We start from the raw sequence: 41,976 nt of genomic DNA on the forward strand, positions 1-41,976 counted from the left end.
CTCTCGGGTTTAGGAACAATGGTTTTGTACCTTGAAAGGTAATCTGCGCTGATCTGCAAAATCTGCGGGAAATACTGGGATAAAGTCTTAGACTACGCTCATACTGACCATACCCTAAAAATTACGAATAAAATAAGAGCCGAATCGTGGGTTATTAATGAAAATTCATAAAGGTTTCACATTAAATATTTACTTTCGCAGTTTAAAAGCAATTGTAGCACATCATATAAACACAAGAAGCTTACATTATTAAAAACCACAACAAACGTGTCAGATAGTTTAGTCATCATTCCCACCTACAACGAGAAGGAAAACATCGAAAAAATCATTAGAAAGGTTTTTTCTTTAACACAGCCTTTTCATGTTTTAATTATTGATGATGGTTCTCCTGATGGAACGGCTGAAATTGTAAAATCGTTACAGGACGAATACGAAGGGCATTTATTTATTGAAGAACGTGCGGGTAAACAAGGTTTGGGTACGGCTTATATTTACGGCTTTAACTGGGCCTTACAACACGATTATGCCTACATTTTCGAAATGGATGCCGATTTCTCGCACAACCCTGACGACTTATCGCGCTTACGCGAAGCTTGTGTAAATGGCGCTGATGTAGCCATTGGTTCCAGGTATGTTAAGGGTGTAAATGTGGTAAACTGGCCAATGGGCAGGGTTTTAATGTCGTATTTTGCTTCAATGTATGTGCGTATGATTACCCGGATCAACATTCAGGATGCGACTGCCGGCTTTAAATGTTACCGCAAAATTGTGCTGGAAACCATTCCATTAAATAAAATCAAATTTGTTGGTTATGCGTTTCAGATCGAAATGAAATTTACTGCCATTAAATTTGGCTTTAAAGTAGTCGAAGTTCCAATCATCTTCACCGACCGTACCGAAGGCACATCAAAAATGAGTACCCGTATTTTCAGGGAAGCTTTTTTAGGGGTAATACAAATGAAGGTTTGGAGCTGGTTTAGAAATTATAGTCGGAAGGCTGAAGTTGGGAGTCCGAAGTCGGGAGTCTAGAGTCTTTAGTCCATGGCATATAGTTAATAGTCCATCGTTATAATTTGATCCATATATTGCTGATCAGCAAATCTTATCAGCCTGTATGCCGGGCTATTTTGTATTAACCAATCTCCCCGACTCACGACTAAGAACTGAGGACTACAGACTTAAACTAAGCCTTACCTTGCGATTCCCTGATCATTGCGCCAAAATCCTGTCCTTTATCCATTGCTTTAACCGTCATTACGATCCGTTTGGTGCGTGTGGGCTCGGTTTTAGCCTGGTTAATCCAGTTGATGTAATAGTTTTGATGCGATTTAGGCTGTTTTAAAAAGTTCCGGATTAAATGTTCCTCTTCTGATAAACAGATTTCCAGATCCTCAGGCATTTCAATCTTAAAATCTTTATCTTCTTCTAAATAAAGTTCGACGCTTGCTCCAGCTTCTTTTCTTAATTGTTTACGGACTTCACCTTTCAGGGCAATAATAAAATCGCCCTCTCCCATTGGGATGGTTGCCATTCCATTAATCTCCAGCTGATCTATCTTTCCTTTTACCCTGAAACTCTTTTTACAGTCGGGCTTAATTTCATTAGCCAAAGCTGCCGGGATAAACACATAACTCCAGCCGGTTTTTTCGCCCATGGTTTCGAAACGTTCTATCTCTGCTTTAAAGTGGATCATGGTTTAAATATAAAAATTATGTTTTAACAAGTAAACGATTAAATCGCTAGGCTACTGATATACTCGTTAGAAACGAGCGCAAACTATAATCGATCGTCATTCCCGCGCAGGCGGGAACCACACAGTGCTCAGCGAAGCTAATCTTAATGCAATAAACTTTAGATTCCCAATCAAGTTGGGAATGACGATCTTATAAAAAAGCATTAATCGGCTCAAAAACAAGCCAAATCATGAGCCGATTAACAAGATTAATCGGCTCATGACCAAAATAAACTAGTTATAACAAAGAATATTGATGATGATTTAAAGGGCTACCCAACAATTTAAACTCATTAATTACCACAAATTGTTGTTTAACTTTATCAAATTTACGAATGGCAATTGTATCACAGTTAAATTCTAAGTTGATGTTGCCATACAAATGCGCTGCCTGATCAATTTGAGCCGAGCTCAGTTCACGTCCTATTGATATATGCGCGTTAGCCCCATTTACAGCATAATTAGTTTTAAGTCCCTTTCGAAAGATTTTCAAAAGATCATTTAAGTATGGTTTGGATGAATCATTGGGAAGTAAAACAACAGCATGGCTAAATTTTGATACACTTAAAGAATCAAAAATTACTTCTTTCGGCCTTTGTGAGCGACAAATTTTCTCAATGCGCTTTTTGCAACATTCCAACTCATATTGGTCTGCCCAAAACATCATAATCGTGATGTGCGCCTCAGAATTTCTACTGTTATACCAGCCAATTTTAAACCAGAGTATATCTTTCAAAACTTTAACATCATTAATAGCTTCTTGGTGAGGGTGAACAACTATTGAATACCTGTCTTTTTTCAATTTTAAATCCATATCAATTTATTTTAATCAATTGCTACCGGGTTCATTTGAATATCCAATTTGGCAAATTTTAAAACCTCTATACTTTGAAAACCAAAATCTTCAACCACCTTGCCCAAAATCAGGTAACAGCCCTTTCCTTTAAAAGGATACATGGGTGTGGTATTGGGAAAATGGGTGGTATCGAAAAAATCGCCGTTGGCATCTAAAAAAGTACCGAACCACATTTTGGTATTTTTAATGGTGTGTACCGTTTTTTCGCAAACATAGTTCCCTACCATCCTTACCGTTTTACCCAAATGTTTGTGCATATCAGCGGCCATGGTATCGCCACGGTAAGGCGTTTTTAAAAAATCGAACATATCGTAATTAAGCGGATAACCCAATAACTCTAACTCTGTATAAGCATTTTCCAGTTCCGAATCAGCCAGTTCCGGCAGCTGGTAAGTTTTATAACTCAGTTTAAAAAGTTCGGCATGGTTCACTTTCTTCTGCTTAAAGCCAAGGTAGTTGTGTACATCCCAAAGCAGGGTTTTCCGATCTTTTCCGGTAAATCGTAAAGCACCCAGCCGAATTAAAATAATAGCCTGTTCTAATGAGATACAGGTCCGTTTTACAAAATCTTCGAGATCGATGTACAAACCATTTGTATGACGTTCAGCAGGAATAATTTTGATGTTTTTTTCTTCTAAACCCTGAACAGCAATAAAACCCAGATAAGCATCTTCGCCTTTTATATTCACTACGTCATCACTGTGATTCACACAAGGCAAATGCACACGTGCCCCGGTTTTTTGTAACTCATGCACATAAACCCATCGACTGTAAAAGCCACCATAGTTATTCAGTACGGCGACCATAAATTCCATGGGGTAATAGGTTTTGAGGTATAAACTCTGATAACTTTCTACCGCAAAAGAAGCAGAATGGGCTTTAGAAAAGCTGTAGCCGGCAAAAGAGGATATCTGTCGCCAAACTTCGGTAATCAGTTCTTCTGAATGGCCTTCCTTTCTGGCTGAGGCAAAAAATTTATTTACCAATTCATCAAAAGCCAGTTTCGAACGGTATTTTCCACTCATGGCTTTACGGAGGACATCGGCATCGGCCAGATCGAGGCCTGCAAAATAATGGCATACTTTGATTACATCTTCCTGGTAAACCATTACCCCATAGGTTTCGCTGAGCCGCTGTTTCATCACTTCGCAGAGGTAAACTACTTTTTCGGGTGCATGATAGCGTTCGATATAGGCTTTCATCATGCCTGAGCTGGCCACCCCCGGACGGATAATAGAACTGGCTGCTACCAGGGTAAGGTAATTATCGCATTTCAGTTTTTTGAGCAATTGCCGCATGGCTGGCGATTCGATATAAAAACAGCCGATAGGCTGCCCCTCTTTAAGAATGCCATTCAATTTCTGATCATTTTTAAAGGTTTTAAAATCGTGGATATCAATATCCTTTGCTTTATTCTTTTTGATGAGCTGTACAGCTTCGCGGATGTGCCCGATACCCCGCTGACTTAAAATATCGAATTTTTCGTAACCAATGGCTTCGGCTTCGTACATATCCCACTGTACGGTTGGAAAACCTTTTGGCGGCATATCCAATGCGGTATAATAGGTAATCGGCTCTTCTGAAATCAAAATCCCCCCGGCATGGATAGAGCGCTGGTTGGGCATCCCCTTCATATATTGATACACCGCCAATAACTTTTGGTAAGTGGCATTGAGTAAGTTTTCGCGTTCTTTGGTGGGATCGGTAAAACTATCTATTTCACCTTTGGGTAAACCCAGCACCTTCCCGATTTCCCTGATAATTGCCCGGTCTTTAAAAGTACTCATGGTACCCAAAAAAGCAACGTGCCATTTAGGATAGCGTTCAAAGATATACCGTTGTATTACCTCCCTTTCATCCCAGGAGAAATCGATATCAAAATCTGGCGGGCTGGTCCGTTTTTCGTGCAGGAAACGTTCGAAATACAGGTCGAGATCAATCGGATCTACATCGGTAATGCGCAAACAATAGGCTACAATGCTGTTGGCACCCGAGCCACGGCCAACATGGTAGAAACCGCATTCGGTCATCGCATACCGTACAATATCATAGGTGATGAGGAAATAAGCACAGAAGTTTTTAAGTTCGATGATGCGCAGTTCTTTTTCCAAACGCTCAATGGCTTCTGTATTATTTTCGCCATAACGGTACCTGAGCCCTTCTTCGGCAAGCTCCCGAAGCATTTTTTTATCTCCTTCGAAATCCCCGGTATAAAAAAACTTGTTTTTAGAAACAGGTGCAGGGCCATCCTCAAAATAAACACTTAAATCGCAACTGTTCAACAAACGCTGGGTATTCTGAACAATGAAAGGGTACTGTTCAAATTGCTGCGTTAATTCCACTTCCGGAATCAGGAATTCATCTGGATCGCATTTTTGTTCATCGGGTACCTTAGTTAAAAGTGTATTGAGTTCAATTGCCCTAAGGTATTGGTGCAAACGGTAGGTGATCTTATCACTTATGGTAACAGGATGCCAAACCAGCAGTTTTTCCTTTTGTTTTAAAAGTGGATGTTTGTATAAAAGGTTGAGCTGTTTGGCACGGATGCCTATAAATTCATTACCTTTTAGTACAGTGTTAAACGATTTTTGAAAGGGATAAATGATATACACATTTTCCATTTCAGGCGGAATTTGCGGCAAGGGAATATGGTTGATGTTATGGTGGCTTAAAAACTCATTCAGCTCGCGCATTCCCTCTCTATTCTTAGCAACGCCCACATACAACAATTTATGATCGACCCGAAACTCGATCCCTGCTACCGGTTTGATCTGATAGGGAATATTGCCTTTATGGATCTCGTCGGCCTCTTTGGCAATGCCCTGTTTATAACACTCGCGAATAAACTCTACCGCACCGGTTGAATTATTGATATCGGTGAGTACCATTTGATGGATACCCAAATTCCGGGCAGTGGCAATCAACTGCTCGATGTTCAGTGTACCATATTTCAGGCTATAAGAAGAGTGCACATTTAAAAACATCGCTAATCATAAGATTTAGTCCCTATTGTTCCTTTTTCACTCATAAAACTTCTGATTTTTGAGCGCTTCTTTACTTCTGGTTGCTCTTCTGTTTCTTCATCCTGATTTTTGATCAGTATTTTCTTTTTGCGGGGATTGTATTTGATTACTTTTCCTGTTTCATCGCGGGGCGGTTGCGTAACAATACAGGCTTTTACCACCGCTTCGGCACCATAATGATTACGTACTTTATCCATGGCCTGGTAAAGACTATACTCTTCCTCGGCAACATTATATAAGCCAATTTGCTCATAACCACTTACCAAATGCGAAAGTTTTACGCCTACCAGCCGAAGCAGCATCCGTTTGGCATATACTTTCTCGAAGAGGCTGTGTGCCTTACTGATCAGAAATGAATCGAGCGAGGTATAAGGAATGCGTTCTTGCTGGGTAACGGTTTCGAAATTGGTATAACGTACAGTTACAGTAATACAAGCGGTTAGTTTTTTCTGGTTCCGCAGCTGGAAGGTTAAGCCGGTAACCATCCCTGTGATAATGGCTTTTAGTTTGGCCATATCCATGGTATCACTTTCGAAAGTGGCCTGTGTACCGATTGATTTTCTTTCGCGGTAAGGCACCACGGGTGAAAGATCGATCCCATTTGCTTTTTGCCATAAACTCAGGCCATGCTGCCCCAGTATTTTAAACATGAGCTGTTGCGGGATCTGCGTAAGCGTAAGGATTTCGCGAACACCCATTTCGCTCAGTTTTTTATAGGTAGCATGACCAATACCCGGAATTTTGTGGATAGCCAAAGGATCGAGAAAGGGCCGCAACTGGGGGAAGGTAACCTGCATCTCACCACTTGGTTTAGATTCGTTCGTGGCTATTTTGGCGACGGTTTTATTGATCGATAAACCAAAGGAAATTGGCAAACCCATTTCCCTGATAATGGTCTGCCTGAGTTCTGATGCAAATTTCATACAGCCAAAAAAGCGGTCCATACCCGTCATATCGATATAATGTTCGTCGATACTGGCTTTTTCGAAAAGGGGGACTTTATCGGCAATAACCTCGGTAATCTCGTGTGAAGCTTTGGAATATTCTTCCATATCGCCTTTTAAAAATATAGCCTGAGGGCACAGCAATTTTGCCGTCCTGCCGGGCATTGCAGAATGGATGCCGTACTGGCGTGCCTCGTAGCTGCAGGAAGCGACCACACCCCTGTCGCCGCCGCCACCGATAATTACAGGTTTGCCCGACAACTTAGGATTTTTTCTGATTTCTACCGACACAAAAAATGCATCCTGATCCATATGAATAATCTGCCTTTCTTTATCCATTCTCGTATTATAGGGATGATTGAGATCAAAAATACTAATATTTTTAGTTTTATAAAAAATTAAGCTGGATTATTTTTAAACAAAATACTAACAATTTTAGCTAAAAGATGACGATTATAATTAAGCTTTTTTTCTGCCACGGAGACACGGAGCTGATCTGATATCTGGTTAATGACTTTATTATTTAAAGGATCTTCTATTATAGTTAGATAAGTCGATATGTATCAATTAATGGATAAACTTTAAGCCATTTTAACCATATAAGTCATGGAAGAAAATATAAGTTATATGCCCTTATATTTCTTATATGGTAAAAAAAAGGCTTGTTGGCCGCCAACCCTGGGAATAAAAAATGCCCCCGATTTTCATCAGAGGCATCTACTAAAAAATTAAAATATATTGTAAATCTTAATTGTGCTTATTGTTTTACGATTTTGAATTCTGTTCTTCTGTTTAACTGATGTGCTTCTTCGCTACATTCTACTCCGTTGCTGCATTTGTTTAACAACTGTGTTTCGCCGTATCCCTGTGCGGTAATGCGGTTTTTATCGATGCCCCTCGAAATGATATATGCTACAGCCGATTCAGCCCTTTTTTGTGATAGGCTTAGGTTGTAAGCATCCTTACCCCTGCTATCGGTATGCGAACCTAATTCGATCCAGATGGTTGGGTTATCAGTCATAATTTTAACGAGTTTATCCAGCTCTACTGCAGCATCCGGGCGGATGTTCCATTTATCGAAATCGTAATAGATATTTTCCAGCTTAATTGCTTTGTTAATTACAACAGCTTCTAAATACAGGTTTTGCGTTAATACGCTGGAAGTTGTTAAGCCAATCGTTGCCAGGTTTTCTACATCAGTCCTGTAGTTTGTTTTCTCTCCCGTAACATTGTATTCAGATTCTTTGGCTAAATTAAATCGATAACCGCCATTCTCATCCGTTTCAGTTTTTAATACAGCACCGTTTACTTTTGCCAAGGTTACCAATGCACCTGCAATTGGCTGGTTGCTGTTTTTATCAAATACCCTGCCTTCTAATTTAAAAGCCAGGATCATTTTCTGATCAATAGCATAAATATCATCGCTACCTAAACCACCTTCACGATTGGAAGAAAGGTAAACGATACCACCTTTTTCGTTTAAACTAAAGCCAAAATCATCCTGGGGAGAATTGAAAGGATAACCCATATTTTCGATCTGGCCAATATTAACCTTTTCTCTTAAAGCCTGATAAACGTCTAATCCGCCCATTCCAACTCTACCATCGCTGGAAAAATAAAAGTTATCCTTTTCATCAAAAACCGGACTGCGTTCGTTGCCTTCGGTATTTACTTCTTTCAGGTTAATGGGCTTGCCCCATGCACCAGCATCTGTTTTTAGGCAAACATAAATATCAGTACCGCCCTGTCCACCTGGCATATTCGATACGAAATAAAGGCTATCTCCATCCGTAGTAATAAAAGGATCGCCAACTGAGTAACTGTTTACATTATTGTAAGCAAATGAAACGGGCTCGCCCCAAACACCATCGGCACCTTTTGTACTGCTAAAAATTTCTACATTAACGGTTGTTGGTTGTTTTTTTAAGCGTTCCAGTTCATCGGTGATGCGGGTGAGCGTAAAATACATGGTTTTTCCATCCGCGGTAAAGCTTGCCGAACCGACGTGGTACCTGGTACCTGTTTTTATAGGAAACAACTGAAGACTATCGTTTGCCGACGGTTTGATGTATAATTTCAGGTATCCGTTACCCGTCCAGCCGTATACTTTTTTATCGGGTTCTTTTGAGCCGTCGAATCTTAAAAACGGTTTGCCTTCGGGCGTGTTTAACTTGCTGTTTGATCTGTCGGAAGTGAATACAACTCCACCCTGGTAATTAACAGCACCCCAATCAGACTGTATACTATTTAAAGCTTGTTGATTGATCAGTTCGATTTTCTTCGGGTTTCTGATCCATTTCAAAGCCGAATCGCAAGAGGCAAGCCAAACAGCCTGCTGCTTTTCTGATACACCTTTCTTTTTATCAATGTAATTGAGGTACTGGGCTTTTGCTTCGCTGTATTTCGAATTGCCCTGTAAAGCTTTGGCATAACCCAAAATATTCTCCGGACTACTGCCCGGCATTTTAGCTGCAATGGCATACCAGCTTTCGGCCTGCTTGTAGTTATAAACAAGTGCATAAGCATTTGCTAAACGCTCTGCAGCATGTAAGGTTTGTTTCTTTTTATAGGCTTGTTCGTATAAATCTATTGCCTTGCTGTAGTTAAACAGCTCATACTGTTTATCGGCATCTTTTAATGCATACTGTGCATTTGCCGAAAAACTGAATGCGAATAAACAATATGCAGAAAGGCAGGTACCTATTAAAATTTTCTTCATTATGTTGTTGGGATAGTTGGTCAAAAATACTGAATATAGTTAGTTTAAAATACCCTTGGGGTTGCCAATCTGATGTTTTGTCTGATAAAAGAATAAGCGATGGAAATCTCATGTGTTCCGCTGCTGTAACCTTGTAACGGGCCGATTGAAAAATCGTAACCATAACCGATCCTGAGTTTTTCTGATGGAAAAATCTGTATCGCTGCTACGGCAGAATTCCTGGGCGTAAGATCACGCTGCAAATAGCTTTTATCATACAGCTTTACACCCGTCCGGTACGAACCGCCTACCCAGATAAAATCTTTGATCATCAAAAATGCATTCACATCTAAACTCGTTGGTCCCCCCCGATCATCTTTTAAAAGAAAAGAAGGTTTAACCTGAAAATCTTCTGAAAGCGGAAACAGTGCGCCCGCGGTCAGGTAATAATGTGGTTTTGGCTGTGGGATAAAGGCATAACGGTCGATATCGATGTAAGTGGCAATCAGGTTATCGGCTGAGAAACCCGCATAAAACCTATCGTTGGCAAAGTAAACCCCTGCCCTTGCATCGGGCACAATGGTACTCTGCATGCCTACTGGCTGGTTTGGTTCCGGATTGTTCGGGTTCAGCAGTGATCCGTCTATACCCAACTGTACCATGCCCACACCCAAGCCCAGCGCCAATCTCGAACTACCATCATCATTCATCCTGATGCGGTAGGCGTAGTTGCCATAAATACTCAGGTTGGTCTGTGCACCCAGCTTATCGCTTGCCACCTGAAGGGCCAAACCTACGTTGCCGCTGTTTGCAATGGCATCTACGGCCAGCGACATGCTTCGAGGTGCTCCGGTAATACCCGTCCACTGGCTACGGTAAAAGCTATGCACATTCAGCACCTCTTTATATCCGGCGTAGGCGGGATTGATATAAATCCCGTTGAACATGTACTGGCTATACTGGGCATCCTGCTGCGCAGATACCGGCCGCGAAAGCAACAAAAACAAACCTGCTATTAACCATATTAATTTCTTCATCTTCTTAATATCTTAAAGTATAGTCTGATTTTAAAACCAGACTATACAAAGCCTCATATCTTATTTTTTAAACGCTCTGATTAATGTAATGTAACCTTTAAACACTTCGTACTGATCGCTTCCTGCTTTTTTAACACGCAGTAAGTAGTAATAAGTGCCTTCATTCAAGCCCTCGCCTGTCCAGTTATTCTGATAGCCTTTGGCACGGAATACCTCGTTACCCCAACGGTTAACAATCTGCAGTTCATTAACCTGATATTGGTTGATGCCCAGGATTTCGAAGGTATCATTTATACCATCACCGTTTGGCGTAAACAGGTTAGGTATGGTGAGCCCGGCGAAGTTAGCCGTTAAAGTTACTGCTGCCACATTGGTGTAATAGCCAAAGGCATCTTTCACTCTGTAGGTAAAAGTATCATCACCGGTGTAACCTGGATCAGGGGTATAGGTAATGGTACCATCAGCGTTCACCGTTACTTTACCATGCTGAGGCTGACCTACAATTTCTACCGTTAATTTATCAAGTGTAGAATTTCCAGGATCGTCATTTGCCAATACATTAATGGTAACCGATTTATTTGCTACCGTACCGCCCACATCATCAACCGCTTTCGGCGATTTAGGGAATGTGATAACGGTTGCGGTATTATTATTTTCGGAAGTTCCCGAAGCATCGGATACATTCACACCACCAAGTGTTTTGGCATTTACCGTAGCGGTATTGGTTACTGTTCCCAGGTCTTTATCGGCCTGTGTTAAAGTATATACTTCCACATTGGTTATAGCGGTTCCAGGGGCTAAACCACCAGGTACTGCAATTACCTTATTGCTTAAGCCAAGTTTTGCATCGGTTAAGGTTATGGTATTTAAAGTATTGGTTCCCGTGTTCTTGATGGTAAAGGTATAGGTTACCTGATTACCACTAAATGCCGCTGTTTTAACCAAAGCGATAGCGCCCATAACCGGAATCTGTGTTACAGTTGGCGTATTGTTATTTTCGGCTGTACCCGAGATATCGGTAACCGAAACATTTGCCGGTGTTTGACCAGTGATGGTTGCACTATTGGTTACGCTTGCGGCATCTTTATCTGCTTGTGTTAACTGATAAACATAACTGTCGGTTACAGTAGCACCCGGAGCAAGCGTACCTGGGATCACCCTGTTCAGTCCAAGTTTAGCATCGACCAGCGTAATAATGTGTAAGGTTACATTTCCGGTGTTTTTAACACTGAAATTATAAGTGATACTATTTCCATCGGCACTTAACGTTCCTGTTTTAACCAGGGTAATGGTAGAAGCCGGAGCAATTAAGGTTACCGTAGCATCATCTGCAGCCAGCGTACCCGGATCATCAGACCGTGGTTTGTTTATAGTACCACCACCAGGCGTTTGTGCAGTTGCTGAAGCCTGATTGCTAAATGAACCTGCATTCACCTCGGTTAAGGTAAGGGTGTGCCTTGCAGTTACCGTAACACTTACACCTGGCGCCAGGCTGGCAATACTAAGCGGAATAATTGATCCCGCATCGGCACCAGCATCTGAAACCGCCACATTGGTTAAGGTTACATTACCCGTGTTGGTTACCACAATGTTGTAATTAATTACATCGCCAACTTTGCTCACCGTATTGGTAGCTGCTTTGGTTAAACTCATTGCCGGAGCTGGTACTAAGGTTACTGTTACCGGAACAGTTACGGTTGTGGTACCACCTTTGCCATCACTTACCGTTATGCTGAAAGTATCATTACCGACATAACCCGGAGTTGGTGTATAAGTATAAGTACCATCGGTATTTACCACTACTGTACCATGTGCCGGCGGGGTGCTTACTGTAAAGGTCAGTGCATCGCCATCTACGTCGCTTGCGGTTATTGTTCCGTTGCTTGCTGTATTTTGCGGTGTAGTAATGGTTGCTGCAGTTGCAACAGGTGTATCATTAACCGGATTTACGGTTACCGATACCGTTACTGTAGTGGTACCACCTTTGCCATCACTAACAGTTACCGTGAATGTATCTGTACCGTTATAGTTTGTGGCTGGCGTATAAGTGTAGGTACCATCAGCATTTACCACTACCGTTCCGTGAGCCGGAGGCGTGCTTACTGTGAAAGTAAGTGGATCGCCATCTGCATCAGTAGCGGTAATTGTTCCGTTAACTGAAGCATCTTCGTTAGTGATAACCGTTGGTGCAGTTGCTACTGGAGCAACATTGGTTGGGTTAACCGTTACGTTGATTGTTACGGTAGTTGTTCCACCTTTTCCATCGCTTACCGTTACGGTAAATACATCGGTACCACTGTAATTATTGGCCGGTGTGTAAGTATATGTTCCATCCGGATTTACCAAGACAGTACCGTGAGCCGGAGGCGTAGTGACGGTGAAGCTTAATGGATCGCCATCTACATCACTGGCCGTGATGGAACCGTTAACTGGCGTATTTTTATTGGTGATGATGGCCGGTGCAGTTGCAACAGGTACATCATTAACCGGATTTACGGTTACCGATACCGTTACTGTAGTGGTACCACCTTTGCCATCACTAACGGTTACCGTGAACGTATCGGTACCGTTATAGTTTGTAGCTGGCGTATAAGTGTAGGTACCATCAGCATTTACCACTACCGTTCCATGAGCCGGAGGCGTGCTTACCGTGAAAGTAAGTGGATCGCCATCTGCATCAGTAGCGGTAATTGTTCCGTTAACTGAAGCATCTTCGTTAGTGATAACCGTTGGTGCAGTTGCTACTGGAGCAACATTGGTTGGGTTAACCGTTACGTTGATTGTTACGGTAGCTGTTCCACCTTTTCCATCGCTTACCGTTACGGTAAATACATCCGTACCACTGTAATTATTGGCTGGTGTATAAGTATATGTTCCATCTGGATTTACCACGACAGTACCGTGTGCAGGAGGTGTAGTGACCGTGAAGCTTAACGGATCGCCATCTACATCACTGGCTGTAATGGTACCGTTAAATGGCGTATTTTTATTGGTGATGATGGCTGGTGCAGTTGCAGCAGGCACATCATTAACCGGATTTACGGTTACAGAAACGGTTACTGTAGTGGTACCACCTTTGCCATCACTAACGGTTACCGTGAATGTATCGGTACCGTTATAATTTGTGGCTGGCGTATAAGTGTAGGTACCATCAGCATTTACCACTACCGTTCCGTGTGCAGGAGGCGTGCTTACCGTGAAAGTAAGTGGATCGCCATCGGCATCAGTAGCGGTAATTGTTCCGTTAACCGGGCTGTCTTCAGGAGTCGTGATGACTGGCGCGGTGGCAACAGGTGCACGGTTATCTCTAATGTTAACGGTAGCAGGTATGGTACTTGCGGTGATTAATGCATTATTGGTTATTGCATTCATCGTTAAGATGACCGTTTCGTTTCCTTCGTTAAGATTATCATCAAGAACCGGAACAGCAACGGTTACTGTTTTTTGTCCGGCAGGTATGGTTACTGTTGTACCAATTGAAGTATAATCTGCACCACTTGTTGCCGTACCCGTTACGGTATAAGCAATCTGGGTATCGGTTGTTGATACATTACTTAAAGTAAAGGTAAACTGACCAGGTGTTGAAGGTTCAGCTCCATCGGCAGTTGCGCTTACGGTAACTGTTGTATTTGATCCGTCGAGAATATTAATTGTTGCCGGAACATTGTTTACCGTTACCGCCGGGTTACCCGAACCGGTTAAGGTAGCGATTATGGTTTCTGCTCCTTCCACAAGCGCATCGCCCAATACCGGAATCGTAATGGTTGCAGTCGTCTGACCAGCAGGAATCGTTACAGTTTTAGTTACAACCGGACTATAGTCACTACCTTCTGTTGCTGTACCACCTAAGGTATAAGTAAGCTGTGTATCCGTAGCAGATGCTTTGCTTAGCGTTATGGTAAAGGTTCCATTTACAGAACCAGTTTCGTTACCGTTTATTCCGGCTGTAATTGTCGCGACAGAAGCATCGTTATCGATAATGGTTGTGCTTGCCGTATTTGTGGCAATAGTTACCAATCCACCAGTTATATTGCTAATGCTTGCGCTAAATGTTTCGTTCGTTTCAACAATATCATCATCGTTAACCGGAACGGTAAACGTTAAGGTAGCACCAGCCGCAGCACCTGCAGGGAAGGTTAATGTTCCGTTTGTGGTGGTGTAGTCTAATCCTGCCTGTGCTGTTCCATTACCAGTAACATAATCAACTGTAAATGAATTTTGAACAGCTGCATTTAAGGTTACGGTAAAGGTAGCTGTACCTGCTGCTTCGTTAACTGTTGGACTTGTAGAAATACTTACCGTTGCATTATTGTTATCGGCAATGTTAATGGTTGCCGCAACATTGCTAACGGTTACCTGTGGATTTCCTGAAGCCGTTAAAGTAGCAATAACATTTTCAGTACCTTCTACAACTGCATCGGTTAATACCGGAATATTAATGGTTCCGGTAGTTTGACCAGCAGGAATGGTAATCGTTTTGGTAATCGCAGTATAATCACTACCCTCGGTTGCTGTACCACCTAAAGTGTAGGTAAGCTGAGTATCGGTAGCCGATGCTTTGCTCAAGGTTACTATGAACGTTCCATTTGCAGGGCCGTTTTCGTTACCGTCAATACCTGCCGTAATGGTAGCCACTGCAGTATCGTTATCGATAATGGTAGCGGTTGCTGTACTTATACCAATGGTTACCACTCCGCCTGATACATTATTAATTGTACCGCTAAACGTTTCATTCAGTTCAACAATATTGTCGTCGTTAACTGGAACGGTAAATGTCAGGCTTGTACCTAACGCAGCACCTGCAGGGAAAGTTAAGGTTCCGCTGGTTGTTGTATAATCGAAACCGGCAGTTGCATTTCCATCGCTTGTGGTGTAACCTACCGTAAACGCATTTTGAACAGCAGCATTTAGTGTTACTGTAAATGTAGCTGTACCTGCTGATTCATTGATAGATGGATCAGTTGAGATGCTCACTGTTGCAGCATTGTTATCAATAATATTAATGCTTGCTGGAACATTACTTACGGTAATTAAAGGGTTACCAGAAGTTAGTAATGTAGCCATCACGTTCTCCGTACCTTCTGCCAATGCATCGCTTAATACCGGAATGGTAATCGTTCCGCTGGTTTGACCTGCAGGGATGGTAATGGTTTTGGTTACAATTGTTGCATAATCACTGCCTTCGGTAGCCGTTCCTGTTAAGGTATAGGTAATCTGGGTATCGGTAGCTGAAGGATTATTCAAGGTAACGGTGAATGTTCCGTTAGCCGGACCATTTTCGTTACCATTTGTACCGGCTGTTATAGAAGCAATTGAAGAACCACTATCGGTAATATTCACGGTTGCTGGCGTTGTGCTTGCAAGGATCGAACCGTTGTTGGTGGTAGCATTCATGGTTAATACAACCGTTTCGGTTCCTTCCACAATATTATCATTTAATACTGGTACCGATACAGTCGCCGTCGTTTGTCCGGCAGGAATGGTTACCGTATTACCAATAGCGGTATAATCGGTTCCACTGATTGCCGTTCCACTTAGCGAATAGGTAATTTTGGTATCCGTTGCTGATACACGGCTTAGCGTAAAGGTAAACTGACCCGGCGTAGCAGGCTCAGCACCATCTGCTGTTGCAGCTACCGTTACTACCCCATCTGTATTATCTAAGATGTTAATCGTTGCTGAGGTGTTGCTTATGGTTACCAATGGATTTCCAGAGGCCGTTAGTGTTGCTAAAACCGTTTCAGTTCCTTCAACAATTGCATCGGCCGATACCGGAATGATAATCGTTCCAGTAGTTTGACCAGCAGGAATGGTGATGGTTTTGGTTACCGTAGCATAATCACTTCCTTCAGTTGCCGTTCCACTTAAAGTATAAGTAATCTGTGTATCAGTAGATGCCGGTTTGCTTAAAGTAACGGTAAATGTTCCGTTTACTGGTCCGTTTTCATTTCCTGTAGTACCTGGCGTAATGCTTGCTACTGACGAATCATTATCGGTAATGGTTACTGTAGCCGAACCGTCTGCAATAGTAACCAATCCACCCGTTACGTTACTGATTATTCCATTGAAAGTTTCACTTGGTTCTACCAGATTATCGTCAATAACCGGTACGGTAAAGGTTAAGCTCGAACCCGCTGCCGAACCTGCAGGGAATGTTAATGTTCCGCTGGTTGCTACATAATCTAAACCAGCGGTGGCCGTTCCGTTCGAAGTATTATAATCAACGCTAAATGCATTCTGTACTGCCCCGCTTAAGGTTACGGTAAAGGTTGCAGTGCCCGAAGCTTCATCTACATTACTTTGGAACAGCGATATACTGGCCGCTACTGAATTGTTATCCAGAATATTAATGCTTGCAGGCGTATTGCTTACGCTTACCAAAGGATTATTGGTACTCGTTAAGGTAATAATTACGGTTTCATTTCCTTCTACAACTAAATCAGTGACCACAGGAACCATTATTGTTCCAACAGTTTGACCTGCCGGTATGGTAATGGTTCTGGTAATCGCAGTATAATCGTTGCCTTCTGTAGCGGTACCGCCAACAGTGAAAGTAATCTGGGTATCGGTAGATGATGGATTGCTTAAAGTTACGGTATATGATCCGTTTACAGGTCCGTTTTCGTTTCCGTTTGTACCGGCACTGATGCTTGCGACCGAAGTATCATTATCCGTAATGGTAACAGTTGCCGATGATGTACCAAGCGTAACCACACCACCCGTAACATTGCTGAGTGTGGCACTTAAGTTTTCTGATGGTTCAACCAGATTATCATCGTTAACCGGAACCGTAAACGTTAAGGTGGCACCCGCTAATGAGTTGGCAGGGAAAGTTAAAGTTCCGCTGGTAGCCGTATAGTCGGCACCTGATATGGCAGTACCGTTGGCTGTAGCATAATTTACGCTGAAGCTATTCTGCACGGCCGTATTTAAGGTTACGGTGAAGGTTGCTGTACCTGCATTTTCGTTAATTACTGGTGTAGCAGATATGCTTACTTTGGCCACATCTTCATCAATGATATTTATTGTTGCAGGTGTATTATTCACTGTAATTACCGGATTGCTCGAAGCTGTTAAGGTTGCAATTACCGTTTCTGTACCTTCCGCCAATACATCTTTCATTACCGGAATAGAGATGCTTCCGGTGGTTTCACCTGCAGGAATGATGATTGTTTTCGTAATGGCACCATAATCGGCGCTTTCTGTTGCTGATCCGGTTAAACCGAAAGTTAAGGTTGTAGGTGTGGCTGACGGATTGCTTAGCGTAACGTTAAACAGCCCGTTTACCAAACCATTTTCATTGGCATTGGTACCAGCAGTGATGGTGGCTACAGCACTATCATTATCAGCAATATTTACTGTCGCCGGACTTGCGCCAATGGCAACGTCTGCCCCTACCACATTACTTAATCCAACAGTAAACGCTTCTGAATTTTCGATCAGGTGATCATCAATTATCGGAATAACGACATCGAATACTGTACCTGCCGGCGAATTTGGCGGGAAGGTTATGGTTCCACTGGTTGCAGTGTAATCTAATCCCGATAAGGCCGTGCCATTCGCTGTTTTATAATCAACAGTAAAGCTATTTTGAACCGCAATATTTAAGGTAACCGATAACGTTACTGTACCAACTGCTTCGCCAATGCTGGCCGCGTTGATCGAGATACTTACGTTGGCGGTATTGGCATCGAGAATATTGATGCTCGAAGGCACAGTATTTACCGAAATGGCAGGGTTATTCGAAGTACCCAAAGTCGCAATAACCGTTTCGGTGCTTTCTGCTACGGCATCAACAATTACAGGAATACTGATTGTTCCGGTAGTCTGCCCTGCAGGGATCGTAATCGTTTTGGTTACGATGGTCGTGTAATCGATGCCCTCTGTTGCAGATCCGCCCAAAGTATAGGTAATCTGTGTATCGGTAGCCGATGGATTACTTAAGGTTACGACAAATGTTCCGCTAACCGGACCAGTTTCGCTACCATTGGTACCTGGAGCAATGCTGGCCACAGCGGTATCGTTATCGGTAATGGTAACCAATGCTGTTGACGTTCCGATGGTTACCAATCCACCTTGAATATTGCTTAGTACAGCGCTCAAAGTTTCTGATGGCTCAACCAGATTATCATCATTAACCGGAACAGTAAACGTTAATGTTGCACCTGCCGGCGAATTTGCAGGGAACATCAATGTACCTGTTGTTGCGGTATAATCTAAACCAGCTGTAGCGGTTCCATCTACCGTTTTATAATCAACACTGAATGAGTTTTGTACTGCTGTACTTAAAGTAACGGTGAACGTTGCCGTTCCAGCTGCCTCATTTATTGTTGGTGTGGTAGAAATGCTTACACTAGCCGTGTTGTTATCCAGAATATTAATAGTGGCAGGGTTATTATTTACGCTAACCAATGGGTTGTTTGAAGTACCCAAAGTTACAACAACCGTTTCTGCGCCTTCTACTATCGCATCTGCCAATACCGGAATAATAATGGTTCCGGTAGTTTGACCAGCAGGAATGGTGATGGTTTTCACAATTGGGGTATAATCACCACCTTCTGTTGCAGTTCCTCCTACCGTATAACTAAGCTGTGTATCAGTTGCTGATGGATGATTTAAAGTTACCGTAAATGTGCCGTTTACCGGGCCGCTCTCATTACCACTTGTTCCGGCGGTAATGGTGGCAATTGCGGTATCGTTATCTGTAATGTTAACCGTTGCTGGTGTGGTACTTGCTGTAATAGCACTATTATTTGTCATAGCAGACATGGTTAATAGCACCGTTTCGTTTCCTTCTACCAGGTCGTCGTTCAATACCGGTACGCTCACCGTAGCAGTAGTTTGTCCGGCCGGAATAGTTACCGTTGTACCGATAGCAGTATAATCGCCTCCACTTGTAGCAGTTCCACCTACCGAATAGGTAATCTGCGTATCCGTTGTAGAAACGTTGCTTAAGGTGAATGTAAACTGACCTGCAGTAGCTGGCTCTGCCCCATTTGCAGTAGCGGTTACTGTTACGGTAGCGGTAGTTTGATCAGCAATACTGATGCTAGCAGGCGTATTGTTTACCGTTACCAATGGATTACCCGAATTGGTTAAGGTAACGACCACGGTTTCTGGTCCTTCTACAATATTATCGCTTAATACCGGAATGGTAATGGTACCTGTAGTTTGTCCGGCTGGGATCGTGATGCTTTGAGTTACAATCGGACTGTAATCGCTACCCTCTGTTGCTGTTCCGCCAATAGTATAGGTAATGGTGGTTGGCTGCGAAGAAGGATTGCTTAAGGTAACCACAAATGTTCCATTTACAGGGCCGTTTTCAGCACCATCTGTTCCTGCAGCAATGCTGGCTATGGCCGTATCATTATCTGTAATGTTAACAGTAGCCGGTATTGTACTTGCCGTAACCGAAGCATTATTGGTTGCAGCGGTCATGGTTAAAATAACGGTTTCCATACCTTCTGCAATATTATCATCCAATACCGGTACACTTACCGTTGCAGTGGTTTGTCCGGCAGGGATGGTTACCGTTGTCCCGATAGCGGTGTAATCTCCAGCACTTGTAGCTGTTCCGGTTACCGTATAGCTAATCTGTGTATCAGTGGTCGCTACATTGCTTAAGGTAAAGGTAAACAAACCTGGTGTTGCAGGTTCTGCCCCATTCGTTGTAGCAGCTACGGTTACGGTTGCTGTGGTATTATCGCTAATGTTAATGCTTGCAGGCGTATTGCTTACGGTTACCAGCGGATTGCCCGAGTTGGTTAAAGTTGCAATTACGGTTTCTGTATCCTCGACAATATTATCGCTTAATACCGGAATGGTAATAGTACCCGTAGTTTGTCCGGCCGGGATGGTAATGGTTTTCGTTACAATGGTACTGTAATCGCTGCCTTCAGTAGCTGTTCCACTTAAAGTGTAAGTTAAAGTAGTTGGCTGCGCAGATGGATTACTTAGAGTAACCGTAAATGTACCATCAGAAGGTCCATTTTCATTACCTGGTGTACCTGCAGTAATGGTGGCTACTGAAGTATCATTATCTGTAATATTAACGGTTGCAGGAGTCGTGCTGGCCGTAACTGAAGCGTTGCTGGTCGTGGGTGCCATCGTCAAAATAACGGTTTCCGTACCTTCTGCAATATTGTCGTTCAATACCGGTACACTTACCGTTGCCGTGGTTTGTCCGGCAGGGATAGTAACTGTAGATCCTATTGCAGTATAATCTAATCCGCTTATTGCGCTTCCACCCACACTATAGGTAATCTGTGTATCTGTAGTTGAGACATTACTTAAGGTAAACGTAAATAAACCTGGTGTAGTTGGCTCTGCTCCATCATTGGTTGCCGATACCGTTACTGTGGCTGTAGTGTTGTCAGCTATATTTATAGTTGCAGGGCTATTGCTGATCGTTACCAATGGATTTCCAGAGGTGGTTAACGTAGCTGTTACGGTTTCTGTTCCTTCTACTATGGCATCGGTTAATACGGGAATCGTAATGGTTCCTGTGGTTTCTCCCGCCGGGATAATAATGGTTTTGGTTATGGTGGTGAAATCACTTCCTTCGGTTGCAGTTCCAGCTATAGTATAGGTAAGCTGTGTATCTGCCGATGATGGATTGCTTAAGCTTACCGTAAAGGTTCCGTTTACAGGTCCATTCTCATCGCCTGGTATTCCCGCAGTAATCGTGGCTTCTGAAACATCATTATCAACAATAGTTGCGGTGGCTGTGGCATTGCTGATTAACACCACACCGCCTGTAATATTGCTTAATGTTGCGCTAAAAGTTTCAGCTGACTCGGCAATATTATCGTTATTGATCGGAACGGTAAAAGTTAACTTATCACCTGCCGCAGCATTTGCCGGGAAGCTTAAAGTTCCGGTCTGCGTGGTATAATCTGCCCCAGCAATTGCAGTCCCGTTGGTTGTTGTATAATCTACAGTAAATGCATTTTGAACCGCGTTGTTTAAGGTTACAGTAAAGGTTACTGTTCCATCGGCTTCATTTACCGTAGGTGTAGTCGAAATACTTACACTCGCAGTATTGGCATCAAGGATATTGATTGATGCAGCTGTTGCACTGATGTTTACCGATGGATTGCTTGAGCTGGCTAAAGTTCCGATAACGGTTTCAATGCTTTCGCTAACAGCATCTGCTAACACCGGGATGGTGATCGTTCCTGTAGTCTGTCCTGCTGGAATGGTAATGGTTTTGGTTACAATGGCCGAATAATCGCTTCCTTCGGTTGCTGATCCACCTAAATTATAGGTCAGCTGTGTATCAGTTGAAGATGGATTACTTAAGGTTACAGTGAATGTTCCGTTTACCGGACCAGTTTCATCGCCGTTTAAACCTGCAGTAATTGTTGCTATCGAAGTATCATTATCGGTCATGGTTACCGTAGCAGTACTGGTTGCAATGCTTACTAAACCACCTGTTACATTACTGATTGTCGCGTTGAACGTTTCATTTGGTTCAAGGAGGTTATCATTATTAACCGGAACGCTAAAGGTTAAAGTTGCCCCGGCAGGAGATCCGGCAGGGAAAGTTAATGTTCCGCTTGTGGCGGTATAGTCTAAGCCTACTCCGGCTATTGCAGTGCCATTGTTGGTTGCATAATCAACTGTAAATGCGTTCTGAACAGCTGCACTTAAAGTAACTGTGAATGTTGCTGTTCCATCGGCTTCGTTTATACTCGCTGGTGTGGCAGAAATACTTACGGTAGCGGCATTATTGTCGTTAATATTAATGCTTGCAGCTGTATTATTTACGGTTACCAACGGATTTCCGGATGTAGCTAATGCCGCAACAACGGTTTCCGTTCCTTCCACTGTTGCATCGCTTAACACCGGAATGGTAATCGTACCGGTAGTTGAACCCGCAGGAATGGTAATGGTTTTGGTTACGATTGCAGTATAATCATTGCCTTCGGTTGCTGTTCCGTTTAAAGTATAGGTGAGCTGTGTATCGGTTGAAGATGGATTGCTTAAGATTACCGTAAAGGTACCGTTCACGGGTCCGTTTTCATTTCCTGCAATGCCTGCTGTAATGCTTGCAACTGAACTATCATTATCAGTAATATTAACAATAGCTGGTGTTGTACTTGCTGTAATAGCAGCATTACTTGTGGCAGCCGTCATGGTTAAGATTACCGTTTCGCTACCTTCTGCAATATTATCATCCAATACGGGAACTGATACGGTTGCTGTTGTTTGTCCGGCCGGAATGGTTACCGTAGTACCAATCGAAGTATAATCGGCCCCGCTGCCAGCTGTTCCACTCACTGAATAGGTAATCTGCGTATCCGTTGCAGATACATTACTTAAGGTAAAGGTAAACTGACCAGGTGTGCCTGGCTCGGCACCATCAGCACTCGCCGCAACGGTTACCGTAGCCGTTGTATTATCGGCAATATTAATGCTCGCCGGGGTATTGCTTACCGTAACAGCGGTATTATTACTGGCAGTTAATGTGGCCACTACAGTTTCGGTACCCTCCACCAAGGCATCGGTTAATACCGGAATGGTGATCGTTCCCGTAGTTTGACCTGCAGGGATAGTGATGGTTTTGGTTACGATATTACTGTAATCTGTCCCTTCGCTGGCTGATCCGCTTAAGCTATAAGTAAGCTGCGTATCAGTTGCCGATGGATTACTTAAGGTTACTGTATAGGTTCCGTTTACCGGTCCGTTTTCGTTTCCATTGGTAGCTGCACTAATGGTGGCTACCGAAGTATCATTATCGGTAATGGTAACTGTAGCCGTGCTGGTTGCAATGGTTACCAAACCACCTGTCACATTACTAATTGTAGCATTAATGGTTTCGTTCGGCTCAACTACATTATCGTTCGTAATCGGAACCGTAAAGGTTAAAGTAGCACCTGCCAACGATCCCGCAGGGAAGTTTAAGGTACCGGTTGCAGCGGTATAATCGCTACCCGAAATAGCCGTACCGTTCGAAGTGCCATAATCGACACTAAAACCTGCCTGAACGGCATTGCTTAAAGTTACGGTATAGGTCGCTGTTCCTGCTGCTTCATCGATACTGGCTGGCGTGGCAGAGATACTTACTGTCGCCACATCATTGTCATTAATGGTTCCAATTCCTTCGGCCTGCGTAATGCTAAGCGGAGCACTGGCACCACTTAAGGTTACTTTGAAGGTTTCAATACTTTCAGTGATGTTATCGTTTGTTACCGGAATAAGAATAGTTTGCGTAGCACCTGAAACAGAACCCGCAGGGAAAGTAACTACACCTGTTTGAGCGGTATAATCAGACCCTGCAATTGCTGAATTGTCAGCAGTGGTATAATTGATTGAAAGTGCATCCTGTATATTTCCGGTCAATGTTACCGTGAAGGCCATGCTGCCAACGTTTTCTAAAGCAGAAACACTGTTAATAGCTACACTTGCTGCATCATCATCGGTAATACTGGCTGTTCCTGTTGCTCCTGCCGCAGGAATCGTTACTGCCGATCCGGCACTAATACTATTTAAGGTTACGGTGAAGTTTTCGGCACTTTCGGTAATGGCATCATTAATCACCGGAATATTGAAAGTTTGCGTCGCACCTGAAACAGAGCCCGCAGGGAAAGTTACACTACCCGTTGTTGCCGTATAATCAGAACCTGCAATTGCCGTTCCGTTGGCCGTTGAATAATTTACGGTAAATGCATCCTGAACATTACCGGTTAAGGTTACCGTAAAGGTGGCATTACCAGCATTTTCCACTAACGATACATTGTTGATTGCTACCGTTGCCTGATCGTTATCTGCAATATTTACCGTTGCAGGAATGGTACTTGCCGTAATGGCCGGATTGCTGGTTGCGGCCGTCATGGTTAAAATAACGGTTTCTCCTGGCTCCACAAAAGTATCGTCCTGCACCAATACCTGTACGGTTTTGCTGGTTTGTCCGGCCGGGATGATTACTGTTGTACCCAGCGAAGTATAATCTGTTCCACTACTTGCTGTTCCGCTTACTGCAAAAGTAACCTGTGTATCGGTTGTGGCAGCATTACTTAAGGTGAAGGTAAACAAGCCTGGCGTACCTGGTTCAGCACCATCATTGGTTGCCGCTACGGTTATGCTTGCAGTTGTATTATTGGTAATATTAATTGTTGCCGTTTTATCAGCAGGAATTGGTGAAACGTTTACCAATGCACTGGTTGTAGATACCAGGGTGGCCACCACCGTTTCTGTTCCTTCAACCAGTAAATCGGTTTGAACTGGAATTGTGATTGTTCCGGTAGTTTGCCCTGCCGGAATAATAATGGTTTTGGCTATTGTTGAGTAATCAGTTCCCTCTGTTGCGGTACCACCTAAAGTATAGGTAATTTCGGTATCTGTTGAAGATGGATTACTTAAGGTTACGGTAAAGGTTCCGTTGACAGGTCCGTTTTCGTTTCCTGATGTTCCTGCAGTAATGGATACCGTTGCTGCATCGTTATCAACAATAGTTGCAGTGGCGGTAGCATTGCTGATAATCACCACTCCTCCTGTAACTCCGCTTAGGGTAGCGGTAAAGGTTTCGGATGCTTCAGCAATAACATCGTTGTTTATCGGAACCGTAAAAGTTAATGTGCTTCCTGCAGCAGCATTTGCCGGGAAGATTAATGTTCCGCTGGTAGCTGTATAATCTAAACCTGCCAATGCAGTACCATCAGCTGTGCTGTAATTTACACTAAACGGGTTTTGAACCGCATTGTTCAGGGTAACAGTAAAAGTTGCCGTTCCCGCAGTTTCATTGATGGTAGGCGTAGTAGAAATACTGATACTCGCTGTATTGGCATCAATAATATTGATACTGGCCGGCGTCGTATTTACAGTTACCGCATTATTCGAAGTGGCTAAAGTGGCCGTTATCGTTTCTGTACTTTCGGTAACCGCATCAGGCTGCACATCAAGGGTAATGGTTCCTGTAGTTTGTCCAGCAGGAATGGTAATGGTTTTGGTGACTACCGTTGAGTAATCGCTTCCTTCGGTTGCTGTTCCGCCTAAAGTATAGGTTAATTGTGTATCGGTTGATGCCGGATTGCTTAAGGTTACCACAAAGGTTCCTTTTATTGGTCCGGTTTCGTTACCGTTTACACCTGCTGCAATGGTCGCAACGGAAGTATCGTTATCCGTAATGGTTACCGGCGCAATTGCAGTACCGATGGTTACCAGTCCACCTGTTACACCGGTTAAGGTTCCATTGAAGGTTTCGCCTGGTTCAACCAGATTATCGTTATTTATTGGAACGGTAAATGTTAAGGTAGCGCCCGCAGCAGAATTTGCCGGGAAGTTTAAGGTTCCGCTGGTAGCGGTATAATCAAGTCCGGCAATTGCTGTTCCATTTGTGGTGGTATAGGTGACATCAAATGCACCCTGAACGGCACTGTTAAGCGTTACCGTAAATGTAGCCGTTCCGGCAGCCTCGTCGATACTGGTTGGACTAGTCGAAATACTAACCGTTGCCGTGTTGTTATCCAGAATGTTAATGCTTGCCGTTTTATCTGCTGGAGTAGTGGTGATACTTACCAGCGCACTATTTGAAGCCAAAAGAGTGGCAATAACTGTTTCTGTTCCTTCTGCTGCCAAATCTGTTTTAACAGGTATGGTAATTGTTCCGCTGGTCTGGCCTGCAGGAATAATAATCTTTTTGGTTACAATGTTATCGTAATCAGCACCTTCTGTTGCTGTCCCACCCAAAGTATAGGTAATCTCCGTATCTGTAGAAGATGGATTACTTAAGTTTACTGTAAAGGTTCCGTTTACTGGGCCATTTTCATTGCCTGTAGTTCCGGCAGTAATGCTTGCAACCGAGCTATCATTATCAGTAATGGTTGCATTAGCTGTTCCGGTAGCAATAGTGACCAAACCGCCTGTTACATTGCTTAATGTTGCAGCGAAAGTTTCACCTAACTCGACCAGATTATCGTTCGTAATGGCAACAGTAAAGGTTTGGGTTGCGCCTGCAGCTGATCCGGCCACAAATGTAATGGTTCCGTTTTTAGCCGTATAATCTGTCCCAGCTGTGGCTGTACCATCTACAGTCGCATAATCAACCGTAAATGCATTTTGAATGGCATTGTTTAAGGTTACCGTAAATGTAGCGGTCCCGGCAGCTTCGTCATAACTAACTGGTGTTGCCGAAATACTTACCGTAGCGGCATCGTTATCGGTAATGGTAGCTGTTCCGGTTGCAGTAGCAATAGTAGCCGGCCCGGTTATTCCAGAAAGTGTAGCTGTAAAGGTTTCACTGGTTTCGGTAATGTTATCGTTAATTACCGGAACGGTAAAAGTTTGCGTAGCGCCATTTACCGACCCTGCCGGGAAGGTAACGGTTCCGGTAGTTGCGGTATAATCGCCCGGTTGAACCGCAGTACCATCGGCAGTAGCAAAATTAACGGTGAAACTGTTTTGTACAGCTCCTGTTAAGGTTACCGTGAAAGTAGCTAAACCACCCGTTATATCTTCTGCAACAGAAATATTGTTGATGGCAACAGCAGCATTATCGTTATCCACAATCGAGGTGCTTACACTAGCATTGCCTAAAGATGCCGGACCAGTAAGCGATCCGATAGAAACGCTGTAATCTTCTGTATTTTCCAGTATATTATCATCAATTATCGTAACAGGGAAAGTGATGGTACCACTTGCTGCGCCAACAACCGATCCCGCAGGGAAAGTAATAGTCGAACTACTAAAGTTATAATCAGCAGCATTAGTGGTATTCGGCGTGATTCCGGTTTGCACCGTTACCGGCGATGCCAGAATTGTTCCTGCCGTTCCGGTTAGGGTAAGGGTATAATTAACCGCACCTGCATTTTCGTTAACGGATGCAGGTCCTGACAATACCACAGTTGGATAAATGCTCACATTAACCGTAACCGGATCGCTCACTACCCCATCGGCTGTTGTTAAGGTATAAGTATAACTATCTGTTCCGGTATAACCTGCATTTGGTGTATAGGTTACTTTTCCGCTTGCATCTACTGAAGTTGTACCATGTGCACCATTTCCTGCTAATACCGTAGTGTTGGTGGCAGTTGCACCATCATTGGCTTTAACATCGGTAGTAACCGGTGTGTTTACTAAGGTATTTGCGTTATCGGTTAGTCCTACAGGTTTAATTGAAATGATAAAAGTTTGTGCTGCACTTTGGTCTACACCACCATTTGCGGTGCCTCCATTATCATTTAACACCACCGTTACAGTAACCTTGCCCGCAAAGTTTCCTGAAGGTGTATAAGTTAAGTTTCCTGAAGCGTCTATAGCAGGTTGTACTGTAAACGAAGTGTTGCTGTTATTGCTGACTACAAAGTTTAGCGTTTGGCTTGCAAGCTCATCGGCCGGCCCAGCCACAACAGCTGTAGCCCAATTGTTGATGGTTTGTGCACCTGCATTCGCATTGATTAGCTGGTCGGCGCCTTTTGTAAATGAAGGTGCATCGTTTATTGGATTGATCGTTATGTTAACATTTTTAGCCACATTAGCATAAACTGTTCCATCAGATCCATTCCAGCTAAAGCTTGTTGAGCCATTAAAATTGGCATTAGGTACGAACGTGATTTTATCTAAGTCAGCATTATTAATTTCCTGCCCTGCAGTAATATTTAAACCATTTAATTTAAGTGTACCGTTGGCTGGAAGACTTACAATCTGAATTTTGCTTAAAGCACTATTCTCCACATCGGTGAAACGGGTGGTAAAATCGGTTATTGCAAAAGGAATAATGGTATCCTCATCTCCTGACTTACCAAAATCATCAACAACCGGTGCATCATTTACTGGTGTAACCGATATATTAACCGCAGCAATTGCGGAGTAAGATGTACCGTCGTTTCCGGCCCAGTTAAAGCTAACATTTCCATTAAAGTTTAAGCCTGGAACAAAAACTAAATTGGGAATTTCAGAAGCCAGTATCTCCTGACCTGCCGATACTGCCGAGCCATTGAGCAATATGGTACCTTGTGCAATTGGAGGAAGGTTTGACAACTGAATTTTTGACAAGGCATCACCTTCTATGTCATTAAAATTGCTGGTAAAATTTCCTAAAGTAAATGGCAGATTAACATCTTCTACGGTCGTTAAGTTAATATTGCCTATGGTTGGCAAATCGTTAACTGGTGCAATAATAATGTTGACATCATTTTGTACAGTTGCATATGCTGTGCCATCGCTACCGTTCCATTTAAAGGTAACTGTACCGTTAAAGTTTGGCGCAGGAACAAACGTTATGTTGGCCAAATCTACTGCCGCTATTTCTTGTCCGGTAACAATATTAGTTCCGTTCAGTTTTAATACCCCCTGGCTGGCTGGAGGTAAGGTTACCACCTGAATTTTATTTAGTGCATCGCCATCTGCATCAGTGAAGTTGCCTGTAAAATCGCTTGCTGTAAAGTTTAATGTTACATCTTCCGCACCTGCTTTGGATACTGCAGCGATTACCGGATTATCATTAATCGCAGCAATAGTAATGTTCACATTTGCCGGCGCATTTGCATAAGCAAGTCCATCGCTGCCATTGTAACTAAACGATACATTACCATTAAAGTTAGGTGCAGGCACGAAAACAAGATTAGCTAAATTTGCGGTTGTAATTTCTTGTCCGATTGTTACATCAACACCATTTAATTTAAGGACTCCCTGTGCGGCTGGAGGTAAACTCAATACCTGTATTTTGGCCAATGTACCATCTACATCGGTAAACTGATTAGTAAAATCAGCACCTGTGAAAACCACATTGGTATCTTCTGTTCCATTTTTAGCCACATTGGCTACAGAAGGAATATCGTTAACCGGCTGAATACTTAATGTTAACGTTTTGGTATCGGTTAATGCCGGTCCTCCTGTATTGCCCTGATCGTTAATATTTACAGTTAAGGTAACATTGCCATTTGCATTTGCTAAAGGTGCATAGGTTACTTTATTGGCTGCAATAAAAGTATTGATAGCGCTTATGTTTCCGGTAATTGTAATTGCATTTGTACCTGTACCGGCAATGGCTATGCCCGCTTCGCTGGTGGCGCTTATCGTACCCTGGCCCGACGGAACGCTTAATGTAACGACAACGTTCAGGTTGCCTGCATCGGCATCTGCAAAGCTGATTCCGCTTATTGTCTTCGGTGTATCCTCAACAACTGAAATTGAAGCCGGCACTGTTGCAATTGGCGCAATATTGTAATCTTCTCTCCAATCCCGTTCAGCAGTTGCCGGAGTATCTAAATTAGGGAATGAATTAGGGTTCTGGCCATTTGTTGGATTATTGGCCGCATCATTATTATCAAAAGCATCATCCAGGCCATCTTTATCTGCATCGGTACCCAGTGCCACTACATTAGCAATACCATTATTATCGGTATCATATGCTTCAATGGTATCGCTATCGCCATCATTATCCGAATCTAAGTCGAGGTAATCTGCCTGATCTGCACCATCTGTATTTACAGGTACAATACCCGCTCCATAAGCATCATCTAAGCCATCGTTATTGGCATCAACACCAGAAGGCGGAAGATAACCAGCAGTGCTTTGTGCTTCAATATTATCTGGAATACCATCACCATCAGAATCAAGGTCTAAGAAGTTCGGAATACCATCTCCATCCGTATCGGTTACGCCTTCAACCGAATCTTTAATACCATCACCATCTGAATCAAGATCGAGGTAATTTGGAATACCGTCTCCATCGTTATCTTTAACTGTTACTGGAGTACCTGAAGGATCGCCAGTTAAAGTACCCGTAATGTTATTGTAGTCATCTGCAATATCAACAATACCATCATTATCAAAATCGTTGGTTAAACCTGTACCCACTTTTCCATCGCCATCTACATCTGGTCCGCCATTTTCTATTACATCGTTAATACCGTCATTATCCGAATCAAGATCAAGGAAATTAGGCACACCATCACCATCTTTATCTGGCGGCGTATAACCTCCGTTAGCAGCTAATGGAACACCATTGGCATCTACATTAGCAGGGCCGATTAAACCGATTCCTGGTAAACCATTGTTATCAGGATCTGAACCACCCGCTTCTATTACATCCGGCACACCGTCACCATCAGAATCCAGGTCATGGTAATTTGGTAAACCATCCCTTCCTCCAGTGTCAGTCATGCCATCTACCGTATCTAAAATACCATCGTTATCGTCATCCAGATCAATCCCATCCGGCACGCCATCTTTATCATAATCTGATGAGCTTCTCCAATCTCTTTCTCCTCCGGGCACCTGAACATCAGGCATCGAAAGCGGCGTTTGTCCTCCGTTGGTTGCATAACCTATCGGACTGGTATTGCCATTGTCGTTATCATAAATGTCAGCTAATCCATCACCATCAGCATCAGGGAGCAAATCCATAATTCCATCCGGAGTGGATGCACCTGTCTGATTATTTTTAACGTCGACTTCTAATGGACTGGTTACTGCATTTTCAAGCCAGTCTCTAAATCCATCGTTTTCAGCATCCGTATCAACATAATCCGGCGCACTACCTCCATCGGCATTAGAATAACCAGAAATAGCTCCGCCATTATTTACATCATAGGCATCATCTATCCCATCGCCATCCGTATCCAGGCCTTTAGGCGCTACATATAAAGTGGTTGGTAAACCTTCAACAATATCAATAATGCCATCATTGTCGGCATCGATATCCAGGTAGTTCGAAAGGCCATCAAAATCCCTGTCCTGGTTAAACAATGTACTAATCGTTACAAAATCCGGGTCGTTCAAATCTGAAAGACCATCTTTATCGGCATCAACGATTGGTCCCGTACCAATAATACCATCGTTTTCGCTATCTATAATATAAAAAGCCGCTTCATAAGTATCTGGTATTCCATCGCCATCGGAATCGAGATCCAGGTAGTTTGGCTTGCCATCTTTGTCTTTATCCTGAATAACCAAAGGTGTTCCCCCGTTATTGGGATCAACGGCATTGGCCAATCCGTCGCCATCTGTATCCACAAAAGCACCAATACCAAAGCGACCATCGTTATCCGGATCGTTATTTGGGTTTCCGTTCGATTCAATTGCATCTACAATACCATCGTTATCCGAATCTACATCCAGGTAATTAGGAATTCCATCGTTATCAAAATCACTGATTCCCTCAACAGTATCCGGAATGCCATCATTATCATCATCCTGATCAATGCTATCCGGTACACCATCGCGATCCGAATCTATTGTAAGATTAACTACGTTAGAAATGACACTCGCACAAGCATTATCGGTTTGCGTAACCAGCACCCGGTATTTGTAACCTTCCATGGTACTGTTAACCCCGGTAATGGTGAGGATATTGGTGGTTGCTCCACTGTACAGACTACCATTGCTAATATTGGTAAAATTAGTCCCGTTGTTGGTACTAAGCTGCCATTGATATTGGCTGGTACCACTACCACCAGTTGTGGCTACATTTAAAGTAACATTAGATAAAGCCCTAACATTTTGGTTAACTGGCTGTGTGGTAATTGTACTTGCCGTACCTACAGTAATTACAACCGGACTTGTGGTTGCCGATTGGCATACCGTTCCGTTTAGGGTAGATACTGTTGTTCTGCGGTATTGGGTAGTTTGGGTTAAAGCTCCCGGCGCATATGTAGCCGATGTTGCTCCTGCAATCACATTCCAGGTAGTGCCATTGGTAGAATTTTCCCAGGTGTAAGTTATGGTGCCTGCTCCTGTACCGTTAGCTGTAGAGCTGATGGGTGCTGGTGTGGTATTGGCACAAATGGTTTGGTTCGCGGCAATAGTGCCAGGGGTAACCGCACTCTGTACGGTAACATCAAATGTAAAGGTGTTGCCGCTGCAATTGTCTAAAACCGGAGTTACCGTATACCTTACAGTTGCACTGGCAGCTGAGTTATTCACCAAAGTTTGGCTAATTGGCGCGCTTACAGCTGTAGTCGCATCGCTAAATCCGGTAACGTTGCTACCGCTGATTAAACTGGCTGTCCAGGTATATTTTACATTTGCGTTGCTCGATGTTGGACTAACAGAGAAAGTTCCGTTGCTACAAAGCGTTGCCGGGTTACCAGCTGATGCTGAAATATTCGGTCCGATTACTGTGGTAATGGTAAATGTACTACCACTACAACCCGCATTAGTTGGTGTAACCGTATAAACAACGTTAGCTGTGGTTGTGCCGGTATTGGTTAAGGTTTGTGCAACCGAGGAAGCATTTGTTCCGGTAGTTGCACCTGTTACCGTGCCACCGCTAATAACAGGAGCAGACCAGGTATAAGTTGTACCTGCTGGTGCTTCAACTGGTGCAAAATTGAAAGAACCCGATACACACAGGTTATAATTTTGATTTGAAATGCTGGGCCTTGTGGTTACACTTATGGTTACTGGTGTTGACGGTGCATTAGTACAACCTCCTCCACTTACTATGGCCCTAAAAGATGTGGTTACGTTAAGGTTGGTATAGTTTAAAGTTGTAGAAGTTGTATTAGGCAGATAAGTACTCCAGGTAGTACCATTATCAGTAGAAAATTCCCATCTAACCGGTGTAGCAGTTGTATTAGCCAAGGTTAAAGTGCCGTTGCTGCCACTACAAACAGGCGATGCACCCGTGATTGTTCCTGTAGAGGTAACGGTAATGGTATGGGTAGCCGTTTTAGGTGTACACCCTGCTGCAGAAGCGGTAACAATTGCAGTTCCATTAAATAGCGGTGAAAAAGTAACCTCGCCGGTAGTAGCATTAATAACAGCTTCCGAACCGGTAGTGTTGATGCTGTAGGTTATTCCGGTGGTGTTCGCAGCCGTGGCCGTATAGGTTTGCGTACCCGCTCCCTGACATCTTGTAGATGTGCTTCCGGCAGCAAACACCGGAGTACCCACTATACCGTTTACCCGTATGGTTCCTGAAGCCGACACATTCGGGCTTCCTCCAGTTGTGGTTACCGTATAACTTTGAGCGCCGCTTGTGGCCGTAGTTGGTGTGCCGGATATGGTTAGTATTTTTGTGCTTGAATTATAATTTTGGGTAATACCCGCTGGCAGACCTACAACATTGGCTCCTGTTGCCGTTCCTCCAATTGAATAAGTAATGTTAGTAATGGCGGTACCAATACATACTGTTTGCGCATCTGATGGAGGCGATGATGGTGAAGTTAATGATATTGCCGTAATGGGCGTAGTACTTATCGTAACTGCATCATTGGCTGTATTTGGGTCTGACTGAGTACCTGTAATGGTTGCCGAATTGCTATAATCGCCGGAAGCATTTACCTTGGCTGTAATAACCAGCGTAGCTGATGCATTAGGCCCCAGCGAACCGATGTTCCAAACGCCTGTAGTATTTACATAGGATGTTCCGGTAGATGCCGTATGGCTTACGTAGGTATAACCAGATTTTAACAGATCGGTAACCGAAACGCCCAAAGCCGTACCTACACCAATATTACTAGCTGTTAATGTGAATTTTACCGATCCGTTTACAGCAGGGGTCGCATTATCTACCGTTTTGGTAATCGCACGGTCTACATTACATAAGGCTACGGTAATAGGCAATGATTGCGCACTGATACCGCAATCTAATTTAGAAGTAATGGTATAAGTTCCCGATTCAGTTGGCGCATAAGTCATACCAGTTGCTCCTGGTATAGCCACGCCATTAAAATACCATTGAAAAGGGGCAATGCCAGTTGGATCTGCGCTTAAGGTAGCACTGCTGCAGGCCGTTTGTGATAGTATCGGTTTTAAGGCTTGTTCTGGTAATGGTGTAATAAAATTAGACATGGAATAACCACCACCCGTTTGCACCATGGCAATATTCATCCGCGTACCGCTGGTAAAGGTTAGTGTAGCGGGTGAATTGATATTGGCATTCGTAAAATCGATAATATAGTTCCCTGTACTTCCCAACTGTCTCCTTACCCCCACACCAGCAATCGTTTCTATATCGGTATTGGTATAGTTGGTTGTACTGCTCCCCGTAGTGGTTAACAAAACTTTATCGGTTGCACTTTTCGTGGTGATGTAACCAAAATAGGTTAAATCTCCCCCGGAACTGTTCCTGAATTTATATGTTTTGGCGACCAAACTTCCACCACAGGTAGCCACCGGTGCCAGGGTAAGCATATCTACTTCACAACTGGTTGCAGTACCTGAATAGGCCACAACATTTTTTGTAGATAATACCCTCGATGAACTATATTGACTACCTACTACCCCATTTGGTATGGTAACGAAACTACCTGCAGCCACCAATGTATAAGAATTGGTTGAAGCCAGCGAACCATTAGTATTGTAATTGGTAATTGTAAGTGTTGTATTGGCCTGCGTAGCCACAATGGTGGTTTGCTCAGCAGTAGAGTTACCCGCACTTCTGATAATCAGGTATTCACTACCTAGGGAAGTAACAGGAGGAACAGGATTAAACACCCCATCGCCACAACCTGCAGGAGAATCTAAATTAGACCCCGAATTCATCACAACTGGTGCCGAACTTTCGACCAAACCACCAATTGCGGTTTGAAAAATATAACTTTGGCCCGTATTTAAAGTCGTTATTGCCGTTCCATTTAACTTAATCGTGGTGTTGTTTTCAAGCGCCATTACACTGTACACCACATTACTCAATCCATCCCTGTAATAACCTACCCTAAAAGAAGTTCCTATTGCAGCATCGCCAAAACTGAATAATGCCGAATTTCCCTTAATATTTGCATCCGTATAGGCATCAGAAGCCACATTGCGGATGTTAACCGTAATGGGATTATTACCCTCTACAATAATCCCGCGATCGTTAAGTATCGTATTTAGTGCATTAGCGGATATCGTATTAGGATTCCCCACAAAACGATAAACTGCTGGTGCTGCTGGTGTTGGTGTAAGCGTGGTAACCAATGTTCCATCACTTTTTTTTACGTTAACCGTAGTTCCAACTGTATTGGTGGTCACAATTAACTCGTTTGCCTGACTCCAATATTGCCAGGGCGCTGGTGCAATGTAATGAGTTTTATAAGTCTGCCCAAACGCCGCCCCAAAGTTGAAAATAACAATAGCGAACAAAAAAACCACCCAGCGAGCAAAAGAGCTACCAAATTGTTTTGTTAAATTAATTTTCTCACCAAAAAATATATGCGAATAGCGGGATAGAGAGTGTAAATTTTTATTCATACGCTGGGATGATAGGTACCTGTATCATTAAGAATGATATCGTTCTAAAAAGCTGTTTTTATTTCAAGAAATATTTACGTAATCTTAAAACCTGTGGTTTTAAAAATTGAAAATTTTATGAGCAATTAATTTAAGCCGTTCATTCTGTTCATCAAAGTATACAAAGATATATTATTAAGTATCAATATTTTTACGGCAAATCTAAAATACGTATAATTAATTATACACAAAAACATCAATTTGATTTTTGTCAAAAAAAACAGCTATCTAAAGTTAAATTGGCCTGTTTTTACCAGAGCCTGCGACCCAGATATATTGATCCTGATCAACTAAATAAATACAACTTTTAGCTATATTCGTTTAAGGCTTATACTTAGGTCAGGTAACAACTCTTGAATGCGCTATTCATTTAGAATAGCCAAAATCATTTTCTCTGGAATCTAAACGTTAACACAAATGAATTAAATAAAACTTTGACTGTTTTAAAATGTTGAGATAGTAATCAATTAGGTATCTTATGAAAACTAAAGACAATCAAAACACAGCGGAAAAAGGGAGTAAAAGTAAAGGAAGCGCAAAGGAAAAGGCCTCCTTCGATCAAAATGGAAAGGGTTCTTCAGATAAATTTGGACAGGCTGGCTCCACACCTAACGAATCAGGAACGGGCGGACCAGGTACTGTAGATAAAAACAAAAAGGCTTAGAAAAGATAAAAAGAGTAAATACTCTTTTTATCTTTCATAGATACTCATCTTTTCAGCCAGTTCTATAATGCTTTTTATTTTAAGCTTTTGGAAAAGTCTCAGTTTATAAGTACTTACTGTACCCATTTGAAGATTCAGCTGATTAGAAATTTCCAATACCCCTATCCCCTTTGTTAGTAATTCTGCTACTTCTAATTCCCTGCCCGAAAGTTTGGTAAAAGGATTATCCGCATCGTTACCCAATATACTGTTGAACATGTTTTCCTTCACATTTCTGCTCGAATAGCGACTGCCAGCTAAAATAGTAGTAATGGCGGTTACAATTTCAGATTCTTCTGCATTTTTAGTTAAGTAACCAGATGCGCCAGATTTTAAATATGGAACGGCATAAATATTCTCATTCAAAGATGAAAATACCAAAATTTTTGCGTTTGGCTGAACCAGTTTAATCTGATCGATTACCTTCAGGTTATTACCTCCCGGCAAGTTTACATCGATGATGATTAAACTTGGCGATTTTTCTGTTTCGACAAGCGCCTGCTCTAAGGTAGATGCATGAATGATTTCAACACCAGGCCAAAAGTCTGATATTAAACCTTTTAATCCACGACGGATGATCTCATGATCATCAGCGATGAGCACAGTAAAAGTACTTACGGCATTTTTTGTTTTCATTATTTTAAGAATATTCTGCAAGTTAATAAAAAGTTATTTTTTTGTACGCAATTGTAGTTAATTTTTCGTTTAAATGTGTAAATATTATTATACACAAGTTTACAGTTTTGTTTAAAACACCCGTGGGGTTGCTAATCTGATGTTTTGCTTAATGAACGAATAGGACAATGAAATCTCGTGTGTTCCGCCGCTATAGCCTTGTAACGGGCCGATTGAAAAATCGTAACCATAACCGATCCTGAGTTTTTCTGACGGAAAAATCTGTATCGCTGCTACGGCAGAGTTCCTGGGTGTAAGATCACGTTGCAAATAGTTTTTATCATACAGCTTTACTCCTGTCCGGTACGAACCGCCTACCCAGATAAAATCTTTGATCATCAAAAATGCATTCACATCTAAACTCGTTGGTCCCCCCCGATCATCTTTTAACAGGAAGGAAGGTTTTACCTGAAAATCTTCTGAAAGCGGAAACAAAGCTCCGGCGGTCAGGTAATAATGCGGTTTTGGCTGTGGGATAAAAGCATAACGGTCGATATCGATATAAGTGGCAATCAGGTTATCGGCTGAGAAACCTGCATAAAACCTGTCGTTGGCAAAGTAAACCCCTGCCCTTGCATCGGGCACAATGGTACTCTGCATGCCTACTGGCTGATTTGGTTCCGGATTGTTCGGGTTCAGCATGGAGCCGTCGATACCCAACTGTACCATGCCCACACCCAAGCCCAGCGCCAATCTCGAGCTACCATCATCATTCATCCTGATCCGGTAGGCATAGTTGCCGTAAATACTCAGGTTAGTCTGTGCACCCAGTTTATCGCTCGCCACCTGAAGGGCCAAACCAACGTTACCGCTGTTTGCAATGGCATCTACAGCCAGCGACATGCTTCTTGGTGCTCCGGTAATCCCTGTCCACTGGCTACGGTAAAAGCTATGCACATTCAGCACCTCTTTATATCCGGCATAAGCGGGGTTGATATAAATCCCGTTGAACATGTATTGGCTATACTGGGCATCCTGCTGTGCAGATACCGGCTGCGGAAGCCACAAAAACAAACCTGCTATTAATCCTATTAGTTTCTTCATCGTATCTTCCTCCCCAATTAGTTTTTAAATGCCCTGATCAGGGTGATATAACCTTTAAATACTTTCCACTCATTATTTCCGGCTTTTTTAACACGTAGCAGGTAATAATAAGTTCCCTCATTCAAGCCTTCGCCCGTCCAGTTATTCTGGTAAGCTTTAGCGCGGAACACTTCGTTACCCCAGCGGTTAACAATGGTGATTTCGTTTTCAGCAAATTGGGCCAGGCCATTAATCTCGAAAGTATCATTTATACCATCGCCATTAGGTGTAAACAGATTCGGGATCAATAAATCATCGCCTGTGATAATGGCTGCATCTGCCTGAACCATGTTATTGTTCAATACCGGATCTGGCTGATCTGCTTTTACTGTTGCCGAATTATTTAATACACCCGCAGCTAAGGTTCTTGCTTTAAAGGTTAATGTGGCACTCTGATTTAAATCTAAACTGCCAACTAACCATACTAAATCTCTGCTGGTGGTCGTATAAGTTGTTGTACCGATGGTAACCGTAATTTCTTTAGGCGCATCGATAATGGTGGCAAGCTTATCGGTAACCGTAACGCCTGTTGCCCTGTTTGGTCCTTTATTGGTTACCGTAATTTTATAGGTTACATCCGCACCTGTTTTGATATCGCCTTTGGTTAACAATTCCTTTGTCACCATTAAATCAGCCGAATTATCTACAGCTACAAGTGCTTCCGGGTTAATGCTTGTTCCCGTCGGGCTCGTCATGATGGCCACATTTTTTATGGTATTGTAGCTATTTACATCTGGTGCAACTTTCGCATCAAAAGTTAATACAGTACTCGAATTGGCCTGCATATTAATCGTCCATTTCAAAGTGTTGCCCATAACCGTACCGTAACCTGAAACCGAGTTCGGAATATAGGTTAAGCCTGCAGGAAGTTCATCCGTTATGGTTACGCCATTTAATGCCGATCCGCCTGTATTTCTTACCTGAAGCGAATAAGTCAAAATTTCATTGGCCTGTGCTTTGCCATCTTTATTGCCTTTATTGTCAGCAACCGATTTACTACCTTCCAGCATTCCTTCTGTAGGGATGGATACCGTTGGGCTTAATGGTGTTGAGGCATTTCCAGGATCGGTTACGGTAGCCGTGTTGTTCACGCTTAACACACCCGAAGGAATGATAGCATTAACCGTTACTTTGAAGCTTACCTGTACCTGTCCGTTGGCAGGAATAGTCAAATTGTTCCAGTTTAATATATTGCCGGTTAACGACCCGCTATTATCTGCACTGGCGCTTACATAAGTCGTATTAGCAGGAATGGCATCGGTAATCTTCACACCTGTTCTGGCTGTATTTCCGTTGTTTTTAACGATAATGCGATAAGTTAAAACCTCATTTGCTTCAGCCTTTCCATTATTACTGGCATCGGTAACTGTTTTTGAACTTACGATTTTTGGCAATTCTAAAATAGTAGGATAATCGTTGTCTTCCTCGGTTCCCGAAATATCCGAAACTGAAGTTCCTGCTGGTGTAGTGGCCGTTAATGTAGCTGTGTTTCTTACCGAACTTGCATTTTTCTCTGCCTGCGTAATGGCATAAATGGCTGTGGCCACTGCCGTTTGATCAGGTGCGATACTTGCAGGTGTGAACGTAAGCGTTGATGAAATTTTTGGATCAAGCAAACTGAAATTGTTTAGCGTCACATTCCCGGTATTTTTTGCCGTAAAAGTATAGGTAACCGAATTTCCATCAGCACTTAAAACACCTGTTTTAACCAAAGTAAGGCCTGGTGTTTCTTTGATCGGGAATACCGTAGGATCATCAGGTGCCAGGGTTCTCGGATCATCTGAAAGTTTACTCAGTTTATTAGCGCCCGAATAGTTGGCAACCAAACCCGCCTGATTTACAAACTTGCCATGATCAATTTCTGGTTGCGTTAAGGTGTGTCGTGCTAAAATCAATGCAGTTTCTGCAGGTTCTAATTTACTGATGGTAGCAGGCGTAATACTTCCCGGATCGGCACCCTCATCAGTTACCACAATATTGGTTAAGGTAACATTTCCGGTATTGGTTACCTGAATGTTGTACTCAATTACTTTAACCACCCCCGCGCTATTGGCAAATATTTTAGTAAACCTAACCGATGGATTGGCCACAATTGCGGTAAAGGTGGCATCATCTGCTGCAGGAGTTGATGGATCGTCGGATACTTTTACAATCGTATTTCCTTTCGGGTCTTTTACGTTTGCACTTACCTGATTACTGAAACCACCAGCGTTTACATCACTTTGTTTTACGGTATGTTTAGCTGTAATATTAACGGTAGCGCCTGGCAATACCGAAGTGATATTCGCCGGTATTAAACTACCCGCATCGGCATTGGCGTCAACTAATGTAATATCGGTTAAGGTTACATTCCCGGTATTTTTAAATATAATGCTGTAATTGATTACATCACCAGCCTTGGTTGCACTGTTTGTGGCAGCTTTGGTTAAGGTGAAACCTGGTGAAGGCGTTAATTTGGTTACTGTAGCATCATTTGGTGCCGGCGTAGATGGATCGTCGGATAACTGATTAATTGTATTTCCTTTATTATCGGTTAATTTTATGGATGCCTGGTTGGTAAACGATCCCTGGTTAATGTCGTTTTGTGTTAAGGTGTGTTTTGCCGTAACATTAACACTTTCGCCAGGTGCCAAAGTTGAAATGCTTGCTGGTTTGATCGATCCTGCATCAACCGCAGCATCGCTCACGCTTAAATTACTTAGCGTCACACTTCCGGTATTGGTAATGGTAAAGTTATAATCGATCGACTCGCCAATTTTCGTTCCTACGGCACTGGCTACTTTCGTAAAAGTTAGTGAAGACGTATTCAAAACTGGTGTTTCCGTAGGATTATCGTTTCCAGCTGCAGTTCCGGAAATATCTGTAACCGTATTTCCTGCTGGTGTTTTGGCACTTACCGAAGCGCTGTTACTTACTGATCCGGCATCTTTATCACTTTGTGAAAGGATATAAACCTGATTGTAGGTAAAACTCGCTCCTACGGCTAATGCTGTTAAAAATGTTTGATTTAAAGCTAATTTCTGATCAGTTAACACCACATGATTTAAGGCTACCTCGCCCATATTGGTGATGTTAAAGGTGTAAGTAATGCTGTTACCATCTGCACTTAGCACAGCTGTTTTAACCAATGTTACTTTGCCTTTCATGATCGGTGTGGTAACGGTTGATTGGTTGTTTACATTTTCAGGATCTGTTGTTTTACCTGTTGGATTTAGGGAAACACTATTGACTAAATTTACACCGGTAAATCCTGCTGCAACATGTCCGTTAACCGTTAAACTTACCTGTTCACCTGCCAGTAAATCTGCAGTTAGGGTAAAGGCATTGCCTGACGAACTGTATGTTCCTCCCGTTGTGTTATAGGTTATATTTTCTAAACCTGCCGGAAGATTTTCTATCAATGCAATGGATTCACCACTTAATACCGTTGCTGGTCCGTTGTTTTTGATGGTGATCGTATAACTGATATCGCCATTGGTTTCAACACCAGTTACATTGGCGGTTTTGCTTACCTGAAGATCAGTTATCCAGTTCGGGATGTTTACCGTAACGATTGCTATTGAAGTTTTTGCCACATCCAGTTTATCGGTAATCTGATAAGTCAAGGTATAAACTCCAGGAAGCGTTCCTGCTGCAACATTTACTTTTCCGCTTGCTGCATCGATGTTAATTTTTGGATTTGAAGTTGAAATCTGATTGATGGTAACCGTAGCGGTAGTCGCAGGTGAAGCATCATTATACTTATCGTTAACCAGGATATTTTCAACAGCTGTACCACCTGTAAAACCATTTGCTGTTCCGGTATCATCTTTGGCCAGAATGGTACTGGTACCAACCGTGATGGTTACTGTAGCCGTTTTCGTCTGGCCTGGGTTCAGTTTATCTTCGATCTGGTAAACCAAAGTATAAGTTCCTGCCGGCGTATTTGGTGCAACATTCACTTTTCCGGTTGTCACATCTAAAGTAACATTTGGATTGGTGGTCGAAACCTGGCTTAGTTTCACTTCATTTAAGGTAGCCGGGTTACCGTTGTAGGTATCGTTAAGCAATACATTTTCAACTGC

General features: G+C 42.8%; 12 protein-coding genes. 2 read left to right on the forward strand and 10 right to left on the reverse strand.

Annotated features, from left to right (window positions below; all coding sequences use genetic code 11):
* Positions 1–267: 267 nt before the first annotated feature.
* Positions 268–1,029 carry a polyprenol monophosphomannose synthase gene (locus AC07YT_RS21355; protein ID WP_086545777.1) on the forward strand — a complete coding sequence of 254 codons (762 nt, stop codon included), beginning with the start codon at positions 268–270 and terminating at the stop codon, positions 1,027–1,029.
* Positions 1,030–1,183: 154 nt separating this feature from the next.
* Here the strand turns inward: AC07YT_RS21355 and AC07YT_RS21360 are convergent, their stop codons facing one another.
* From AC07YT_RS21360 to AC07YT_RS21390, 7 genes are all read right to left on the reverse strand, one after another.
* Entirely contained in the window at positions 1,184–1,693 is a 510-nt protein-coding gene (locus AC07YT_RS21360) for a YdeI/OmpD-associated family protein (RefSeq protein WP_086545776.1), read from the reverse strand.
* A gap of 277 nt (positions 1,694–1,970) precedes the next feature.
* Entirely contained in the window at positions 1,971–2,546 is a 576-nt protein-coding gene (locus AC07YT_RS21365) for a 2'-5' RNA ligase family protein (protein WP_086545775.1), read from the reverse strand.
* 11 nt (positions 2,547–2,557) lie between these two features.
* On the reverse strand, positions 2,558–5,572 hold the full coding sequence (locus AC07YT_RS21370) for a DNA polymerase III subunit alpha (protein ID WP_086545774.1): 3,015 nt from the start codon (positions 5,570–5,572) through the stop codon (positions 2,558–2,560).
* A 2-nt stretch (positions 5,573–5,574) separates the two neighbouring features.
* Positions 5,575–6,894 (reverse strand): DNA polymerase IV, encoded by a 1,320-nt coding sequence (gene dinB / locus AC07YT_RS21375; protein WP_086545773.1) that lies wholly within the window; start codon positions 6,892–6,894, stop codon positions 5,575–5,577.
* A 418-nt stretch (positions 6,895–7,312) separates the two neighbouring features.
* Complete coding sequence (locus tag AC07YT_RS21380; protein WP_086545772.1) at positions 7,313–9,274, reverse strand: OmpA family protein; 1,962 nt, start codon at positions 9,272–9,274, stop codon at positions 7,313–7,315.
* A 44-nt stretch (positions 9,275–9,318) separates the two neighbouring features.
* Complete coding sequence (locus tag AC07YT_RS21385) at positions 9,319–10,290, reverse strand: PorP/SprF family type IX secretion system membrane protein (RefSeq protein ID WP_086545771.1); 972 nt, start codon at positions 10,288–10,290, stop codon at positions 9,319–9,321.
* 60 nt (positions 10,291–10,350) lie between these two features.
* Entirely contained in the window at positions 10,351–35,412 is a 25,062-nt protein-coding gene (locus AC07YT_RS21390; RefSeq protein ID WP_145954216.1) for a Calx-beta domain-containing protein, read from the reverse strand.
* Between the two features lie 517 nt (positions 35,413–35,929).
* Here AC07YT_RS21390 and AC07YT_RS21395 point away from each other — a divergent pair.
* A complete protein-coding gene (locus AC07YT_RS21395) occupies positions 35,930–36,115 on the forward strand; it encodes a hypothetical protein (RefSeq protein WP_086545770.1) in 186 nt (61 codons plus the stop codon).
* 27 nt (positions 36,116–36,142) lie between these two features.
* Here the strand turns inward: AC07YT_RS21395 and AC07YT_RS21400 are convergent, their stop codons facing one another.
* The 3 genes from AC07YT_RS21400 to AC07YT_RS21410 form a co-directional block, all read right to left on the reverse strand.
* Positions 36,143–36,790: a response regulator gene (locus AC07YT_RS21400; RefSeq protein WP_057934807.1), complete on the reverse strand. Its 648-nt coding sequence runs from the start codon at positions 36,788–36,790 to the stop codon at positions 36,143–36,145.
* A 111-nt stretch (positions 36,791–36,901) separates the two neighbouring features.
* Positions 36,902–37,873, reverse strand: coding sequence for a PorP/SprF family type IX secretion system membrane protein (locus tag AC07YT_RS21405; protein ID WP_086545769.1), 972 nt, complete (start codon positions 37,871–37,873; stop codon positions 36,902–36,904).
* Between the two features lie 17 nt (positions 37,874–37,890).
* A partial coding sequence (locus AC07YT_RS21410) for a DUF7507 domain-containing protein (protein WP_494945514.1) occupies positions 37,891–41,976 on the reverse strand: 4,086 nt, incomplete at its 5' end.

It is taken from the genome of Pedobacter sp. GW460-11-11-14-TSB4, assembly GCF_059423705.1.

What these genes read in the sequence shown, in the direction of transcription:
- AC07YT_RS21360 (WP_086545776.1), bottom strand. Translation starts at nt 1,693, where the DNA reads ATGATCCACTTTAAAGCAGAGATAGAACGTTTCGAAACCATGGGCGAA.
- AC07YT_RS21365 (WP_086545775.1), bottom strand. Translation starts at nt 2,546, where the DNA reads ATGGATTTAAAATTGAAAAAAGACAGGTATTCAATAGTTGTTCACCCT.
- AC07YT_RS21370 (WP_086545774.1), bottom strand. Translation starts at nt 5,572, where the DNA reads ATGTTTTTAAATGTGCACTCTTCTTATAGCCTGAAATATGGTACACTG.
- dinB (WP_086545773.1), bottom strand. Translation starts at nt 6,894, where the DNA reads ATGGATAAAGAAAGGCAGATTATTCATATGGATCAGGATGCATTTTTT.
- AC07YT_RS21380 (WP_086545772.1), bottom strand. Translation starts at nt 9,274, where the DNA reads ATGAAGAAAATTTTAATAGGTACCTGCCTTTCTGCATATTGTTTATTC.
- AC07YT_RS21385 (WP_086545771.1), bottom strand. Translation starts at nt 10,290, where the DNA reads ATGAAGAAATTAATATGGTTAATAGCAGGTTTGTTTTTGTTGCTTTCG.
- AC07YT_RS21390 (WP_145954216.1), bottom strand. Translation starts at nt 35,412, where the DNA reads ATGAATAAAAATTTACACTCTCTATCCCGCTATTCGCATATATTTTTT.
- AC07YT_RS21395 (WP_086545770.1), top strand. Translation starts at nt 35,930, where the DNA reads ATGAAAACTAAAGACAATCAAAACACAGCGGAAAAAGGGAGTAAAAGT.
- AC07YT_RS21400 (WP_057934807.1), bottom strand. Translation starts at nt 36,790, where the DNA reads ATGAAAACAAAAAATGCCGTAAGTACTTTTACTGTGCTCATCGCTGAT.
- AC07YT_RS21405 (WP_086545769.1), bottom strand. Translation starts at nt 37,873, where the DNA reads ATGAAGAAACTAATAGGATTAATAGCAGGTTTGTTTTTGTGGCTTCCG.